Annotated in this window: 52 protein-coding genes and 1 tRNA gene (2 of these 53 cut by a window edge); 28 read left to right on the top strand and 25 right to left on the bottom strand. The window is 63.0% G+C overall.

The window, feature by feature from the left end:
- Both LB547_RS13165 and LB547_RS13160 read right to left on the bottom strand, forming a co-directional pair.
- Positions 1 to 221 carry the 5' portion of an ABC transporter ATP-binding protein gene (locus LB547_RS13165; protein WP_140494713.1) on the bottom strand. 874 nt of this gene lie to the left of the window's left edge, so the window shows 221 of its 1095 coding nt (coding positions 1-221); the start codon lies at positions 219 to 221; its stop codon lies beyond the left edge, outside the window.
- Positions 222 to 380: 159 nt separating this feature from the next.
- Positions 381 to 1277: a LysR substrate-binding domain-containing protein gene (locus tag LB547_RS13160; protein WP_140494716.1), complete on the bottom strand. Its 897-nt coding sequence runs from the start codon at positions 1275 to 1277 to the stop codon at positions 381 to 383.
- A gap of 75 nt (positions 1278 to 1352) precedes the next feature.
- Between LB547_RS13160 and LB547_RS13155 the strand changes: the two genes are divergently transcribed.
- The 6 genes from LB547_RS13155 (at position 1353) to LB547_RS13130 (ending at position 9023) form a co-directional block, all read left to right on the top strand.
- Positions 1353 to 2942, top strand: a complete 1590-nt coding sequence (locus LB547_RS13155; RefSeq protein ID WP_181167740.1) for an amidohydrolase — start codon at positions 1353 to 1355, stop codon at positions 2940 to 2942.
- 28 nt (positions 2943 to 2970) lie between these two features.
- Positions 2971 to 3903 (top strand): dimethylarginine dimethylaminohydrolase family protein, encoded by a 933-nt coding sequence (locus LB547_RS13150; protein ID WP_140494721.1) that lies wholly within the window; start codon positions 2971 to 2973, stop codon positions 3901 to 3903.
- Between the two features lie 204 nt (positions 3904 to 4107).
- Positions 4108 to 6261 (top strand): transglycosylase domain-containing protein, encoded by a 2154-nt coding sequence (locus tag LB547_RS13145; RefSeq protein ID WP_140494725.1) that lies wholly within the window; start codon positions 4108 to 4110, stop codon positions 6259 to 6261.
- Positions 6262 to 6394: 133 nt separating this feature from the next.
- A complete protein-coding gene (locus LB547_RS13140; protein ID WP_140517961.1) occupies positions 6395 to 6979 on the top strand; it encodes a DUF1214 domain-containing protein in 585 nt (194 codons plus the stop codon).
- Positions 6972 to 7541: a DUF1254 domain-containing protein gene (locus LB547_RS13135; protein WP_140672003.1), complete on the top strand. Its 570-nt coding sequence runs from the start codon at positions 6972 to 6974 to the stop codon at positions 7539 to 7541. The genes LB547_RS13140 and LB547_RS13135 overlap by 8 nt, the downstream gene beginning before the upstream one ends.
- A 450-nt stretch (positions 7542 to 7991) precedes the next feature.
- On the top strand, positions 7992 to 9023 hold the full coding sequence (locus LB547_RS13130; RefSeq protein WP_140672001.1) for a hypothetical protein: 1032 nt from the start codon (positions 7992 to 7994) through the stop codon (positions 9021 to 9023).
- Here the strand turns inward: LB547_RS13130 and LB547_RS13125 are convergent.
- The 3 genes from LB547_RS13125 to LB547_RS13115 all read right to left on the bottom strand — a co-directional run bounded on the left by LB547_RS13125 (position 9001) and on the right by LB547_RS13115 (position 11904).
- On the bottom strand, positions 9001 to 9348 hold the full coding sequence (locus tag LB547_RS13125) for a DUF1491 family protein (RefSeq protein ID WP_140494737.1): 348 nt from the start codon (positions 9346 to 9348) through the stop codon (positions 9001 to 9003). The genes LB547_RS13130 and LB547_RS13125 overlap by 23 nt on opposite strands.
- Before the next feature lie 71 nt (positions 9349 to 9419).
- On the bottom strand, positions 9420 to 10184 hold the full coding sequence (locus LB547_RS13120) for a peptidoglycan-binding protein (protein WP_140671999.1): 765 nt from the start codon (positions 10182 to 10184) through the stop codon (positions 9420 to 9422).
- Positions 10159 to 11904, bottom strand: coding sequence for a sensor histidine kinase (locus LB547_RS13115; protein ID WP_140555855.1), 1746 nt, complete (start codon positions 11902 to 11904; stop codon positions 10159 to 10161). The genes LB547_RS13120 and LB547_RS13115 overlap by 26 nt, the downstream gene beginning before the upstream one ends.
- A gap of 198 nt (positions 11905 to 12102) precedes the next feature.
- Between LB547_RS13115 and LB547_RS13110 the strand changes: the two genes are divergently transcribed.
- The 3 genes from LB547_RS13110 (at position 12103) to LB547_RS13100 (ending at position 13315) form a co-directional block, all read left to right on the top strand.
- Positions 12103 to 12342, top strand: coding sequence for a hypothetical protein (locus LB547_RS13110; protein WP_140520734.1), 240 nt, complete (start codon positions 12103 to 12105; stop codon positions 12340 to 12342).
- Positions 12343 to 12437: 95 nt separating this feature from the next.
- On the top strand, positions 12438 to 12788 hold the full coding sequence (locus LB547_RS13105; protein ID WP_140517959.1) for a DUF5330 domain-containing protein: 351 nt from the start codon (positions 12438 to 12440) through the stop codon (positions 12786 to 12788).
- A 98-nt stretch (positions 12789 to 12886) separates the two neighbouring features.
- Positions 12887 to 13315 (top strand): SufE family protein, encoded by a 429-nt coding sequence (locus LB547_RS13100; protein ID WP_140495047.1) that lies wholly within the window; start codon positions 12887 to 12889, stop codon positions 13313 to 13315.
- 184 nt (positions 13316 to 13499) lie between these two features.
- On the opposite strand, the gene LB547_RS13095 is transcribed toward LB547_RS13100, so the two are convergent.
- On the bottom strand, positions 13500 to 13925 hold the full coding sequence (locus LB547_RS13095) for a MucR family transcriptional regulator (protein ID WP_095089970.1): 426 nt from the start codon (positions 13923 to 13925) through the stop codon (positions 13500 to 13502).
- A gap of 429 nt (positions 13926 to 14354) precedes the next feature.
- Positions 14355 to 14723, bottom strand: coding sequence for an SH3 domain-containing protein (locus LB547_RS13090; RefSeq protein ID WP_140520957.1), 369 nt, complete (start codon positions 14721 to 14723; stop codon positions 14355 to 14357).
- A 116-nt stretch (positions 14724 to 14839) separates the two neighbouring features.
- Here LB547_RS13090 and LB547_RS13085 point away from each other — a divergent pair, with 116 nt between their 5' ends.
- The 3 genes from LB547_RS13085 (at position 14840) to LB547_RS13075 (ending at position 18198) form a co-directional block, all read left to right on the top strand.
- Positions 14840 to 16954: a S9 family peptidase gene (locus tag LB547_RS13085; RefSeq protein ID WP_140567669.1), complete on the top strand. Its 2115-nt coding sequence runs from the start codon at positions 14840 to 14842 to the stop codon at positions 16952 to 16954.
- A 67-nt stretch (positions 16955 to 17021) separates the two neighbouring features.
- Positions 17022 to 17648 carry a LysE family translocator gene (locus LB547_RS13080; protein WP_140517957.1) on the top strand — a complete coding sequence of 209 codons (627 nt, stop codon included), beginning with the start codon at positions 17022 to 17024 and terminating at the stop codon, positions 17646 to 17648.
- Between the two features lie 160 nt (positions 17649 to 17808).
- Positions 17809 to 18198: an SET domain-containing protein gene (locus LB547_RS13075; protein WP_140494748.1), complete on the top strand. Its 390-nt coding sequence runs from the start codon at positions 17809 to 17811 to the stop codon at positions 18196 to 18198.
- Here the strand turns inward: LB547_RS13075 and LB547_RS13070 are convergent, their stop codons facing one another.
- The 4 genes from LB547_RS13070 to LB547_RS13055 all read right to left on the bottom strand — a co-directional run bounded on the left by LB547_RS13070 (position 18199) and on the right by LB547_RS13055 (position 21408).
- A complete protein-coding gene (locus tag LB547_RS13070; RefSeq protein WP_140559432.1) occupies positions 18199 to 19149 on the bottom strand; it encodes a cytochrome c in 951 nt (316 codons plus the stop codon).
- Between the two features lie 9 nt (positions 19150 to 19158).
- Entirely contained in the window at positions 19159 to 19596 is a 438-nt protein-coding gene (locus LB547_RS13065) for a c-type cytochrome (RefSeq protein ID WP_140559431.1), read from the bottom strand.
- A 157-nt stretch (positions 19597 to 19753) separates the two neighbouring features.
- Positions 19754 to 20356: a superoxide dismutase gene (locus LB547_RS13060; protein WP_140567666.1), complete on the bottom strand. Its 603-nt coding sequence runs from the start codon at positions 20354 to 20356 to the stop codon at positions 19754 to 19756.
- A gap of 173 nt (positions 20357 to 20529) precedes the next feature.
- On the bottom strand, positions 20530 to 21408 hold the full coding sequence (locus LB547_RS13055; RefSeq protein ID WP_140494756.1) for a branched-chain amino acid aminotransferase: 879 nt from the start codon (positions 21406 to 21408) through the stop codon (positions 20530 to 20532).
- A 154-nt stretch (positions 21409 to 21562) separates the two neighbouring features.
- Between LB547_RS13055 and LB547_RS13050 the strand changes: the two genes are divergently transcribed.
- Positions 21563 to 22225: a haloacid dehalogenase type II gene (locus tag LB547_RS13050; RefSeq protein WP_140517954.1), complete on the top strand. Its 663-nt coding sequence runs from the start codon at positions 21563 to 21565 to the stop codon at positions 22223 to 22225.
- Positions 22226 to 22427: 202 nt separating this feature from the next.
- Complete coding sequence (locus LB547_RS13045) at positions 22428 to 23252, top strand: L,D-transpeptidase (RefSeq protein WP_140553967.1); 825 nt, start codon at positions 22428 to 22430, stop codon at positions 23250 to 23252.
- A gap of 85 nt (positions 23253 to 23337) precedes the next feature.
- On the opposite strand, the gene LB547_RS13040 is transcribed toward LB547_RS13045, so the two are convergent.
- Positions 23338 to 24876 (bottom strand): helicase HerA-like C-terminal domain-containing protein, encoded by a 1539-nt coding sequence (locus LB547_RS13040; RefSeq protein ID WP_140762584.1) that lies wholly within the window; start codon positions 24874 to 24876, stop codon positions 23338 to 23340.
- 283 nt (positions 24877 to 25159) lie between these two features.
- Here LB547_RS13040 and LB547_RS13035 point away from each other — a divergent pair, with 283 nt between their 5' ends.
- The 4 genes from LB547_RS13035 to LB547_RS13020 all read left to right on the top strand — a co-directional run bounded on the left by LB547_RS13035 (position 25160) and on the right by LB547_RS13020 (position 29438).
- A complete protein-coding gene (locus tag LB547_RS13035; protein ID WP_140762588.1) occupies positions 25160 to 26602 on the top strand; it encodes a methylmalonyl-CoA mutase subunit beta in 1443 nt (480 codons plus the stop codon).
- Positions 26599 to 28719 (top strand): methylmalonyl-CoA mutase, encoded by a 2121-nt coding sequence (gene scpA, locus LB547_RS13030; protein ID WP_140762592.1) that lies wholly within the window; start codon positions 26599 to 26601, stop codon positions 28717 to 28719. The genes LB547_RS13035 and scpA overlap by 4 nt, the downstream gene beginning before the upstream one ends.
- A gap of 111 nt (positions 28720 to 28830) precedes the next feature.
- Positions 28831 to 29052, top strand: a complete 222-nt coding sequence (locus LB547_RS13025; protein ID WP_140494768.1) for an AbrB/MazE/SpoVT family DNA-binding domain-containing protein — start codon at positions 28831 to 28833, stop codon at positions 29050 to 29052.
- Positions 29049 to 29438: a type II toxin-antitoxin system death-on-curing family toxin gene (locus tag LB547_RS13020; RefSeq protein WP_140517949.1), complete on the top strand. Its 390-nt coding sequence runs from the start codon at positions 29049 to 29051 to the stop codon at positions 29436 to 29438. Before LB547_RS13025 ends, LB547_RS13020 begins: the two co-directional genes overlap by 4 nt.
- Before the next feature lie 9 nt (positions 29439 to 29447).
- Here the strand turns inward: LB547_RS13020 and greA are convergent, their stop codons facing one another.
- The gene (gene greA, locus LB547_RS13015; protein WP_140494772.1) at positions 29448 to 29924 is read right to left on the bottom strand and encodes a transcription elongation factor GreA; all 477 of its coding nucleotides are present in this window, start codon (positions 29922 to 29924) and stop codon (positions 29448 to 29450) included.
- Between the two features lie 116 nt (positions 29925 to 30040).
- Between greA and LB547_RS13010 the strand changes: the two genes are divergently transcribed.
- Positions 30041 to 31417, top strand: coding sequence for a TIGR03808 family TAT-translocated repetitive protein (locus tag LB547_RS13010; RefSeq protein WP_140517948.1), 1377 nt, complete (start codon positions 30041 to 30043; stop codon positions 31415 to 31417).
- Positions 31418 to 31429: 12 nt separating this feature from the next.
- Here LB547_RS13010 and LB547_RS13005 read toward each other — a convergent pair whose 3' ends face one another.
- Both LB547_RS13005 and LB547_RS13000 read right to left on the bottom strand, forming a co-directional pair.
- On the bottom strand, positions 31430 to 32434 hold the full coding sequence (locus LB547_RS13005) for an asparaginase (protein WP_140624501.1): 1005 nt from the start codon (positions 32432 to 32434) through the stop codon (positions 31430 to 31432).
- Positions 32435 to 32460: 26 nt separating this feature from the next.
- A complete protein-coding gene (locus LB547_RS13000) occupies positions 32461 to 33627 on the bottom strand; it encodes an acetyl-CoA acetyltransferase (protein ID WP_140762595.1) in 1167 nt (388 codons plus the stop codon).
- Between the two features lie 188 nt (positions 33628 to 33815).
- On the opposite strand from LB547_RS13000, the gene betI reads away from it, so the two are divergent.
- From betI to betB, 5 genes are read left to right on the top strand one after another with little or no spacing between them, the layout of a single operon-like run.
- Positions 33816 to 34406: a choline-responsive transcriptional repressor BetI gene (gene betI, locus LB547_RS12995; protein ID WP_140624499.1), complete on the top strand. Its 591-nt coding sequence runs from the start codon at positions 33816 to 33818 to the stop codon at positions 34404 to 34406.
- A complete protein-coding gene (betC, locus tag LB547_RS12990; protein ID WP_140762598.1) occupies positions 34403 to 35932 on the top strand; it encodes a choline-sulfatase in 1530 nt (509 codons plus the stop codon). Before betI ends, betC begins: the two co-directional genes overlap by 4 nt.
- Entirely contained in the window at positions 35929 to 36936 is a 1008-nt protein-coding gene (locus LB547_RS12985) for a threonine/serine dehydratase (protein WP_140520747.1), read from the top strand. The genes betC and LB547_RS12985 overlap by 4 nt, the downstream gene beginning before the upstream one ends.
- A gap of 3 nt (positions 36937 to 36939) precedes the next feature.
- Complete coding sequence (betA, locus tag LB547_RS12980) at positions 36940 to 38592, top strand: choline dehydrogenase (protein WP_140649132.1); 1653 nt, start codon at positions 36940 to 36942, stop codon at positions 38590 to 38592.
- A gap of 56 nt (positions 38593 to 38648) precedes the next feature.
- A complete protein-coding gene (gene betB, locus LB547_RS12975; RefSeq protein WP_140762601.1) occupies positions 38649 to 40112 on the top strand; it encodes a betaine-aldehyde dehydrogenase in 1464 nt (487 codons plus the stop codon).
- Positions 40113 to 40142: 30 nt separating this feature from the next.
- Here betB and LB547_RS12970 read toward each other — a convergent pair whose 3' ends face one another.
- Together LB547_RS12970 and LB547_RS12965 are read right to left on the bottom strand one after the other, a co-directional pair.
- Entirely contained in the window at positions 40143 to 42383 is a 2241-nt protein-coding gene (locus LB547_RS12970; protein ID WP_140762604.1) for an AGE family epimerase/isomerase, read from the bottom strand.
- A 10-nt stretch (positions 42384 to 42393) separates the two neighbouring features.
- The gene (locus LB547_RS12965) at positions 42394 to 42555 is read right to left on the bottom strand and encodes a hypothetical protein (RefSeq protein WP_181178013.1); all 162 of its coding nucleotides are present in this window, start codon (positions 42553 to 42555) and stop codon (positions 42394 to 42396) included.
- Between the two features lie 199 nt (positions 42556 to 42754).
- Here LB547_RS12965 and LB547_RS12960 point away from each other — a divergent pair.
- Positions 42755 to 42831: transfer RNA gene (locus LB547_RS12960), tRNA-Pro, on the top strand.
- A 160-nt stretch (positions 42832 to 42991) separates the two neighbouring features.
- On the opposite strand, the gene LB547_RS12955 is transcribed toward LB547_RS12960, so the two are convergent.
- Entirely contained in the window at positions 42992 to 44110 is a 1119-nt protein-coding gene (locus LB547_RS12955) for a glycosyltransferase family 9 protein (protein WP_140520751.1), read from the bottom strand.
- Between the two features lie 304 nt (positions 44111 to 44414).
- On the opposite strand from LB547_RS12955, the gene LB547_RS12950 reads away from it, so the two are divergent.
- On the top strand, positions 44415 to 44759 hold the full coding sequence (locus LB547_RS12950) for a hypothetical protein (RefSeq protein WP_140762607.1): 345 nt from the start codon (positions 44415 to 44417) through the stop codon (positions 44757 to 44759).
- 26 nt (positions 44760 to 44785) lie between these two features.
- Here LB547_RS12950 and LB547_RS12945 read toward each other — a convergent pair whose 3' ends face one another.
- The 4 genes from LB547_RS12945 to LB547_RS12930 form a co-directional block, all read right to left on the bottom strand.
- Positions 44786 to 46405 carry an ABC transporter ATP-binding protein gene (locus LB547_RS12945; protein WP_140520752.1) on the bottom strand — a complete coding sequence of 540 codons (1620 nt, stop codon included), beginning with the start codon at positions 46403 to 46405 and terminating at the stop codon, positions 44786 to 44788.
- A 1-nt stretch (position 46406) separates the two neighbouring features.
- Positions 46407 to 47525 (bottom strand): ABC transporter permease, encoded by a 1119-nt coding sequence (locus LB547_RS12940; RefSeq protein ID WP_140520753.1) that lies wholly within the window; start codon positions 47523 to 47525, stop codon positions 46407 to 46409.
- Positions 47518 to 48441 (bottom strand): ABC transporter permease subunit, encoded by a 924-nt coding sequence (locus LB547_RS12935; RefSeq protein WP_140494801.1) that lies wholly within the window; start codon positions 48439 to 48441, stop codon positions 47518 to 47520. The genes LB547_RS12940 and LB547_RS12935 overlap by 8 nt, the downstream gene beginning before the upstream one ends.
- A 171-nt stretch (positions 48442 to 48612) precedes the next feature.
- Positions 48613 to 50205: a peptide ABC transporter substrate-binding protein gene (locus LB547_RS12930; RefSeq protein ID WP_140520754.1), complete on the bottom strand. Its 1593-nt coding sequence runs from the start codon at positions 50203 to 50205 to the stop codon at positions 48613 to 48615.
- Between the two features lie 285 nt (positions 50206 to 50490).
- On the opposite strand from LB547_RS12930, the gene LB547_RS12925 reads away from it, so the two are divergent.
- The gene (locus LB547_RS12925) at positions 50491 to 50937 is read left to right on the top strand and encodes a TadE/TadG family type IV pilus assembly protein (protein ID WP_140762707.1); all 447 of its coding nucleotides are present in this window, start codon (positions 50491 to 50493) and stop codon (positions 50935 to 50937) included.
- A complete protein-coding gene (locus tag LB547_RS12920; protein WP_140762610.1) occupies positions 50938 to 52707 on the top strand; it encodes a TadG family pilus assembly protein in 1770 nt (589 codons plus the stop codon).
- 20 nt (positions 52708 to 52727) lie between these two features.
- Here LB547_RS12920 and LB547_RS12915 read toward each other — a convergent pair whose 3' ends face one another.
- The 3 genes from LB547_RS12915 to LB547_RS12905 form a co-directional block, all read right to left on the bottom strand.
- A complete protein-coding gene (locus LB547_RS12915; RefSeq protein ID WP_140762614.1) occupies positions 52728 to 54362 on the bottom strand; it encodes an alpha-glucosidase family protein in 1635 nt (544 codons plus the stop codon).
- Positions 54355 to 56358 (bottom strand): glycogen debranching protein GlgX, encoded by a 2004-nt coding sequence (gene glgX / locus LB547_RS12910; protein ID WP_140762617.1) that lies wholly within the window; start codon positions 56356 to 56358, stop codon positions 54355 to 54357. Before glgX ends, LB547_RS12915 begins: the two co-directional genes overlap by 8 nt.
- A 157-nt stretch (positions 56359 to 56515) precedes the next feature.
- On the bottom strand, positions 56516 to 57028 hold the end of the coding sequence (locus LB547_RS12905) for an alpha-D-glucose phosphate-specific phosphoglucomutase (protein ID WP_140655834.1). Its footprint extends 1116 nt past the window's final position; only the last 513 of its 1629 coding nucleotides appear in the window; its start codon lies off the right edge, out of view; the stop codon is at positions 56516 to 56518.

Raw genomic sequence — 57028 nt, 5'->3', positions numbered from 1 at the left:
GTAATGTCGACGCCGTCGCTGAACAGGCGGCCCTCGCTGGGCTGCAGGAAGCCGGCCAGGATCATCAGGAAGGTGGTCTTGCCGGAGCCGGAGGGGCCGAGCAGCGTCAAAAACTCGCCGCGGCCGATATTGAGCGTCAGATTGTCCAGCGCACGGAACGAGCCGAAGCTCTTGCCGATCCCGTTCGCCTTGATCTCTGCGGCCCGGCCGGGTTGCTGCATCCTGCCTCTTCCTTGGTGGCTGGGGGAAATCGTAGGCAGCGCGAAGGCTCACCGCAACCGAATAGTTTTCGCCTGATCGGCAAATTTGATTCATCTATGGCGAATGCCGGCGACGCTGGAGCCGCGAAATTCACCTCTCCTGGGGGAGATCAGTTGATCTCAATATGTCCGCAACCTGTTCTCCGATAGCTTCGACCTCAACCATCCCCCAAACGCCTCCAGCACAGGGTGACCCGCCTTGGCGTGCTCGGAAACCAGGAAATAGGAACGCGGCGACGGGATCGAGGTCTCGAACGGCTTGACCAGCCGGCCCTCACTCAGCGCCCGGCGGCTGGTCAGCTCGTCCCCCATGGCGATGCCCTGGCCGGCAATCGCCGCCGAGAAAACGAGGTTCATGTCGGAAAAGAAGATGCCGCCCTCGGTGTCGGGGTTCTCGACCTTGGCCAGCGCCAGCCAGCGCGCCCAGTCCTCCGTATCGCCAAGATGCAGCAGGTTGGCGCGCAGGACGTCGGCGGGCTTGGAAAAGCCGCCCACTTTGTTGAGTAGCGTCGGGCTGCAGAGCGGCGTGAACGAGATATCGCACAGCAGTTCCACCACGCGGTTCGGCCAGTTGCCGACGCCAAAGGCAATGAAGGCGTCGGCGTCCGGATTGCTGACGTCGTCGAGCCGCCGGGGCGTCAGTATGCTCAGCGCCACGTCCGGATACATCTGCCGGAACTCGCCGATATGGGTGCACAAGAACAGCGAGGCGAAGCCTGGTGTGCATGAGACTGCGAAGGAGCCGCCGACCCCGGTGCCGGCGTTTTGCGCCACCGCGTCGCCGAGCACGGTCAGCGCCTTGCGCACGTCCGCGGCATAGCGCTGGCCGCGCGGCGTCAGCGCCACGCCCTTGCCGATGCGCTCCAGCAGATCGAAGCCGAGGTCGCGTTCGAGCAAGCGCAATTGATGGCTGACCGCACTGCGGGTGAGGTGCAATTCGTCGGCGGCGCGCCAGACGCTGCCATGACGGGCGAAACTGTCGAGGGCGCGCAGCGCCTGCGTCGATGGAATTCTCAAGAGGTGAACCGAATTTGCACGAACCGGGAAAACATATCACTTTTTGGCAAGCCGCTTCACTGCTTTCTTTGGCGCATGGAAAAACCGGTGACGACATCGGCGCAAGAAACCGCTCTTGCCTGCCTCGACGGCATCCAGCCGCTGCTGTCGGCCTGGACGCGCACCATCTTCGACTTCGGCGAGACCGCCTGGCGCGAGTACCAGTCGGCAGATTGGTATGTCGATCGGCTGAAGCGCGAGGGGTTTGCGGTCGAGGAAGGCTCCGCGGGCATGCCGACGGCCTTCTGCGCCCACTGGACCAATGGAGACGGTCCGACCATCGGCATGTATGCCGAATATGACGCCGTGCCCGGCAACTGCCAGAACGCTGCCACGGTGAAGCGGCCCCGCCCAGGGCTCGGCTCCGAAGCCGGCGGCCATACCGATCCGCACTCGGGCCTGGGCATGGCCAGCCTGGGCGGTCTGCTCGCCACAAAGGCCGCCATGCAGCGCCACGGCATTGCAGGCACGCTGCGCTTCACCGGCGAGCCGGCGGAGAAGGTGCGCGGCTCGAAACCGATCCATGCAGCCAAAGGCTATTATGACGGCCTTGCCGGCATGATCTCCTTCCATCCCTTCTACATGCTGCCGCTCTGCAACACTGCGCGCTGGGACACCCATTGCGGCGCTGCCTACGCGATGATCTATCGCTTCATCTGCGATGAGCCCGAGAATTGGGCACGCGCCGCCGGCGACGGCGCCCCGATCCCGCAGGCACATTCGGCGGTTCGCGCGCCCGGCGCCAACGACGCGCTGATGACGATGTACATAGCCTCCAAGGCGCTGCGCGATTCCATGCTGCCGCACCAGGGCGGCTGGTCGATCAGCGAGGCGATCCTGACGGCGGGCCAGGCCACCGCCGACAATCTGCCGGCAGGCCTTGCCGAGATCCAGTACATGATCCGTGTTCCGACCATCGCCATGGCCGAGCAGGTCACCGCCGTGCTCGACCGAAACGCCTCGGCCGCCGCCGCGATCAGCGGCTGCCGCTACGAACGGCACTGGGTTTCGAAGTCGCGGCCGGGGCTGGCCAATCATGCCATGGCCGGGATCGCCTATGAGGCGTTGGCGAGCGTCGGCCCGCCCCGCTGGGACGAGGCGGCGAAGAAGATCGCCCGCGAGATCCAGGTCAATGCCGGTGGGGTGGCGAGCGAAAACCCCTTCATCGACGAGCTGGAGCGGCTGATTGCACCACAGGAGGCAGAGGCGATCCTGCGCCGCGACCTGCCGCCGTCGCAGGTGAACTCGACCTCGGACGACTACACCGATATGAGCTGGCACGCGCCGACGGCGCGTTTCTATGTCGCCCGCCCTGCCCTGCGTTCGGCAAACGGTCATGTTTTTCCAGCTTGGGCGATGAACGCGCTGGGTGGCATCCCGGCGACCATCGACCCGATGGTCATCTGCGCGGCGAAGACCGTCGCGCTATCCGCCCTTCGCCTGCTGGAAGACAAGGCCGCGCGCGACATGGCGATGGACGAGTTCGTCACCCGAACCGGCGGCGGCATTGGCGGTTCGACCTGGATCGCCCCGCTCTGCGACTACGATCCGCCCATCAACTTCCGCTGGCCGGAATATGTCACCACGCCGCGCGGCCGCGACTGGTGGATACCAAGCAAGCAATGACCGCAAACGCCCATACGAGGAGAACCGCATGACCGTTCATGACCGCATCATCGCCGAGCCGTTTTCGCTGCAGCGCCGCAACCCGGCCGGCGGCACCAAGCCGCTGACATCATGGGGTTTCGCCAACGAGACCGACGTCTTGACCGACGTGCTGCTCGGCTCGCCCAATTTCCTGCGCCATCTCTCGACCAGCTCCCTGTCGCGCAAGCACCTGCGCGAGGCGCCCTGCAACATCCAGATCGCGCAGGCACAACACAAGGATCTGGTCGCGGCCTACGAGCATTTCGGCGTCAACATCCACTGGCACGAGCCGACGCCGGAGCTGCCGATGCAGGTCTACTCCCGCGATTCCAGCGTAATGACGCCGTACGGCGCCATCATCACCGCCATGGCCAATTGGTGGCGGCGCGGCGAGAATTACGCCGCCATCCGCACCTATGAAAAACTCGGCATCCCGATCTACGACATGGTCACCGCAGGCACCTTCGAGGGCGGCGATTTCAACGTCATCGAGGATGGCGTGGTGCTGATCGGCTGCGGCGGCGCCCGCACGCAGGAAGAAGGCGCCCGGCAGGTGCAGGCCTGGTTCGAAAAAGAGGGTTGGGAAACACGAATCGCCTTCATCGACGAGTACTATGTCCATATCGACCTGATGGTGGTGCCGATCGCGGAAAAGCTCACCGCCGTCTGCCTCGCCTGCACCGAGCCGGGGATCGTCGACTGGCTGAGGGGCAAAGGGCACGAGATCATCGACGTGCCGTTCCAGGACACGATGGCGCTCGGCTGCAACTTCATGTCGCTGGGCAAGGACAGGGTGATCGCGCCGACATCCAGCCAGTCGCTGATCGGTCAACTCAAGGCGCGCGGCTTCGAAGTGGCGGCCGTCGACATGAGCGAGATCTCCAAGACCGGCGGCGGCATCCACTGCATGGCGCAGGCGTTGAAGCGCGAGGCGGCCTGAGCCCGGAACGGCAACCCCATCTTCGCCCGCCTGATCAGCGTCAGGCGGGTGAATGGCGGTTTGTACCGCCCCCATCAACAAACCCTGCAGGTGTGTCCTCGCCACCCTTGTGGGCGTCCGCAAATGGATGAATAGTCAGGGCGGCGTCGCCCTGAAACTGCCCGCTTGGTTTTCAGGCCGCGCCATAGCCGTCCGGGTTTTTGAATGGTCAGTCCTGAACCACGCAAGAGAAGAGGTGCGATCGCCGCCCGGCTGCTGGCGCTCGACGCATGGATCGATTCTTCTCTCTACGAGATCGGGTTCAAGGCGCGCCAGTTCTGGGAGGGCGCGACGATTTTCTCCCGGCGTTTCCGCGTCAACGGCTGGCGCCGTGGCATCGTCGAGCTTTTGAGCGAAGGTTTCACGCTTGGCGCCGGCGGCATCGTCGTCATGCTGGCGCTGGCTATTCCCGCCTTCCAGGACACGGCCGGCGACTGGCGCGCCCAGGGCGACTTCGCCGTTACCTTCCTCGACCGTTATGGCGACGAGATCGGCCAGCGCGGCATCATCCAGCGCGATTCCGTGCCGGTCGACGAAATGCCGGACCACGTCATCAAGGCGGTGCTTGCCACCGAGGACCGGCGCTTCTTCGACCATTACGGCATCGACGTTCTCGGCCTGTCGCGCGCAATCTTCGAAAATGTGCGGGCAAACTCGGTCGTCCAGGGCGGCTCCAGCATCACGCAGCAGCTGGCCAAGAACCTGTTCCTGACCAATGAGCGCACCTTCGAGCGCAAGATCAAGGAAGCCTTCCTGTCGCTGTGGCTCGAAGCCAATCTGTCGAAGAAGGAAATCTTGCAGCTCTATCTCGACCGCGCCTATATGGGCGGCGGCACGTTCGGCATCGAGGCGGCGGCGGACTTCTATTTCGGCAAGAGCGTCAAGGACCTCAATCTCGCCGAGGCGGCGATGCTTGCAGGCCTGTTCAAGGCGCCGACCAAATACGCGCCGCACATCAACCTGCCGGCGGCGCGCGCGCGCGCCAATGTGGTGCTGTCCAATCTCGTCGATTCCGGCTTCATGACCGAGGGCCAGGTGCTGCAGGCAAGACTGCATCCGGCCGATGTCGTCGACCGCGGCGAACAGAAGAGCCCCGATTATTTCCTCGACTGGGCCTTCGACGAGGTCAAGAAGATCGCCAAGCCCGGCCAGCACTCGCTGGTGGCGCACACCACCTTCGACGCCAACATCCAGAAGGCGGCGGAAGAGTCGGTGGAGTTCCACCTGCGCCAGTTCGGAAAGGAGTACAACGTCACCGAAGGGGCCGTGGTGGTCATCGAGACCAACGGCGCGGTGCGCGCGATCGTCGGCGGCCGCGACTATGGCGCCAGCCAGTTCAACCGCGCCACCAAGGCGCTGCGCCAGACCGGTTCCTCCTTCAAGCCCTATGTCTACGCAACGGCTATGGAGCACGGCTTTACGCCGAATTCGATCGTATCAGGCGGGCCGATCAGCTGGGGCAACTGGTCGCCGCACAATTACGGTGGCGAGTCGGCGGGCAAGGTCCCGCTGATCGTGGCCATGGCCAAGTCGATCAACACGGTGCCCGTGCGGCTTGCCAAGGACTATCTCGGCATCGGGCCGATCAAGGCGATGGCGGAATCATTCGGCGTGGAATCGCCGCTCGAAGCGCACAAGACCATGGTGCTCGGCACCTCGGGCATGACCGTGATGGACCAGGCGACGGGCTACAGCGTGTTCGCGCAGAACGGCTTCGTCGGCTCCAGGCATGGCATCACGCAGCTCGTCACCCGCACCGGCGAGGTGGTCTACGATTTCGCCAAGGATGCGCCGCCGCCGCATCGCGTGCTGTCCGAGCAGGCGCTGAAATCGATGAACACCATGCTTGTCGCGGTACCGGCGATGGGTACCGCCAGGCGCGCGCAGATCCCCAACATCGTCGTCGCCGGCAAGACCGGCACGACGCAATCCTACCGCGATGCCTGGTTCGTCGGCTTCACCGGCAACTACACGGCGGCCGTCTGGCTGGGCAACGACGATTTCACGCCGACCAAGAACATGACAGGCGGCTCGCTGCCGGCGATGGTGTGGCAGCGGCTCATGGTCTATGCGCATCAGAACATCGACCTCAAGCCTATCCCCGGCATCGACAAGCCCTTCGTCGACGAGGAGATCGCGGCCAAGGCCGCGGAAGCGCAGAAGAAGAGCGAGGAACAGGCAGCGGCCGATGCCGCCGCCGAACGGCCGCCGGTGCTGTCCAGCCGGACGACACAGACGCTCAGGGACATGACCCACCTGTTCGAAACGGCGCGCAGGCTCGGTGCATCGGCTCCGCCCGAAACGCTGTCGGCGCTGTAATCGCGGCGCCTCTTCCCTTCTGCCTTCGGGAAGATGGAAAAGCCACACCTTGCGAATCCGCGTCCTGCGGCTTGCCACACGACCCCGCGCCGCGATATCCCCGAGCGGCAATTCTTCATGCGCCCGGCCTTTCATGCTCAAGAACGCCTTCCTGACGCTGCTTTCGCTTGCCATAGCCATCGGCGGCGGCGGCGCCAGCGTCTGGTATGCGCTGAAAATGCAGGACGGCGTCGGGGCGATCAGGATCGGCCAGTGGACCGCCTTTCCCGATATCGGCACACCCGCAGCCGACCCCTATTCCAAGGCCCGCGTGGCGCGCGAGGGCGTGCTCGCGCTCGGCCGCGCCGAAGGGCTGTCCTTTGTCGCCGAGGACGACGCAGCTGGCGGAGAACTCAGGCGCGAATGTACCTACACGATCGAAGGCGGATTTCCGACCGCCCGATTCTGGACCCTCTATGCCGCCGACCAATCGCTCAGCGTGGTCGAGACCGGCAAATCGCGGGTTGCCGCGCTTCAATCCTATGGCGTGCTGCGCCAATCCGACAATTCGGTGCTCATTTCCGTCGGCCATCACCCGATGCCCGGCAATTGGCTGCTGACCGACGGTTCCGGCAGGATGTATTTCGTTTTGACATTCTACGACACGCCGATCGCCAGCAGCACCGGCCTGTCGGATGTGTCGCTGCCCAAGATCACCAAGGTCAGCTGCGATGCGTAGTGTCTATGCCGCGACGCGCAGACTTCTACATGCCGTCCTGCTCGGCCTCGTCGGCGCCGGCATCGTGCATATCGTCGTGCTGCTTCTGGTGCCTGAATTCTCGGAACGCGATGCCTGGTCACGGCTGTCGATGGCGTCGGATCTCTACCGGATGACCCGGCTCGATGCCGAGGCGGGCGGCGCGCCGGTGGTGAAATCGGTCGACCCGCTGTTTTATGCGACGGCTTGCCGGTTCGACCTCGATGAGGGAATGGTGAGGATCAGGGCGCCGGGCAATGTGCCCTTCTGGTCGGTGTCTGTCTATGACCGCAACGGCCACAACATCTATTCATTCAACGACCACACGGCGACCGGGGGCAAGCTGGATGCCGTGGTGCTGACGCCGGCGCAGATGATCGACATACGCAGGGACCTTCCCGAGGAGCTTCAGGGAGCGATCTTCGTCGAAGCGCCGATCGACGAGGGCATATTCGTCATCCGCAGCTTCGTGCCGGACGACAGCTGGAAGTCGATCGTGTCGCGCTTTCTGGAGCAGAGTTCGTGCGAGCTGCAGGACTTTTAGACCGCGGCCCGGACAGTCAGCATCACAACAATCAAGGGCGGTGCCGCAGGGATGATTCCCGCCTCGGCCTCAAGAACGTTCAGTGGTGCGGCACTGGCGTGCGTGGCGATCCCGGCTTGTCAGGGCCGGCAGGCCGCGCTTCCCCCGCGGCGGACCGCTCATAGCGGATACCGGGAAAGATGATCACCGCCGCCGGTATTTCGGTGGTTTGCTTTGCTCGATTGGTCGGTGCCGTTCTCGGCACGAAAGACAGTACCATGCCCATGGTTCGCGTATTCCTCTCGGTTGCCCCGGAGCACAACGCAACGCCTCCAAATATCATTAAGGCCGGCAGAGGGTTAACGGAGCGCTAACGGATCCCAGCTAACTTGATCTTTGTTTTTGGCAATCGCGAAACCGACATGGTTCCGAGCATGGTCAAGCGTGTATAGAGTATCGGGCGTATCCCTCGTGTCATCTTCGGACTTCAGGCAAATCGCGGCAAGGACGGAATCAGGAAAGGCCGAAAGGCTGTTCCGCGCAGCGGTGTCTGCGTTCTGCTCGCTCACCCGGCCATCCCGCCGTGAAATTGGCCAGCTCGAAGATCTGACGCTGCCGCTGTTCGACAACGTGTCCGCCGAATCGCGCCGCTACGTGGCGGCGGCCCTCTCTGAATGCGAATATGCTCCGGCCGGGCTGGTGCGGCGCCTGTGCGAGGAGCCGGTGGGCATCGCCGCCCCCTTGCTCATCCGCTCGCGCGCAGTCAGTGACATCGACCTCATTGCGCTGATCGGCCGGCACGGACTGCCGCATGCGCGCGCGATCGCGCGCCGCAAGAACCTTAATCCGACTATCGCCGATCTGATCAGGGCACTGGAAAGGCCGACGCTGGTGCGGGTGCGCGATCCGGAAGCGGAAGCCTCTCCGGCACAAACCGCTCCCTCGAAGGCGCCGGCCGCCGACAGCGTGGCGAAGCAGCAGACGCCGGGCGTTGGTGCCGAAAATGCGCGGCGCAGACTGCGCTCCATGATGCGGACCGGCGAGGAGGCGCAGGCGGCGCAGGTCGATCCGTTCACCGGAGCCGACACCTATGCCAAATTGCGCGAGACGGCGCTGACCGGAAACGCCGCCTTCTTCCAGACCGCGCTCGCCGATGCGCTCGATATCGATTTCTCGACGGCCAGGTTGCTGACGGCGAACCAGAATTACATGCCGCTGCTGGCGGCGCTGCGCTCGCTCGACCTCAGCGAGGACCGGGCATTCCTGATCACGGTTGCCGTCTACTCCCGCGAGTTTCCGCATCCGCAGGCGATCCGCACCTTCCTCGATCGCTACCGGCTCCTGCACCGCGACGCGGCGCTGGACAAGGTGCGGGAATGGAAGGCCGTGACCCTGTCCGATGTGGTTCGCGACGCCGCCCCCACCAACAGCGCCAGCCGCGAGGCGTCGAACAGTGACGATGCAGCGGCCTTCCCTGGCCTCAGGACATCTTCACGGAAATAAGCTCCTCGACAGGAACAGCGCCGGCCTCGATCTCAACCACCCAGATGTCGGGATCGAATTTCTTCTCGCGTTCCAGCCTGGCGTCCAGCACCGAAGCATCGGCGGCGGTGGCGAGAAGGCTAAAGAAACGGTCGTCGGGCTTGGCCGAATCGTAGCTCGTCTGTGGCGCCGGCCCATAGAGAGCGATTTCACCAAGCCGGCTCCGCGTCAGAACGAACACGGCGCCGGCTTCGGTCGCGCCGCGCTTGACCACGGCGGCAAATCCGCCCGCGCCGAAAACCCGACGCAACAGGGCCGATACCCACAGATCCGTGGTCACGCGCATGAGAAAAGTCCGGACAGCATGCGGGCTATCTATCGGTATTTACACCGCTGGGCGAGCCGTTGTTTGCGCCGTCAGTTGGTCAGGCCGATCTCGCGCATCTTGACATAGACCAGTTCGTCGGGCTCGCCGGTCTGCGGCAGGCCGAACAGCGACTGGAATTCCTTGATGGCCGCCTTGGTACGGGCGCCGACGACGCCGTCGAGCTGCATGTCGTCATTGCCGAAGGCCTTGAGCCCGGCCTGTATCTTGACAATGCGAGGATCCGGCGCTTGGGAAGCCGTATCGGTCTGCAGCGACACTGGAACCGCCTGCGACACTTCGGGACGCGGTTGCGGTTTCGGCACGGCGGGGGTTTTCGGGGTCGCGCCCAGCTGATCGAGCAGCAGCGCGTCGATCTCGCCGGACGTGTTGAGCCCAACCTTCTGCTGATAGGCCTGGATCGCCTTGCGCGTGTTGGGTCCGGAAATGCCGTCGACCGTGCCGGCGTAGAAATCGAGATCCTTCAATATGCCCTGCACCTGCTCCACCACCGGATCGCCCTTGACCGGCGCCGGCGCGGTACCTGGCCGCACGATGTTGAAGGTGGTCTCCGGCTCATCAGCGGCCGCGTGCGGAACGCCCTGCATGCTGCGGGTCGCGAAGAAGGCGCCGGCATGCGGAAAAGGCTGGTACCACAGCGCATTCGCCGAAACGTAGAACAGCGTCACCAGGAATGCCGTCGACCCTCCCACCAGGACGGGATTGCGCGAAATCATGCCGCCGATGGCGACGGCTCCGTCCTGAAAGGCGTTGCTGCGGCGCTTGGCCGCCTTAGGCTGTTTTGCGGAGCGCGCCATTTCCGTCCCCTTTCGCCCTGGCCAGCGGCATCGTCAGCACCCCGGCCTTGTCCGCCGGCCGCCCTTTCGGCCCGTTCACCGGCAGGCTGATGGTGACCGTGGTGCCCTCGCCCGGCATGCTTTCGATCGACATGGTGCCTTCGTGCAGCGCCACCAGTCCCTTGACCAGCGACAGGCCAAGGCCGGTCCCCTCGAAACGACGGGTATAGTCGTTCTGGATCTGCATGAACGGCTTGCCGAGATTGGCGAAATCTTCCTCGGCGATGCCGATGCCGGTGTCCCGCACCCAGAAATGCAGGCGCGAACCGATCCGCTTGGCGCCGACGACGACATCGCCGCCATCGGGCGTGAACTTGATCGCATTCGAGACGAGATTGATGAGGATCTGCTGCACGGCGCGCCGGTCGGCGTTGATTTCGCCGGCGTCCGGCGCGATCTGCGCCTTGAGATCGATGTTCTTGGCCTGCGCCTGGAGCCGCATCATCTGCTGACACATGTCGACGGCTTCCATGAAGCGGAATGGCTCCGGTTCGGTCGCATAGACGCCCGATTCGATCCGCGACACGTCGAGAATGGAGGTTACGACGGCAAGCAGATGCTGGCCGGAATCGCGCACCAGACCGACATATTCCTTCTGCCGTGGATCCTTGAAGGCGCCGAACATCTCGTGCAGCAGCATGTCGGAGAATCCGATGATGGCATTGAGCGGCGTGCGCAGTTCGTGGCTCACCACCGCCAGGAAGCGCCCTTTCGCCACTTCGGCGGCGGCGGCCGCGTCATTGGCGGCGCCGAGGTCTTCGCGCAACCGGGCGACCTCGTCGTTCTCGCGCAGCACAAGCGTGAAAACGTCGCCCTGCTCCTGAGCACGCATCAGTTCGAGCGAAAACGGCCGATAGTTGTCTGCCGGGCCATTGCCATTCTGTCCATTGCCGTCCTGCGGCAGCCTGACGCGCAACTCCAGCCTCCGCGACAGCGCCCCGTCTCGCATGTCGGCCAAGGCACTGAGATAGGAGACGCGATCCGAGAGATGCACGCGATCGAAAAGCCCGGTTCCGCAAAGCAGTTGCGGGGGCAGTTTCAACAGCGTACGCGCCTTTGCCGAGGCATCGATAACCTCGCCATGGCGGGCGACGCGCAGGACCACCGCGTCGATCATGTCTTCCAGACGATCGCCGGTGTCCCCTACGTCGGCCGCAGCCGCCGTGTTGCGAACCGCCGATATACGCGGCACCAGCGTCAGCGCCCAGGCCAATGGCAGCAGCCAGTGCCACGCGGCGATCGGCACCGCGGCATGCGGGAGGACGGTTGCCGTCACAGGCTGCAACAGAATGGCGACGACGGCGCAGACGGCTCCCCACAGCGCCGCGCGGCGCGAGGCGCCGATCCACCAGGCTTCGAACGGCAGCGCCACGAAAAGCATCGCGACCGGAGAGCTCAGCCCGCCGGCAGCGGCAACAAGACCGGCGAGCGCAAGTCCCGCGATCGCCAGCGCGGCCCGGCCGGCCAGATCCATCCTGCCGGTCGCGGCCACCAGCAAGGCGATGAACCAGCAAAGACCAAAGGCCGCGAAGATGGCGGCCACGGTGACGGCTGCGCCCATGCCTGACGTGACGAGCGTGACGGCGGCACCGGCGGCAAAGAACGGAGCGGCCAGCATGGCGCCGATAAAGCGACGCTGACGCTCGCGGTCGTCCAGCCCAAGAATGGAGGGATGGACCATACGTTCACAACCGGCGGCCATTGCCCCAGGCAATTCAACGTATCTGGCCTTGATCGGCATCAACTCAACGCACCCGCACTCGTCGTGAACAGCTCTGCTTTTGCAGATCGTTTTGATTGACTCTGAAACTCGCACCCAGCCTTTAAAGAATGGATAAGGCAGGGCCGACCCAAGGCCCGGCCCACGGCGAATATCGGGATGGGAGCGCCCGAAAAGGCGGGCAAATGCCACCATAGTAAACGGAGGGTTATCCGCAGGGGCCGCCCGCAGCGTGGCCAGCCGCAGCGCACCGACCGCCTGATTTTGTGGAAAACGCAACAGAAACAAAGGAATATATGGCTGATGGATGATAAGAAAAATGGTTCCAATCTGAGACAAATCGACAGCAAAACGCTTCGTTTCGAATTTGCCTCAAATTTGAAGAAAATTCTCGGCTAACCCGCAAGCCGTCCTTTGCGCCTGTGTGCCAATATCCCGCCCACAAAAGAGGTCATGCTCATGGCTGCATGATCCGGTCACGACAAGAGGCGAGCATGTTCTTCCTGATGAGAATGGCTTTCTGGTTTTCGCTGGTGCTGCTGGCACTGCCGCTGGGCGTCGGTCCCGGCGAGCCGGGCCAGGAAAGCGTAGGACCGATCCAGGCCCTGTTCGCAGCCCGCGACGCGGTCGGCGACATCGCCGGTATTTGCGAACGCAAGCCCGATGTCTGTGAGACCGGCAAGTCGGCAATGCACACCATCACCGCAAGGGCCAAGGAGACAGCCAAGATCGCGGCCGCCATGCTGGACGACAAGTCCGCAGGCCCCGACATCTCCACAATGACCGGCAGCGTTCCCGAAGAAGTCGTCTTGCCCGAGACAGTCAACCTGCCGGTAAAGAATTAAGCCGTTTCGACGGCGCACCGCGGGCAGTCTGCCTCTCGACGCCCGCGGTGTTTTTGTTTTTCCGTGACGCGGCGACGGTGGATGACTATATCCCTGTCATGACGACCACGATCCAGACGATCCGCGACGACTTCTCATTCCTTGACGAATGGGAGGACCGCTATCGTTATGTCATCGAACTCGGCGAGGCGCTGCCGCCATTCCCGGATGAGGAACGCACCGCCGCCAACAAGGTGCCGGGCTGCGTCAGCCAGGTCTGGCTGACCACCGAACGGGGACCGGGCGGCGATCCGGTCATCACCTTCAGGGGCGATTCGGACGCCCATATCGTACGCGGGCTGGTGGCGATCATGCTGGCGCTGTTCTCCGGCAAGACCGCCAGCGAGATCCAGAAAATCGATGCGGAAGCGACGCTGAAGGCGCTCGGCCTGGACGAGCACCTGTCGCCGCAGCGCGCCAACGGCCTTCGTTCGATGGTCAAGCGCATCAGGCGCGACGCAGAGGCCGCACTCGAGCAGACGGCCTGATATCGCCTCCGCGATCAGCCGATCGCATCATACCGCGCACTGGTACCAGCGCTGTCCGGCCCGGCCGGCAAAGTAAAACGGCGCCCGAAGGCGCCGATGTCGATCGTTGAACCTTCCGTCCGGCTCTATCTATCGTTTGAGCCGCATTCTGCGATACCAAGTGTACTCACCTGGCAGCAAATGCTTAGCGGGCCTTGCGCTTGCGGCCGAGCCCCATCTTCTTGGCGAGCTGGGAGCGGGCGGCCGCGTAGTTCGGGGCAACCATCGGGTAGCTCGGGTCGAGGTTCCACTTTTCGCGATACTGATCCGGCGTCAGATCATAATGAGTCATCAGGTGACGCTTGAGCGACTTGAACTTTTTGCCGTCTTCAAGGCAAACGATGTAGTCGTCATGAACCGAGCGCTTCGGGTTCACTGCCGGCTTCTGCTTGTCGGCGGGCGGCTGTTCGGCGGTTCCGCCCACACGCCCGAGAGCAGCATGGACATCGGAGATGAGGTTCGGCAGTTCGCCGACCGGCACGGGATTGTTGCTGACATAGGCGGCCACCACGTCGGCGGTCAGCTCGATCAGCGCGTCGCTGTTTCTGGAAGGTGTTTCGACAATATCCATGGTCTTCAGGCCCCAACGAGAGTTAGTTTAGTGCGCCCTTTTTTACAGGCAAGGCATTGCACGAATTTTGTGCAGACAGAGCTTCTGCGATTCGTGTCGCGGGGGCATCAATGAACCTACCTAGCAAGTAAGTCAATTCGATCCTTGCACTATATTGAACGATGTTGATCAAATATTTTCGGATCAGCTTCAATCTTTCGTGCACGATGTAATTTTTCGATATTTCCCAGGCGAAACCAGCGACCGGTGACGCAGCGTTAGCTAACCGTTACATTCGCGCTAACTCACAAAGCATCTCCGAGTGCTTCGCTTTGCTTGGCGATCGCGCCGGCAATCTTGGTTGCTCACCCCCTTTCACAAAACCATAGGTTGCCCCACCTCGGCCATTGCCGGCCCTCACGCGTCGTGCAGCCGACCAGCTCGGATCACTCAATACGGGGCGATGTATTTGCCATAGGCCCACCCGGTGACAAAACCGCCGTTCTTCGCCGGATCATGCCAGACTTCGCACCAGCGATAGCGAACCGCCTGCTGCTGCTTCCATGCCGGCTGATTGGCGATGTCGAGCAGGTTCGTCCCGCCAGTGCATCGTCCGGTCATCTGCAAAACGGTGCCGTTCGGATATGCGGCCTGTTTCTGGGACGTGCCCGAGGGATATTTGCGCACGTTGAGCGTGTCGCCGAACGGCACGTTGGCCACTTGCCAAGCGGCGAATACGGTCGCATGAGATTGGCCGGCGATGGCCATAGTTGCGGAAACGACGGCGAGAGCCGCGACGGTGCGAGCATAGATATACATTATTTCTCCTCCCGGCCCGCTTTCTGGAGCCCGGCGCAGCAATAAGACCCGGCTCTTGAACCCGCGCTGATCGGCGTGTTCATTGGCCATTCAGGACATTTCCAAAGCGAGACGCAATGACCAAAACTTCTGCATTCCCGGATGTCACCCCGCCAACGCCCGAGAAGCGGCCGGTTTTCGACACGCATCACGGTATCACGCGAACGGACGACTATTCCTGGCTGCGGGCCGACAATTGGCAGGAGATGTTCAGGGACCCCGCATTGCTCGATGCGGGCATCCGCGCCCATCTCGAAGCCGAGAACGCCTACCAGTCGAAACTGATGGCCGACACGGCCGATTTGCGGAAGCGGCTGTTCAAGGAGATGAAGGGTCGCATCAAGGAGGACGATTCTTCCGTGCCGATGAAGGACGGACCCTACGCGTATGGCTCCTCCTTCAAACTCGGCGGCGAGCAGCCGCGCTATTTCCGCATGCCGCGGGACGGCGGCGCGCAGCATATCCTGCTCGACGGCGATGCCGAGGCCGAAGGCAAGGCCTATTTCCGGCTTGGCGGCGTCGATCATTCGGCCGACCATGGCAAGCTTTTATGGGCGTTCGACGACAAGGGCTCCGAATTCTATACGCTTCGGGTGCGCGACCTCTCCGACGGCAAGGAACTCGCGGACACGGTTCCAGACACCGGCGGTTCGGGGGTGTGGAACGCCGCCAATGACGGGTTTTTCTACACCCGGCTCGACCCCAACCACCGTCCCTCCAAGGTGCTGTTCCATGCGCTTGGGCAGGATCCGGCAAGCGACCGGCTGATCTATGAGGAAAATGATCCCGGCTTCTTCATGAATGTCGGCGGCACGCGCTCCAATGAATGGATCATGGTTGCCATCAACGACCACGAGACATCGGAATACCGGCTGCTGAGCGCGGGCGAGCCGTTTGGCGAGCCGAAGCTGGTGGCGGCGCGCGAGACCGGTCTTCAATACGAGATGGAGGAAGGCGGCGACATTTTCTTCATCCTGACCAACGCCGATGGGGCCAAGGACTTCAAGATCATGACGGCGCCGGCGAGCGATCCGATCCGCGCCAACTGGCAGGAACTGGTTCCGCACGAGGCCGGCCGGCTGATCCTGTCGGTGATCGGCTTCAAGAACCATATGGTCAGGCTGGAGCGCAAGGAGGGCCTGCCGCGCATCGTCGTGCGCGACCGTGCAACCGGCGAGGAACACCTGATCTCCTTCGACGAGGAGGCGTTTTCGCTCGGCCTGTCGGGATCCCTGGAATACGACACCGAGATCATGCGCTTCACCTATTCATCGATGACGACGCCGGCGCAGGTCTTCGACTACAACATGCGCACCCGCGAGCGCGTGTTGCTCAAGACCCAGGAGGTGCCGTCCGGCCACGACCCGGAGCGCTATGTCACGCGTCGGCTGATGGCGCCCGCGGCTGATGGCGAATTGGTGCCGGTCTCGCTCTTGTACCGCCGCGATACCCCGCTGGACGGCTCCGCGCCTTGCCTGCTTTACGGCTACGGTTCCTATGGCATCACGGTGCCGGCGGCCTTCAACACCAACTGGTTCTCGCTGGTCGACCGCGGCTTTGTCTTTGCAATCGCCCACGTCCGCGGCGGCAAGGACAAGGGCTATGGCTGGTACGATGACGGCAAGCGGGCGCACAAGATGAACACTTTCACCGATTTCATCGCCTGTGCACGCCATCTGGTCGCCGAACGCTACACTGTGCATGACCGCATCGTCGCGCAAGGTGGATCCGCCGGCGGCATGCTGATGGGCGCGGTCGCCAACATGGCGCCGGACTGTTTCGGCGGCATCGTTGCCGAGGTGCCTTTCGTCGACGTGCTCACCACCATGCTCGACGCCAGCCTGCCGCTGACCCCGCCGGAGTGGCCTGAATGGGGCAATCCGATCGCGTCGGCGGACGATTACCGGACGATCGCCGCCTACTCGCCCTATGACAATGTCGCCGCGCTCGGCTATCCACCGATCCTGGCGCTAGCCGGTCTCACTGACCCGCGCGTCACCTATTGGGAACCGGCCAAATGGGTGGCGCGGCTGCGCGAGCGCAAGACGGGCGACAATCCGGTCCTGTTCAAGATCAACATGGAATCGGGCCATGCCGGCGCGTCCGGCCGGTTTTCCCGGCTGGAGGAGATCGCCTACACATATTCATTCGCCTTGAGAGTGACAGGCAAGGCAACAGGGCCGCAGGGCTGAAGCGGTCATTGCCCTTCGGCCCCTGGCGTGACTTGATCGGCGACGAACGCCGAGGAGGATGCGAGCAATGATCGACCTGGCCACATTGACCACCTATGTCGCCGTGGTGCTCGGTTTTGTGTTTATTCCCGGCCCCGCCACGCTGCTGACGGTCGCGCGGGCAACGAGTTCGGGAACCAAAGCCGGCATCGCAACCGGCGCAGGGATCGCGGCCGGCGACGTGTTTCACACCTTCACGGCCATGGTCGGCATCTCGGCGATCGTCGCCGCATCGGCGGTGTTGTTCAGCGCCGTGAAGTATCTCGGTGCGGCATATCTCGTTTATCTCGGCATTCGCGCGATCATGGAAAAGACGCCGGCCGATCTCGCCGCCGGCAGGTTCCCAATCTCAGCGGGCAAGGCGTTTCGGCAAGCCATACTGACTGAGATGCTCAACCCCAAGACGGCGCTTTTCTTCCTCGCGTTCCTGCCACAGTTCGTCCGGCCCGAAAACGGATCGGTCATGCTCCAGCTGGCGGTATTGGGGATCATCTTTGTTCTGCTGGGCCTCTTCAGCACAGTGGTTTTCGCGGTGAGCGCAGGCGGGCTTGGCACTTTCCTGCGTCGAAATCCCACGGTGTTAAAATGGCAGGGCAAGATTGTCGGCGGCATCTATTGCGGCCTGGGCGTGCGGCTGGCGCTTCAGCAGCGCTGACGCGAAACGGTGACCGGCGCGGCCTTCTCGGCGAGCCGGGCAATCATTGGTTTTTGAATTCCGTGTTGCTGGTTTTCGCTCGCAATTGCGATGCCCGCGCGCTACCCAAGGCGCGTTTTGTCCCGGGCCATGACAGCCCACAATCGCACAAGGGCCTGCCATGCTGCTCGTCGACGTCTATCTCGACAAATCCCCCATCCAGGGCATTGGTGTCTTTGCCAAGAATCCCATTTCCCGCGGCACGATGATCTGGAAGCTGGATCCGAGATTCGACCGGCTCATCGAGGTCGAGACCTATGAGAGCCAGACAGGACCGGTGAAGAGCTATCTCGATCGCTATGCCTATCCGGACAGGCGAGATCCGAACTACATCGTCTTCGAGGCCGACGATGCACGCTACATGAACCACGCCGACGAGCCGAATTGCGACGTATCCTCGCCGGAGGAAAGCTTTGCGTTGCGCGACATCGCGGCCGGCGAGGAACTGACCTGCAACTACAATCATTTCTTCGCGGCGGGCTTCGACTTCCTGGGCGATCGCCACCCGTAGTCAGCTCGCCGGTTTTTTGCGCGCCGGATAGCCGTTCGGATGCGGCGGAACCGCCTTGAGATAGGCCGCGATCGCCGCGCGGTCCTCGGGCGCCAGTTCGGCCATGTTCCTCTGCACGTCGACCATGGCCCCGCCAACGGAATCGAAATCGGGCGTGAAGCCGGTTTCGAGATAGTTGGCGATATCGGCCTGCGACCAGTCGCCGATGCCGCCCTCCCCGGAGGTGATATTGGGGACGATGCCGCTGCCTTCGGCGGCTGTGGCTCCAGCCAGCCACTCGCTCTTCTTTGTCCCCCCCGCAAGGTCACGCGGTGTGTGACATTCGCCGCAATGACCCGGTCCCTCGACCAGGTAGCGACCGGCAATCACAGGACCAGGCGCGCCTTCGGGCAGGGACACAACAGGCTGCTCGCTGAGATAGAGCCGTTTCCACAAGCCGATGCCGCGACGGATGTTGAACGGAAAACTCAACGAATTGGCCGGCGCTCGGCCGGCAACCGCCGGCAGCGTCTTCAGGAAGGCATAGAGATCGGCAATGTCGGCGGGCTTCATGCGCGCGTAGGACGTATAGGGAAATGCCGGATAGAAATGCTCGCCCGACGGCGAGACACCCTTCAGCATGGCATTGGCGAGATCCTCGGCCGACCACGCGCCGATGCCGTCCTTGGGGTCTTGCGAAATGTTGGGCGGCACAAACGTGCCAAACGGAGTCTTGAGTTCAAGGCCGCCGACCAGTTCGAGCCGCTCATCGCCTTTCGAACCGGGTTTTGCATGGCAGGAGGTGCAGCCGCCGGCATAAAAAATGCGCTTGCCCCTGGCCGCGTCACCAGGCGCGAGCTTGGCCAGGGTTTCCGCATCGAGCTTCACCGGCGCCGAAAGCGTCCACGCGGCAACCGCGCCGACGCCGCCGAGCACGAGTGCGGCGCCGACAAACTTCCTCAGCCATGCCATGGCCGGCGATTAGCCTTTCTTGACCCTGTAGCCCTTGTGGCAGGTGCCGCAGTCGGAGCCGATGACGCCGATTTGCGTCTTCAGGGAATCCACGTCGGCTGGGGCGGCGGCGACCGCGGCCTTGACGTCGGCAAGATACTTGTCTTCTGTCGCCTTGAAACCGGCCATGTCTTGCCAGATCTTCGGCGCCGCCGTGGTGTCGCCCGTGTCGCTGCCCGCCGGGAACAGGACGTCGGCGTCGAATTTTTCCGCGTTCGCCTGGAGCGCCTGCAGCGCAGTCAGTACGGCGGCGGCATCAAAGGGCTCCTCACCCTTGACCACTTTCGACAGGCCGCCGACGATCTTCCCGCGTTCCTTCATCAGGGCCTGGCGGTCGAGGATCGGGTCGGCAAAGGCCGCCGAACCGGCGAACGCGAGCATAGAGATGGCGACGACAAGCTTTCTCATTCAATTAGCTCCATGATGAGGGCATTTCGGGACAGGACGTTAACGGACGTGGCGGGAGGAATATTCCCTTCCCCCGACGATTTTGCAGACCTTTGCTGTGGGATCTCGGCACAGAAAAAGAAAAGCCCCGGGAGTGCCGGGGCTTTCTGAATCTCAATCAAGCTTTCGCTTTTTCGTAGAGTTCGAGAACATGATCCCAGTTGATCAGGCTGTCGACGAAGGCCTCGAGATATTTCGGCCGGGCGTTGCGATAGTCGATGTAATAGGAGTGCTCCCAGACATCGACGCCGAGAATCGGCGCCGCGCCATGGACGAGGGGATTCTCGCCGTTCGGCGTCTTCGAGATCGCCAGCTTGCCATCCTTGACCGAAACCCAGGCCCAGCCGGAACCGAACTGGGTCGTGCCGGCGGCGATGAAGTCGGCCTTGAATTTGTCGTAGCCGCCCAGATCGCTGTCGAAAGCCTCCTGCAACGCGCCCGGCAGCTTGTTGCCGCCGCCGCCCTTTTTCATCCACTTCCAGAAATGGATGTGATTGTAGTGCTGGGCGGCATTGTTGAAGAGGCCGGCATTCTTGCCGAACGACTGCTTGACCACCTCTTCTACCGACAGATCGCCAAGGCCGGCTTCGGCGGCAAGCTTGTTGCCGTTGTCGACATAGGCCTTGTGGTGCTTGTCGTGGTGATATTCCAGCGTCTCTTTCGACATGTAGGGCTGCAAGGCCTCATAGTCGTAAGGCAGAGCGGGCAATTCAAAAGCCATGGAAGGTACTCCCTCAAGGAAAATCCGGTGTCGATACCGGACTAAGATAGGTCTGGATTGGGTTCGGACAACTCCGAAAAGTGAAGCGCCAGGTGCTCTTTCTAAGCGGGTTCCGGAGAACTGTCACACAGTTTCCGGAAACCGGGCGCATTGCGACGAAAAGCCTGGACGGATCAGCCCGCCGACGTCGAATGCGCCCAATCCCAATAGAGCTCCCGCGCCTTCTTGGCCACCGGCCCGGGCTGCAGGCTGCGGTCCTCGATGCGCGTGATCGGAATGACCTTGGAATGGTTGCCGGTCGAAAAAATCTCATCCGCCTCGAGGAATTCACGCACCGACAGCGCCTTTTCGGTGGTCTTGAACCCGTACTCGCCAAGCAACGTCATCGTGCGCGAGCGGGTGATGCCGGACAGGAAGGTGCCGTTCGGCGCCGGCGTCAGGACGTGGCCGTCCTTGACCAGGAAGATGTTCGAGGTTCCGGTCTCGGCGACGTTGCCCAGCATGTCGAGCACCAGGGCGTTGTCGAAGCCGCGCATCTTGGCTTCGAGGATGGCACGGCCATTGTTGGGATAGAGGCAGCCGGCCTTGGCGTTGGTCGGCATGGTTTCGATAGTCGGGCGCCGGAACGGCGAAACCGTCACGGAAAAGCCGGTCGGCGAGATCATCGGCGATTCGTAGAGGCACAGGCAGAAACGGGTCGAGGCGGGATCGGCCGGCACGCCCATATAGCCGCCGTGCTCGGCCCAATACATCGGCCTGATATAGACAGCCGTCTTGCCATCGAATTTCTTCAATCCGTCCCAGGTCAGTCCGACGATCTTCTCGGCCGTCATCGAAGGCTTGAGACCGAGCGCGATCGCCGAGGCATTTACGCGCGCGGCATGAAGGTCAAGATCGGGAGCGACGCCCTCGAACCAGCGGGCGCCGTCGAACACGCTGGTACCGAGCCACATTGCGTGGCTGCGCGGGCCCAAAACGGCGACATTGCCCTCGTACCAGTCGCCGTCGACGAAAGTCCATGTCGCGGAAAGTGCGGCAGCCGCCAGTGTCATTGCTTTGTCCCGTTCCGATCAATCTCGTGTTGCAGCATTGGATGACGCTTTGGCCGGCGTCGTCAACCAGCATCGGGGAGTTTTGTTGAGGCCACAGACGGCGCGCTGCAATCAAGACTTGCACCTTGCCCCGCCTCGCCTCAAAACTGTTGCCATGCAATACGCCGCTTATGTTTTCGACGCCTACGGCACACTGTTCGATGTTCATGCCGCCGTGCGCCGCCACGCCGACGCCATCGGACCGGACGGCCAGTTGCTGTCCGAGATCTGGCGCGCCAAGCAACTCGAATATTCCTGGGTGCGTACGTTGATGGGCGCCTATGCCGATTTTTGGCAACTCACCGAGCAGGCACTTGATTTCGCGTTGCACAAGGTGCCCTCTGCCGATCCCGGCCTCAAGGCGGTATTGCTGGATGCCTATTGGCGGCTGGACTGCTATGCGGAAGTGCCCGCCGTGCTGAAGGCGCTGAAGGCGTCCGGCGCCAAGCTGGCAATCCTGTCCAACGGTTCACCGGAAATGCTGGAGGCAGCCGTTAAATCCGCGGCGCTCGATCAGGTGCTGGACGATATCTATTCCGTCGATGCGGTACGGCGCTTCAAGACCGATCCGTCGGTCTACGACATGGTCACGACAGGCTGGCGCCTCTATCCGGGTGCGGTCTCCTTCCAGTCGTCCAACCGCTGGGACATTGCCGGCGCGACCAAGTTCGGCTTCCGCACCGTGTGGATCAACCGCTCCAACCAGCCGGAGGAGTATCGAGATTTTCCACCGGCCCTGATCCTGCCGTCGCTCGATGCCCTTGTCACAGGTGGCTAACGCATGCGGCCCAAAAGTAATCCTGGTTTTCGCTCCTGTGACCGTAGCGCCACAGTGGCGACGCGGTCACAGCTTCGCCTTTGTTTGTCCACCTTGAGGCCAGATTCGGAACCGCCTATCGCGCCCAAGTGTTGATCAGGCACCCTCGCAACGGTCGGCATATTCATGCTTTGTTGCGATTTCAGACTTAAAGAAGGCAACCATGTTCCCAGCCGAAATCGAATCCTATCGCCTGAGCCGTCGCGGCTTTCTCAATGCCGCAGCCCTGGGCGCCGCCTCGATCGCGGTTTCCGCATGCGCCACCACCGGGTCCGGGCCAGTCGAGCCACCGCCACCGGCCTATGTCGAGCCGCCGCTCGCCGACTACGTGACGATGTACGCCGCCGTCAGCGATGGCGGTTTCGAAGTGCCGGCCATTCCCGTCGACAGGATCGATCCGCAATTCCTGCGCCAGATCGTGCCCGACCCGACCGGCCAGAAGCCGGGAACCATCGTCGTCGATACGACCGGCCACTTCCTCTATCTGGTTCGTCCGGGCGGCCAGGCGATCCGCTACGGCGTCGGCCTCGGCCGCGCCGGCTTCGAATGGTCGGGCGATGCCGTCGTCCAGTGGAAACAGAAGTGGCCGAAATGGACGCCGCCGGACGAGATGATCGCCCGGCAGCCGGAACTGAGGCAATACAGCGCTGACAATGGCGGTATGCCGGGCGGGCTGAAAAACCCGCTCGGTGCACGTGCGCTCTATCTCTTCCAGGGCAACGTCGACACGCTCTACCGGCTGCACGGCTCGCCGGAATGGCGTTCGATCGGCAAGTCGGTGTCGTCGGGCTGCGTGCGCCTGATGAACCAGGACATTATAGACCTATATGATCGCGTGCCTTCGAAGACCCCGGTCATCGTGACCAGCGACGCCAGCCAGCCCATGGTGGCGACCGCGAATCACAAAGCCATCCCGATCGATGCCGGCGTGCCGGACGGATCGGTGCTGCTTGGCCCGGTGAAAGCGGTGACCGACGCGATTTTCTGATGGGAGCGAGGGTGAATGCGGCGACTCGCCGCCTTCACCTCCACATCAGCCTATCCCTGCATGGCCGTTGCGCGATCGCGCTTCCCTATCTGCCCCTCGACAGACTCCCGAGTATCCCGCGCACGATGGCGCGGCCGACCGACGAGCCGACAGAGCGCACCACCGACTTGATCGCGGCTTCCGCCACCGTCTGGCGGTTGGACGGGCGCGGTTGAGGCGGGCGTCTGCCGCCGGGTTGCGGCGGCGGAGCATCATTGCCGAAGCCCGGAATGGTCCAGCGTGAACGGCCGGCGTCGGCCTGCTGTGCCTCGGCATCCGCCGCGTCCTTGGCCTTTTTCTGCAGCATCTCGAAAGCCGATTCGCGATCGACACCCTCATCGTACTGACCGATCACCGGGCTTTCCTGGATCAGCTTCCGCCGCTCGGCTGGGGTTATGGGCCCAAGTCGTGACGATGGCGGACGGATCAGCGTGCGCTGGACCATGGACGGGATGCCCTTGGCTTCCAGCACTGAAACCAGCGCTTCGCCGGTGCCCAGTTGCGTGATCACGGTCGCGCAATCGAAATCCGGATTTGGCCGGAACGTCTCGGCCGCGGTCCTTACCGCCTGCTGCTCGCGCGGCGTGTAGGCGCGCAACGCATGCTGGACCCGGTTGCCGAGCTGGGCCAGAACCTTCTCAGGAATATCCAGAGGGTTCTGCGTGACGAAATAGACGCCGACGCCCTTCGAGCGAATCAGACGCACCACCTGCTCGACGCGGTCGATCAGCACCTTCGGCGCGTCGTCGAAAAGCAGATGTGCCTCGTCGAAGAAGAAGACCAGCTTCGGCTTGTCGGGATCGCCCACTTCGGGCAGCTCCTCGAACAGTTCCGACATCAGCCAAAGCAGGAACGTCGCGTAGAGTCGCGGATTCATCATCAGCTTGTCGGCGGCCAGCACGCTGATGGCGCCGCGGCCGTCGCGGGTGGTGCGCATGATGTCGGCGATGCGCAATGCCGGCTCGCCGAAGAAATTCGCCGCCCCCTGCTGTTCCAGCACCAGCAGCGTGCGCTGGATGGCGCCGACCGAGGGTTTCGTCACATTGCCGTAGCGGGCGCTGATCTCTTCGGCGCGCCCGGCGATATTGGCGAGCAGCGCCTGCAGGTCCTTGAGATCGAGCAGCAGCAGGCCTTCCTCATCGGCGATGCGGAAGGCGATGTTCATGATGCCTTCCTGGGCTTCGGACAAATTCATCAACCGCGACAAGAGCAGCGGGCCCATCTCGGAGATGGTGGCGCGGATGGGGTGGCCCTGTTCGCCGAACAGATCCCAGAAGATGACGGGGAATTCCTGAAAGTCATAGGGGTCGAGCTTGACCTGCTCGGCGCGCTTGACCGGGAAATCCTGCGCCGTGCCGATCATGGCTATACCGGAGAGATCGCCCTTGATGTCGGCGCAGAACACCGGCACGCCGGCATTGGAGAATCCCTCGGCCAATATTTGCAAGGTGACCGTCTTGCCGGTGCCGGTGGCACCGGTCACCAGGCCGTGACGGTTGCCATAGTGCAAAAGCAGGTTTTCGGGACGCTGATAGCTGTCGTCGGGCTTGCGGCTGGCGCCTATGAAAATGGTGTCGTCAGCCATATGTCCGGTCTCCGCAAACTGCTGTGTATCAAACCAGCCCCTTGCCCGAAGGTATAGTGGGGCCCTTGCACAGCGACAATGGCGATCAGCGAAAATGGCCTTTTTTGGAGCTTGCGGATTTTGCCCATGTTTGGCAATCGTTCATGCTTCGTGCTCGAAGGCTGGTGTACGCTCGAGGGATCGAATTCGAGTCTTGGAAGCGCATTGCATTGCGGTATCGCACCGGGACCCGTAGACTGAAGTGCTCCAGGCTGATGCGGCCGCATAGTGACGAGGACAGTGGATGAGCGCCGGAGCCTTGACCAGGGATAACGAAGTTCCGAATGCCGACCGGCAGCGATGGCTGGCCCTGGCTGAAAAGGCGCTCGCCGGCACATCTTTCGAGGAAAAACTGGTCTCGCACACCGATGACGGCATCCGCGTGGAACCGCTTTATGAGCGCGCGGCGGCGGCCGAGCCGATCGTGCGCGCCAACCCCGGATCGCCGTGGATCGTCAGCCAGCGCATCGACGATCCCGACATTGGTCGCGCCAAAGCCCAGGCGCTGGAGGACGTCGCGCAGGGCGCGACGGGATTGTCGCTCGTCTTCGAAGGTGCCCCGAACGCCTTCGGCTACGGCCTGCCGAGAACGGCGCAGGCGCTGGAGACGGTTCTGGACGGCATCCCGTTAAACCGCGTCCAGATCCGGATCGACGCCCACCCATGGAGCCGCCCCATGGCCGACTGGCTGGTGGCGTTCCTTGGCAAGCGCCGCTCCGATCCGGCAAAGCTCAACCTCTCCTTCGGGATCGATCCGGCGGCGATCCTGGCCGGAACCGGCCGGTTGCGCATGTCGATCGAGGCGCTGCAGGAATCCATGCCGCAATCGCTGGCACATTTCTTTTCGATGGGCGTGCCCGGCGTGCTGCTCGAGGCGGATGGGCGGGTGTTCCACAATGCCGGCGCCACGGAGGCGCAGGAGCTTGGCATCATGCTCGCTTCGGCCGTCTCCTATCTCAGGATGTTCGAGAAAGCGCGGCAACCGCTCGTCTACGCAGCGCCCCATATCGGGTTTGCGCTGAGCGCCGACCAGGATCAGTTCCTGTCGATGGCCAAGGTCCGGGCCTTGCGCAGGCTGTGGGCTCGCGTCCAGGAAGCCTGCTCGATCCCGACTTCGACGGCCAATATTCACGCCGAGACGTCGTTTCGGATGATGACGGCATTGGACCCGGAGACCAACATCCTGCGCACGACGATCGCCTGCTTCGCCGCGGCGGCGGGCGGAGCCGATTCGATCGCCATCCTGCCGCACACCGTCGCGCATGGCCTGCCGGCGCCTTTCGCACGCCGCGTGGCCCGTAATGCGCAGTTGATCATGGCCAATGAAAGCCACATCGATCAGGTCGCCGATCCCGCCTGCGGCTCCGGTGGCGTCGAAGCGCTCACCGCTGGCCTCTGCGAAGCGGCCTGGTCCGAGTTGCAGGCGATCGAGGCCGAGGGCGGCGTGCTGTCCAGCCTTCAGGACGGACGCATACAGGAACGTGTTCGCACCGCCGCCGCCCAGCGTGCTGCCGCCTTCCGATCCCGCGAGCGCGCCATCGTCGGCGCCACGCTCTATCCGCAGAAAACCGAGCGCGCTGTCGAGACGCTGGCCGCGGAGCGGCGACCTGCGTTCACGGAAGGCATCGTCATGTGCGAGCCGCTGTTTCCGGTCCGCATCGATCAATCGATCGGAGCCGCTTCTTGATTCCGGATTTCAGCCAGGTCGGCTGGGCGCCGCCGCGGCGGGCGCCGGTCGAGATCAAGGGCCAGCGGATGACGCCGGAAGGCCTTGCCGTCAAACATCTGTACAATCAGGGCGACCTCAAGGGGCTGCCGCAACTCGACACGTATCCGGGCATGCCGCCCTTCGTGCGCGGACCCTATCCGACCATGTATGTCCAGCAGCCGTGGACGATCCGGCAATATGCCGGTTTCTCGACGGCGGAAGAGTCCAACGCCTTCTACAGGCGCAATCTTGCCGCCGGCCAGAAAGGCCTGTCGGTCGCCTTCGATCTCGCCACGCACCGCGGCTATGACAGCGATCATCCGCGGGTGGCCGGCGATGTCGGCATGGCGGGTGTGGCCATCGATTCCATCCTCGACATGCGCCAGCTCTTCGACGGCATTCCGCTCGGCGAGATGACGGTGTCGATGACCATGAACGGCGCGGTGCTGCCGATCATGGCGCTCTACATCGTGGCGGCCGAGGAACAAGGGGTTGCGCAGAAGGATCTCGCAGGGACCATTCAGAACGACATTCTGAAGGAGTTCATGGTCCGCAACACCTATATCTATCCGCCGAAGCCCTCGATGCGGATCGTGTCGGACATCTTCTCCTACGCATCCAGGCATATGCCGAAATTCAACTCGATCTCGATCTCCGGCTACCATATGCAGGAGGCCGGCGCGACGGCGGACCTGGAGCTCGCCTATACGATTGCCGACGGAATCGAATATGCCCGCGCCGGCGTCGCGGCCGGGCTCGACATCGACCGCTTCGCCCCGCGCCTGTCCTTCTTCTGGGCTGTTGGCATGAACTTCTTCATGGAAGTCGCCAAGCTCAGGGCGGCGCGGCTTCTGTGGTCGAGCCTGATAATGAAGAATTTTGCGCCGAAGGACGAGCGTTCGCTGTCCTTGCGCACCCACTGCCAGACCTCCGGCTGGTCGCTGACGGCGCAGGATCCCTACAACAACATCATCCGTACGATGATCGAGGCGATGGCCGCCACACAGGGCCATACACAATCGCTGCACACCAATTCCTTCGACGAGGCCATGGCGCTGCCGACGGATCATTCGGCCCGTATCGCCCGCAACACGCAGCTGATCCTGCAAAAGGAATCCGGCACCACGCGCATCATCGATCCGTGGGGCGGTTCGGCTTATCTCGAGAGGCTGACGCATGATCTGGCAGCGCGTGCGCTTGCCCATATCGAGGAGGTCGAGGCGCTCGGCGGCATGGCCGCGGCCACCGAGAAGGGCATTCCCAAGCTGCGCATCGAAGAGGCGGCCGCCCGCACCCAGGCGCGCATCGATTCAGGCGAGCAGGTGCTGGTCGGCGTCAACGCGCACCGGCCCGGTGCGGATATCGAAGTCGACGTCTTGAAGATCGACAATGCCGAGGTAAGAGCCCGGCAGCTATCGAAGCTGCAGCGGCTGAAGGGCACGCGCGACGTCGCGGTGCTCGAGAATGCGCTCGCAGCGCTCTCCCGCGCGGCCGAGAGCGGCGAGAACCTGCTCGAATTCGCCATCCACGCCGCGCGCGCCAATGCGACGGTCGGGGAGATTTCGCTGGCGCTGGAAAAGGTCTTTGGCCGCCACGTCGCGTCGGTGCAGACGATTTCCGGCGTCTACCGCCAGGCGCTCGGCGACAATCCGGCCGTCGACCGGCTGCAGGAGAAGATCGGCGCGTTCGAAAAGAAGACCGGCGGCAAGCCGCGCATCCTGGTCGCCAAAATGGGACAGGACGGACATGACCGCGGCCAGAAGGTGATCGCCACAGCCTTTGCCGACCTCGGCTTCGACGTCACCGTCGGCGCCATGTTCCAGACGCCGGAGGAGATCGCGAAGCTCGCCCACGAGCAGGATGTGCACATTGTCGGCGCGTCGTCGCTGGCGGCGGGACATCTGACGCTGATCCCGGAACTCAGGGATGCGCTGAAGAGGCTCGGCCACAGCGACATGCTGATCGTTGCCGGCGGCGTGATCCCTCCGCAGGACTATGATGCCGTGCTGCAAGCGGGTGCGGCGGAAATCTTCCCGCCCGGTACCGTGATCCCGCAAGCAGCGGAGCGGCTGATCGACCGGCTGCTGGCGTCCTGAGTTATCGGCAACGAGTGTGTCCGGGCCTTCCTCCCATTCGTAAGTTATAATATCTGTTGCAACGGTGCGGCGGTCGAGTTATAATTGACGTTGCAACAGGAGCAATCCAGCATGAACACCACCATTCGCAAGATCGGCAATTCCGAAGGTGTGATCCTGCCCAAGGAGCTACTCGACCGCCTGAATCTCAAAGCCGGTGATCAGCTTCAGGTTCTCGAAACAGACAAGGACATCGTCCTCAAACCGGTCGACGATAGTTTCGAGCGGCAGATGGAAGCTGCTCGCAAGGTCATGGACAAGTACAAGGTCGCGCTTCAGAAGCTCGCCGAATGAACTGGGAGTTCCTGTCGCGCCGCGCGGTGGAGGCGATGCATGCCGAACAATTGCGCCGGCATGGCGGCGCACAAGGTTTGCGGGATGAAAATGCACTTGAATCGGCACTGGCCCGGGCCGAGAACAAGGCTAATTACGGCACTCCGTCGATTGCAGATCTTGCAGCAGCCTATGTCTTCGGCATTGCCAGAAATCATGCCTTTGTCGACGGCAACAAACGCACGGCTATTGTCGCCGCCGGCGCCTTCCTGATCGTCAACGGTCAGGTCCTGACGGCGGACAACGGCACGCTTTATGAATTCGTGATGGCTATCGCCGCCGGCGAGATCGATGAAGCGGGTGCAGTCGCGTTCTTTCGCGACCACATCGTGAAGACCGAGGACTGATGTTGGGGTTCAGCCGCCCGCGCTCAGCTTGACGATTTCCCATTCCTTGCCATTGACGGTGGCGACATCGCCGACCTTCTTGCCAAACAAAGCAATCGCCATTGGCGATACATGGGAAATGCTGCCTTTCGATGGATCAGCCTCGTCCTCGCCGACGATCTTCCAGTGCACCTTCTTGCCGTCGTCGGCTTCGAGCGTGGCGCCCATGCCGAAGCGGATGACGTCGCTCCCGGGCTCGGGCACCGAAAGCTCGGCACTTTCGCGCCGCGCGGTCCAATAGCGCAGGTCGCGAGATACCAGTGCGATGCGCTCGCGGTCTCCCCGCCGCTCGGCTTTGGCCAATATGTCGCGCAGATCGGCCAGATTCTCGTCGATCATTGCCAGGCCACGCTCCGTCACCAAGTTGCGGTGTTGACTGATCGGCCGTTCGCCGACGCCTGCGATGGCGTTTTCGCTGTCTTCCTCGCGGGTAAAGGCTCTGCTCATTCCTTGAACTTATGCCCGCCCTCACGACTTCACAAGTCATTGCCCTCGCCGGGGACGCAGGTGCCTGACTGGCACGAATCCTGCCACTAGATGGGCAAAAGCCAGGACCTGTGCCGATGTTGAACAGACGCAAGCTGCTTGTCCGGACAGCCGGTTTTGCCGTGTTCGGGCTTTCGCTGGGCAAGGCAGCCGCCGCGAGCTTGCCCGGCGTCGAGAAAGCCTCGATGCGCGGATCGATCAACGCCACCGAGCTTGGCGTGCAACCCGGCACCTTTGACGATCAGAGCAAGGCTTTCGCCAAGCTGCTGCGCGAGGCCAGCGATCGCGACATGCCGGTTTTCCTGCAGCCCGGCACCTATGTCGTGTCCAACCTGACGCTGCCCGGCCGGGTGCGCCTCACCGGCGTGCCTGGCGCAACGCGCATCGTCTATGGTGGCGACGGCCACCTGTTCATGGCCGAACAAGCCGATCACATCGAGCTCAGCGGCCTGGTCCTCGACGGCTCAAACCGCTCGATGGGCGACTACGCGCAAGGACTGCTCGATCTGCGCCGCGTGGCGCATCTCATCGTCGATAATTGCCAGATAACCGGCAGCGGCAAGAACGGGCTGGCGCTCGAGCACGCGGCGGGCCGGGTCGAGCGCACGGAAATATCCGGAGCGGCGGACGCCGGCATCTATTCGGTCGAGGCCGCAGGGCTGGCGATCACAGGCAACACCGTCTCCGACTGCGCCAATGGCGGCATCCTCGTGCACCGCTGGCAAGCGGCGGAGGACGGCACCATCGTCACCGGCAACCGGGTCGAACGCATCGCGGCGCGCGGCGGCGGCACTGGCCAGAACGGCAATGGCATCAATGCCTTCCGCGCCGCCAACGTGATCGTCTCCGGCAATATTGTTTCGGACTGCGCATTCTCCGCCATCCGCGCCAACAGCGCCAGCAATCTGCAAGTATCGGGCAACACTTGCATGCGTTCCGGCGAAACGGCGGTCTATTCCGAATTCTCGTTCGAGGGCGCCGTTATCAGCAACAACATCGTCGATGGTGCCGCCAACGGCATCTCGATCGTCAATTTCAACGAAGGCGGACGCATGGGTGTTTGCTCGGGCAACATCGTGCGCAACCTGTCGACATCAGGCCCCTACCCCGCCGACCCGCCGGGATTCGGCGTCGGCATCGGCGTCGAGGCCGACACCACCGTGTCCAACAACGTCATCGAGAATGCGCCGCTCTACGGCATGTCGATCGGCTGGGGACCGTATCTGCGCAACGTCGTGGCCACCGGCAACATCATCCGCAAAGCGGGCACCGGCATCGTCGTCAGCGTGGTCGACGGTGCCGGAACCGCCATCATCTCCGACAATGTCATCGACGGCGCACGCAATGGCGCCATTGTCGGGCAGCGCTGGGCCGATCCGGCCACGGGCGATCTCGCCGCGTCAGCCGATACCGGCTTTCCGCATCTGACCGTCGAGCGCAATCACGTCAGTTGAGAAACGTCTGTCTCAGGCCAGTGCCGCCGTCGGCCTGAGCGCACCGACCGTGGCGCCTATCCGGCTTTCGATGGGTGCATTCGCCATTTCGAGCAGCTTCGCCGCCAAAACCTCGTCCGCACGCAGCAGTCGGGCGATGATTGCGGCCACCATGGATTCGGCGGCCCGGCCGGCACCATCATCGCATTTGAGTGCGATGCCGAGGCCAAGCTCGGGAAGCGCCGCGCAATGGACCCCTTCGGCGCCGCCCTTCGCAAATATTCGGCCAGGCGCCGCCTGCATCAGCGCGAGATCGGCGCGGCCTGTGCCGGCGACGAAGAACGGCTCGGCCATGCAAGCCGACAACAATCGCTTTGCCGCCCTGGCGCGCCCGGGCGCGAAGCCCCTGCCGGTCACCATGCGGGCAAAGCCAAGCGCAAAACTCCTGAGCGGCACCGCGTAGGTCGGGATCGAACAGCCATCGGTTGCGCGTTCGTCGGCGCCGTGGCGAGTTCCTGTCACCGCCTGCAAGGCGTCGCGCACCATTTCCTGCAAGGCGTGATCCGCCCTGACATAGCCGTGGGGCTCGATGCCTGAATGGACGCAGGTGCAAAGAAAGCCGGAATGCTTGCCGGAGCAATTGTTGTGCAAGGCGTTCGGGGAACCGCCGGCGCGGGCGAGTGCGATCGTCGCGTCGTGGCTCGACGGCCAATGCGCGCCGCATTCAAGCGCCGACCCGTCCAGCCCGGCCCTGGCGAGCATCGACCGCGCCAGTTCGACGTGGGCCGGTTCGCCCGAATGAGAGGCGCAGGCCAGCGCCAGTTCGCGGTTGCCGAAGCCGTAGGCATCGGCAGCACCGCTTTCGACCAGAGGCAGCGCCTGGATTGCCTTGACCGCGGAGCGCGGAAACACCGGCCTCGATGTGTCGCCGATCTCGAGAACCGGCCTGCCATCGGCGTCGAAAACCGCGACCGCGCCTCGGTGCGCGCTCTCGACGATGGCGCCACGCAGAACTTCGATCAGAACCGGATTTGTCATGTTGCCCCCGCGGATGCGGGTCGCTTTTACCGAATCCGATCGAGAATGGAAACGTAGTTCGCGACCGCCGCGCCGCCCATGTTGAAGATGCCGCCAAGCTTGGCGTTGGGCACCTGGATGCCGCCGGCCTCACCGACGAGCTGCATGGCGCTCAGCACATGCATCGACACGCCGGTGGCGCCGATCGGATGACCCTTCGCCTTCAGGCCGCCGGACGGGTTGACCGGCAGCCGTCCGTCCTTTGCGGTCGTGCCGTCCAGCGCCAGCCTCGCGCCCTCCCCGGGTTTCGCCAGGCCCATGGCTTCATATTCGATCAATTCGGCGATGGTGAAGCAGTCATGCGTCTCGACGAAGGAGAGATCATCAAGCGTCACGCCGGCATTCCTGAGCGCCCGGCTCCAGGCCTGCTCGCAGCCTTCGAAGATCAGGATGTCGCGCTTCGACATCGGCAGGAAATCCTGCACGTGCTCGTTGGCGCGGAAGGTGACGGCGCGGCGCATCTTCAGTGCCGTCGCTGTGTCGGTGAGGACGAGAGCGGCGGCACCGTCGGAGACAAGCGAGCAGTCGGTGCGCTTCAGCGGGCCAGCGACGAAGGGGTTCTTCTCGCTCTCCTGGCGGCAGAATTCGTAGCCGAAATCCTTGCGCATCTGCGCATAGGGATTGTCGACGCCGTTCTTGTGATTCTTGGAGGCGATCATGGCAAGCGCATCCGACTGGTCGCCGTAGCGCTGGAAATAGGCTTGTGCGATCTTGCCGAAGACGCCGGCAAAGCCGGCCGGCGTGTCGCCATCCTCGGGCAAATAGGAGGCTTTCAGCAGGTTCCTGCCGATCTCGGGGCCGGGCGTCGTCGTCATCTGCTCGGCGCCGACCACCAGCACGATGCGGGCGGCATTGGCATCGATGGCGCGGATGCCTTGCCGGACAGCGGCCGAACCGGTGGCGCAGGCGTTCTCGACGCGCGTCGCCGGCTTGAAGCGCAGCCGGTCGTCGGCCTGGAGGACAAGGCTGGCGGTGAAATCCTGTGCGGAAAAGCCGGCGTTGAAATGTCCGAGCACAATCTCGTCGACGTCGTCCGGGCCAATGCCGGCATGGTCGAGCGCCTCGGTTGCCACTTTGACGATCAGGCTCTCCAGCGTTTCGCCTTCAAGCTTGCCGAAGCGCGAATGCGCCCAGCCGACGATGCATGCGGTCATGGCAACCTCCATTTGCCGCGGATCCTAACACGTCATATCGCGGCCTGAGTACTTAATATTGTTCAATAGTGAACCGTTTTCCAATCTGCGGGATGAGCCAGAGCCGACAATCGGTTGTTGTTCGGGCTGGATTTTTGTTGATTGACCCGTCAATAAAAAATAATCTTCGCCGAAACAATGGGAACGGCATGCCGAAAGTCGGAATGGAGCCACTGCGCCGTAAAGCGCTCATCGACGCGACGATCTCGGCGATCGGCGAGCGCGGCTCGCTCGACGTAACGATGTCTGAGATCGCCGGGCGCGCCGGCGTGTCGTCGGCGCTGGCCCATCACTATTTCGGTGCCAAGGATGAGCTGCTGTTCGCGACGATGCGGCATATCCTGGCCGAACTGACCACGGACATGCGGCGCGCGCTTCAATCCACCGGTTCCCCACGCGAACGCGTCTCCGTGGTGGTGGCCGTCAATTTCTCCGAGATCCAGTTCCGGGCCGAAACGATCGCCGCTTGGCTCGCCTTCTATGTCGAGGCGCAGAAATCGGCTGCGTTGCGCCGGCTGCTCAGGATTTATGCGCGGCGGCTGCATTCGAACCTGATGAGCGGGCTGGCCGGCATCCTGTCCCGAGCAGAGGCCGACCGCGTCGCCGAAGCGACGGCGGCGATGATCGACGGGCTCTACATCCGGCGCGCGCTCAAGGACGGCGTGCCCGATGCCGCGACCGCGATCGCATTGGTCGAAGACTATCTCGAAACGAAACTCAGCGGACGGCAGACGCAGTGACACGCAAGCACCCTAACTTCCTGATCGTCATGGTCGATCAGCTCAACGGAACTTTCTTTCCGGACGGGCCGGCTGACTTCCTGCACGCGCCGCATCTGAAGGCGTTGGCCGCCCGCTCAGCGCGCTTCCGCAACAATTACACCGGCTCGCCGCTCTGTGCGCCGGGCCGTGCCTCGTTCATGAGCGGCCAGTTGCCGTCGCGCACCGGAGTCTATGACAACGCCGCCGAGTTCGCCTCGTCGATCCCGACCTTCGCTCATCATCTGCGCGCCGCCGGCTACCATACTTGCCTGTCGGGCAAGATGCACTTCGTCGGGCCGGACCAGTTGCACGGCTTCGAGGAACGGCTGACCACGGACATCTACCCCGCCGATTTCGGTTGGACGCCGGATTATCGTAAGCCCGGCGAGCGCATCGACTGGTGGTATCACAATCTGGGTTCGGTGACCGGGGCCGGCATTGCGGAAACCACCAACCAGATGGAATATGACGACGAGGTCGTGTTCCTCGCCACGCAGAAGCTCTACCAGCTTTCGCGGGAGCAGGATGATGAGGAGCGCCGGCCCTGGTGCCTGACCGTTTCGCTGTCACATCCGCACGACCCCTATGTCGCGCGCAAGCAGTACTGGGATCTCTACGAAAATTGCCAGGCGCTCGACCCGGAAACCAATTTCATTGCGTATGACGAACAGGATACGCATTCGCAGCGGCTGTATGTCGCCAGCGATTATCCGTCGTTCCAGATCACCCCTGAGCAGGTGCGCCGTTCGCGGCGTGGCTATTTCGCCAATATTTCCTATGTCGACGACAAGCTCGGCGAGCTCCTGGACGTCCTCAAGCGGACGCGCATGCTTGGCGACACCACCATCCTGTTCTGCTCCGACCATGGCGACATGCTCGGCGAGCGCGGCCTGTGGTTCAAGATGAGCTTCTTCGAGGGCTCGGCGCGGGTGCCGCTGATGATTGCCGGCAGGGGCGTTGCGGCCGGGCTGATCGAAGCGCCGGTTTCCAATCTCGACGTGACGCCGACGCTTTGCGAACTCGCTGGCATCGACATCGATGCCGTCTCGCCATGGACCGATGGCCAATCGCTGCTGCCTCTGATCGACGGTGAGCGGCGCAGCGCGCCTGTGCTGATGGAATATGCGGCTGAGGGTTCATACGCGCCTCTGGTGGCTATCCGCGAGGGCCGATACAAGTTCGTCCATTGCGAGCTCGATGCGCCGCAACTGTTCGATCTCCAATCCGATCCGCTGGAGCGGGAAAACCTCGCGGCCGATCCGGCCAACGAACCGCTGGTCGCGGCGTTCATGGACAAGGTGCGGGCGCGCTGGGACATGGCCGCTTTCGACGCTGCGGTGCGCGAAAGCCAGGCGCGCCGCTGGGTCGTCTATCGGGCGCTGCGCAACGGCGCCTACTACCCCTGGGATTTCCAGCCGCTGCAGAAAGCGTCCGAGCGCTACATGCGCAACCACATGAACCTCGACACTCTCGAGGAGAGCAAGCGGTATCCTCGAGGCGAATGATGACTACGCTTGTCCCCTCACTCGACCACCTGAAGCAAGCCTATGCGGTCACCGCCAAGGCGACGCAGATCACGCCGCTGCTGGAATCGGCGGCGCTCGCCAGGGAAACCGGCGCCGCTCGCGTCTTCGTCAAGGCGGAATCGCTGCAATGGGCGGGATCGTTCAAGGTTCGGGGCGCCTATTGGCGGCTGAAGCGGCTGTCGCCCGACGAAGCCAAGAAGGGCGTCGTCGCTTATTCTTCCGGCAATTTCGCGCAAGGACTGGCGGCTGCGGGCCAGGCGCTCGGCATTCCCGTCACCATCGTCATGCCGATCGACGCTCCGGCCGCCAAGCGCGACGCCACAGCAGGCTACGGCGCGCGCGTGGTGCTTACCGATCACGGCGAGCGCGCGCGTGAGGAAGTCGCCGCCGCCAAGGCGCGCGAGATCGCCGAGACCGAAGGGCTGACATTGCTGCATCCCTTCGACGATCCGGAAATCGTCGCCGGCCAGGCAGGTGCCGGGCTGGAGGCGCTGGAGCAGCTTTCTGCCAAGGGCGCGAAGGCGGACGTGCTGTTCTGCTCGGTCGGCGGCGGCGGCCTGATCGGCGGCGTTTCGCTCGCTTTCCACTACCTGTCGCCGGCCACGGAAATCATCGGCGTCGAGCCCGAAGGTTTCAACGGCATGGGCGCCTCGCTGGCGCATGGCAGCATCGAGACCATGCCGCTCGCCCCGAATTCGATCTGTGACGGGCTGATGTCGCGGCGGCCCGGCGACGCGCCGTTCGCGGCGGTCAGAACCGCCGGCGTTCGCGGCATCACTGTCGACGACGCCTTGGTGCGGCGGGCAATGAAAATCGCCTTCGAGCGGATGAAGCTGGTGCTTGAGCCGTCCGGAGCTGCCTCGCTGGCGGCACTGCTCGGCGGCAAGGTGGATGTGGCCGGCAAGACCGTCCTTGTGGTGGCTACCGGCGGCAATGTCTCGCTCGCCGATTTCATCACGCATATGAACGATGGGCGCATATGAACAATGCTTGAAGCGGATTTCGTCATCATCGGCTCCGGCTCCGCCGGCTCGGCCATGGCCTATCGCCTGTCGGAGGATGGCAAGCACTCGGTCATCGTTATCGAATTCGGCGGCTCCGATATCGGGCCGCTGATCCAGATGCCATCGGCGCTGTCGATCCCGCTCAATATGAGCCTCTACGACTGGGGTTTTGCCAGCGAGCCCGAGCCGCATCTCGGCGGCCGCGTGCTGGCGACGCCGCGCGGCAAGGTGATCGGAGGCTCGTCCTCGATCAACGGCATGGTCTATGTGCGCGGCCACGCCCGCGACTTCGACCACTGGGCCGAACAGGGAGCCGCCGGCTGGGGTTTCGCCGACGTGCTTCCCTATTTCAAGCGCATGGAAGATGCGGAGGGCGGCGAGGACGGCTGGCGGGGCCGTGGTGGGCCGCTGCACGTGCGGCGCGGCACGCGGAAAAACCCGCTCTATGGCGCCTTCGTCGAGGCGGGCCGCCAAGCCGGCTTCGAACTGACCGACGACTATAACGGCTCCAGGCAAGAGGGGTTCGGCCCGATGGAGCAGACCATTTTCGGCGGCCGCCGCTGGTCGGCGGCATCAGCCTATCTGAAGCCGGCGCTCGGGCGCAAAAACGTAAGCTTGGTCAAGGGCTTTGCGCGACGGGTGATCATCGAGAATCAACGCGCCATCGGCGTCGAGATCGAAGCTCGCAAACAGATTCAGGTCGTTAAGGCGCGACGTGAGGTGATCGTCGCGGCATCGTCGATCAACTCGCCGAAAATCCTGATGCTGTCGGGAATCGGGCCTGCAGAGCATCTCAGGGAAAACGGCATCGCGGTGGTAGCCGATAGACCCGGCGTCGGCCGCAACCTGCAGGACCATCTGGAACTCTATATCCAGCAGGAATCGACAAAGCCGATCACGCTGAATTCGGTGCTCAATCCGTTCTCCAAGGCGATGATCGGGGCGCAGTGGCTGTTCTTCAAGACCGGCCTTGGCGCCACCAATCATTTCGAGGCGGCTGCCTTCGTGCGCTCGCGCGCCGGCGTCGACTATCCTGATATCCAGTACCACTTCATCCCGGCGGCGGTGCGCTATGACGGCAAGGCGGCGGCGAAGTCGCATGGTTTTCAGGCGCATGTCGGGCCAATGCGCTCGAAGTCGCGCGGCTCGGTGACGCTGCGCTCGCCGGATCCGAATTCGAAACCGGTGATCCACTTCAACTACATGTCGCATCCCGACGACTGGAGCGAGTTCCGCCACTGCATCAGGCTGACGCGCGAGATTTTCGGCCAGAAGGCCTTCGACGGCTTCCGCGGCCAGGAAATTTCGCCCGGCAGCCACGTGCAATCGGACGACGACCTCGACATCTTCATCAGGGATCACGCCGAAAGCGCCTATCATCCCTGCGGCACCTGCCGGATGGGCCGCGCCGACGAGGTCACGAGCGTCGTCGATCCGGAATGCCGCGTGATCGGCGTCGAGGGCCTGCGGGTAGCCGATTCCTCTATCTTCCCGCGCGTCACCAACGGCAACCTCAACGCGCCGTCGATCATGACTGGCGAGAAGGCTTCCGACCACATTCTCGGCCGCACGCCGCTGGCGCCTTCCAACCAGGAACCATGGATCAATCCCCGCTGGCAGGCGTCCGACAGATAGAGCATGATCGTGCAACCGCACGATCGGCATGCCGCTAAGACGATTTGGAGAAGCCCATGCGCGCCCAGCCAACGGCATCGCACTATGTCAACGGACGCTACATAGACGACGAGCAAGGCGCGCCACTGCCGGTCATCTATCCGGCAACCGGCGAGACCATCGCCCTGCTGCGCTCGGCGACGCCGAACGTGCTGGAACTCGCCATCGAGGCTGCGCGTGCCGCGCAACCGGCTTGGGCGCGGCTGAAGCCGGTGGAGCGCGGCCGCATCCTGCGCCGCGCCGCCGACATCTTGCGCGCCCGCAACGCCGATCTTGCCCGCCTCGAGACGCTCGACACCGGTAAGGCGATTCAGGAAACGCTGGTGGCGGATGCGCCATCGGCCGCGGATTGCCTGGAATATTTCGGCGGCGCGGTTGCAGCTTACAATGGCGAGGCTGTCGATCTGGGCGGGCCCTTCGCCTACACGCGGCGCGAGGCGCTCGGCGTTTGCGTCGGCATAGGCGCCTGGAACTACCCGATCCAGATCGCCGGCTGGAAATCCGCGCCCGCGCTCGCTATTGGCAACGCCATGGTGTTCAAACCATCGGAAAACACGCCATTGTCGGCCTTGGCCCTGGCCGAGATCTACAGCGAGGCAGGCCTGCCCGACGGGCTGTTCAACGTCGTGCAAGGCTATGGCGATGTCGGCGCCAGCCTGGTCAGCCACGATGTCGTGGCCAAGGTGTCGGTGACCGGCTCGGTGCCGACCGGCCGCAAGGTGCTGTCGCTCGCCGGCTCGAAGATGAAGCACGCGACGATGGAACTCGGCGGCAAGTCGCCGCTGATCGTCTTCGACGACGCCGATCTCGAGAATGCCATCGGCGGCGCCATGCTCGGCAATTTCTATTCGACGGGGCAGATCTGCTCCAACGGCACGCGCGTCTTCGTTCAGAAGGGCATCCATGACCGCTTCGTCGACCGGCTCGTCGAGCGAACCAAGAAGATCCGCATCGGCGATCCGCTCGATGGCGAAACCCAGATGGGGCCGCTGGTCAGCAAGGCACAGCAGGAGAAGGTCGTCTCCTACATCGCGGCGGGCAAGCAAGAAGGCGCCACGCTCGCCTGCGGCGGCAACGTGCCCTCGCTGCAAGGTTTTGAAGGCGGCTTCTTCGTCGAGCCGACGGTGTTCACCGGGGTGAGCGACAGCATGCGCATCGCGCGCGAAGAAATCTTTGGGCCTGTCATGAGCGTGCTGAAATTCGACGGCGAGGACGAGGTGGTCGAGCGCGCCAACGACACTGAGTTCGGTCTCGCGGCCGGCGTGTTCACGCGCGACCTGTCGCGCGCCCACCGCGTCATCGCCGAGCTGCAGGCCGGCACGTGCTGGATCAACGCCTACAACCTGACCCCGGTCGAAATCCCCTTCGGCGGTGTCAAGCAATCCGGCATCGGGCGAGAAAATTCACTGGCCGCGCTGGCGCTCTATTCGCAGATGAAGGCGGTTTATGTCGAGACCGGGGATGTGGTCAGCCCGTATTGAGCAAAATGTCGTCGGGACAGCGCCTCTTTCTCAGCCGCCCTTCTCGGCAGTCCCATCCAGATACTGCGTCAGCGCGCACACGAGATGATAAAAAATGCTGGCCGGCACATCTGATGCCCGCGAGCGGCCGCGCTCGTCGACGCGGTCGATCCACAGACCCAGCGGCGCCGGGTCGATGTGCCAGCGGAACAGCCGGCCTACGCGTTCCTCGATCTCCGGCTTGAGATCGGGTCCGCCAGAACCGTCCAACGCAATCGCCGCCTTGACCGCTTCGGCCTGTGGCCAACTACGCGAGACCAGGTCCAGCGGCAGACCCTGCCGGGAGACGGCGCCATAGGCAAGGCCTGTGGCGCGGTTGAGGCCATTGGCGATGGCCGAGGCATAGAGTTTCCTGGCGAAGCCACTCAGTTCGGCCTGGCCGCTACGAGCGGCGAAATCGACAAGCAGCGCGGCCCATTCGAAATGATGGCCGGGCTCGGTCCAGGTACCCTTCTCGCCCGCCACGGGCCTCCAGCCGGCGTCGAAATATTCACCCAGCGTCCAGCTTTCGGGATCGAAGAAGTGGTTGCGGAACAGGTCGATGATGCGTGCCGCGCGGCGCAGATAAGCGCGCTCGCCTGTCGCCTGGTGCCAGGCGAGGAAGGCTTCCAAAAAATGCATGTGCGGATTGGAGCGCCGCTCGCCCTGCCCGTCCGAGGTTTCGAGAAAGCCGGTCATGCGGCTATCCTCGAGATGGGCATCGAGGAAGGCGAAGGTCTCTTCGCCGAGCCGCAGCGCATCCGGATGGCCCGACATGTGGGCATGCGCCAGCGCCAGAAGCACGCAGGAATGATCGTAGGCGTCCTCGACCGGGTCGGCGACCGAACCGTCGATGTCGAGGGTACGCACCCAGCCGCCCCTTGCCGTTCGGCCGCTTCCGGCCATGAAGTCGATGCCGTGGGCGATGAGCCGGTCGGCCGGGCCGTCCCAGCCGCGTTGCTTGGCGACCGCAAAGGCGTAGACCTGGCGGGCCTGCGTGCGCATGCGCTTGGGCTTCATCAGCGGCGTGGCGTCGAAGCCAAGAGCCTCGTGGAATCCGCCATAGCGTTCGTCGACGCCTGATGTCGACCACAGCGGAAGCGTCTCCTGAAACAGCCAGTGATGGACGCGGCGACGCCAAGCGCCGCTTTCGATGACCCGGTCGTGGGCAGGCGTGAAGCGGGTTTCCAACCGGCCGGATTTTTCGAGCTGCTCGACGATCTTCTTGACGTGCTGGCTATGGCTGACCGGGGCGACGAAGGTAGCGTCCGATGTCGAGACGATGGCGACATCTCTCATGCCGATGGCCGACAGCAGCCGGCCATCGCTGCGAATGTAGGAATTCTCGCAATCGATGGCGACGACGTCGCCGGCGATGACATTGCCTTGGCTATCGGCAGGCCCGACATCGAGCAGCGACTGCCAGGAGCCGAGATCGTTCCAGCGAAAGCTGGCCGGCACCATGGCGATGTCCTTTGCCCGCTCCATGATGGCATAGTCGATCGAGACCGAAGGAATGGCGCCGTAGAGGTCCAGCGGCATGTAGAAGCCGGAAAGGTCCGATGTCGCAGCCTTGTAGGCAGCTTCGGTCGCCTGCCAGATCTTCGGCTCGAAAGCTGCGAAAGCATCACGCATGGCGCCGGCGCGAAACAGGAAGATGCCGGTGTTCCAGTGGAAATTGCCGGCTTCGAGATAGGCCTGGGCGGTGGCAAGGTCCGGCTTTTCGACGAAGCGCGAGACATCGAACACGCCTGCTCTTTCGGCGGCGACTTCGATGTAGCCATAGCCGGTCTCCGGCTGTGTCGGCTTGAGGCCGAACACCACCAGCCGCCCGGCGCTGGCAGCGGCGGTGCCCGCCTCGACGCTCTGCCAGAATTGCCGCGCGGTCGAAATCTCGTGATCGGACGGCACCACCAGCACCAGTTCGTCACCGAATTCGGCGAGCGTGCGCAGGCTTGCCAGCGCCACCGCCGCGGCGGTGTTGCGGCCGGTAGGTTCGAACAGCGGCCCACCGCCGGCAAGGTTTATGCCGGCGAGATCGGCATGGACGCGCTCGGCATGGCGTTCGGAAGCGATCATGAAGATGGGCGTATCGCCGCTGGGCCGTGACGCCAGCCGGCGCAAGGTCTTTGCCAGCATCGAGCCGTCGCCCGAAAGGTCGTGGAACTGCTTGGGATTGTCCTCGCGCGACAGCGGCCAGAGCCGCGAGCCGACGCCGCCGCTCATGACGAAACTGACGATGCGCTGGCTCATGATGCCCTTGTCAAAAGATCTGCTTGTAGGCGCCGACTTCCGGACTACGGCGCAGCACCGCGTCGAACGTCTGCCGGCGCCGCTGCGACGATACCGGGCTCTCCACCACCACGACAAGCTCCGGCAATCCGAAACTGTTGGGCCGTGCTTCGCCAACGATCCTGAGGGTCAAGACTGGAAATCTCCGGGCGGCTGGAAACACAAATCGCGCAAACGTTTGCCGAGGAGTGCCCTACCACGGAAGCCTTTAAGCGGCGTTTATTCGAGGCGCTGAAACAGGCTCGCGAAGAAAGCTGGCGAAATGCGACAGAAGTGCTGCCATTGACGCTTGCAGGAACCAGATGCGGCGGCTATAAGCCCGCGTCTGGTCACGGAGTGTAGCGCAGCCTGGTAGCGCACCTCGTTCGGGACGAGGGGGTCGCAGGTTCAAATCCTGCCACTCCGACCAGAAAAACAAAGCGATACGCGTGTTTGTTGTTCCCGCTGCAGCGGCTCGATGTTTGATCGTCGCCTGCTCCAATTCATCGCTTTACGCAATTCCGGCTCCAATTCATCGCTTTACGCAATTCCGGACGGAAAAACCGCTGCGCAGTTTTCCTGGAATTGGTTTAGCTGACGCGTTCTATGAGTTCGATTGCCGCTTTGGTGACGTCGGCGGCGTCAAGCCGTTGAACGCAATAAACGCCCCCTGCATTGCCCACCTTGCAGAGGCCCGGCGCTATGCACTTGCATGGCATCGGAGGCTGCAGCGTACGGTTAGGAACGCCAAGAGGCCCCCAGATGTCAGGTTGGGTCAGACCGAACAGGCCAACGACGGGCGTTTTCATGGCCGCGGCCAGGTGCATGGGTCCGCTTTCGTTGCCCAGGAAGATCAGGGCCTCGCCCAGCAGGGGCAAAAGGGTGGTCAGGGGTGCCTGGCCAACGAGATTCACGATCGGCGATGTTGCCGCATCCAACACCTTGCCTGCGATACCTGCCTCGTCCGGGCCGCCAACGATGACCGCCCGGAGACCCTTTCGACGGTAAATCTCTCCCAGGACCGATGCGAAACGGTCAGGCTGCCAGCAACGGCCTGGGAAACTGGCGCCGGCATGGACGGCGACAAACGACTTCGTTTCCAATTCGTGTCGGGCAAGCAGCTGCTTTGCCTGACGCGAACCGGATTCGGTTGGCTTGAGGGACGGAATAGGATCGGTCACAGGAATGCCAAGGGCAAACAGCGGCGACAGGTACCGATGCAGATAATGCTCGCCGCCATGGCCGTATGTGGCGGCAAAGATGTTGGCGCTTTGGCGCTCCCAGAATTTCAGGGGCTGCTCCGATGGAACATAGCCTACGCGAAAAGGCGCCTTGACGAAGCGCATCACAAGCCGTGATGTCTTGGAGTCCGACAGATCGATGATAAGATCATAATCCGACTTCCTCAGATCGTGCAGGAGCCTGGTCATTCCGGACATGCGCTCGAAAGGGGAGCCGCGCATTTTGCCGCGATCGAGCGAAACCACGCTGTCGGCGATGCCTTGCTCCAGAACGAATTTCGCCAGCGCCGCCTGGCATAGCATGGTGATCGTCGCGTTCGGAAACTCTGCCCGCAGATGCCTGACCAGAACCGAAGTTAGAACAACATCCCCGATAAACTTCGTCTGATTTATGAGTATTGATTGTACGTTGCCAGCCTTCGGCAGCGCCTTTGCCGGCTCTTTTGAATTCTTGATCCAACTTTTCATGGAATGACTATTCCATTTCAGCCAAAAAGAATCCAAAATTTTCGACAAACGATCGATGTAGGCAATAGCCGCGCAATGACAAGCTCGTTCTGTCCGCTGATATAGGATATCGCCTCAGCCATCAACCAACCAGGAATATTTGTCAACGCAGATGGGGCTCGCAGGCTCTCTTTCAAGGGTTCCGCCGAGGTCGAACTCGTGTCCGTCGTGAATGTGAATGACCCCGGTTCGTTTCGGCGTACGCACGCATGCGGACATATCGGAGGGTGGCCATGGTCGCTTACGCTGGAGTAAGGTCGTGGACATGAAATTGCATTCGACCCCCAGCAGGCCGTTCATCCCCGTGCTCCTCCTCGCCCTTGTCGGAGGCTGCGCGTCGACCAGCGGATCGATCGATCCGGCGAATTACGACAAGATGACATGCGCCGAACTGAACAGCGCCATAGGCGAAGCCGCCAAAGGCATCTCGCAGACAGCCATCACGCGGGGCAAGGTCGCCAGCACCAGTGTTCCGAGATGGCTGCTGGGCGGCTCAAGCGTCAAGGCCGCCGTCGCCAATCGCGAAACGACCAGGATCGATCGGCTGAAGCAGCAGCAAGCGGCCATGGCCGCCGCCAGGGCGCGCAGATGCCCAGGGCTTGGGAATTGAGCTGAGGCGCCGCTGCCGGGCTCGCCTCACGCACTCAAACGAAACCGCGTGACATCGATTGCGGCGCTCATCAGCGTCTGCGTGTAGCCGGCCTGCGGATTGCTGAAAATGTCTTCCGTCGGCCCTTCCTCGACGATCTTGCCCTGCTTCATGACGATGATGTAGTCGGCCATGGCGCGCACCACGGCGAGATCGTGGCTGATGAACAGATAGGACAGCTCATGGTCGGCCTGCAGCTTGCGCAGCAACTCCACGATCTGTTTTTGCACCGAGCGGTCGAGGGCGGAGGTCGGCTCGTCCAGCACCACCAGCTTGGGCTTGAGGATCATGGCGCGAGCGATTGCGATGCGCTGGCGCTGGCCGCCTGAGAATTCGTGCGGATAGCGATTGCGCGAGTTGGGATCGAGGCCAACTTCGCGCAGCGCCTCGACGGCGCGCTGGTCGCGCTGCTTGCCCGAGAGGTTCGGTTCATGCACCAGCAGCCCTTCGGTGATGACCTGGCCGATGGTCATGCGCGGCGACAGCGAACCGAACGGATCCTGGAAGACCAGCTGCAATTGGCGCCGCAGCGGCCGCATCGTCTGGCGGTCGGCGGTCGAGATATCGCGGTCGCCGAAGCGGATCACGCCATCGCTCGGCAACAGCCGCAGCAAAGCGCGGCCAAGCGTCGATTTTCCAGAGCCTGATTCGCCGACGATGCCGATCGTCTGATTGCGCCTCAGCCTGATCGAGATGTGGTCGACGGCGCGCAGCATCAGCGGCTCGCCGGCCAGAAAGCCGCCGCCGATACGGAAGGTAACCTCGACGTTTCTGCCTTCGAGCAGGACCGGCGCATTGGCCGGCGGCGGCGCCTTGGTTCCGGTCGGCTCGGCGGCCAGCAGCATCTTGGTGTAGGCATGCTGAGGACTGGCGAAGATGGCTTGCGCGTCCCCCTCCTCCACCACCTCGCCGGAGCGCATGACATAGACCCGGTCGGCAAAGCGCCGCACGATGCCGAGATCGTGTGTGATGAACACGATCGCCATGCCGAGCTTGCGCTGCAGCTCGGCAAGTAGCATGAGGATCTGCGCCTGGATGGTGACGTCGAGCGCCGTCGTTGGTTCGTCGGCAATCAGGATATCGGGATCGTTTGCCAAAGCCATGGCGATCATGACGCGCTGGCGCTGGCCACCCGACATTTCGTGCGGATAGGATTTCATGCGCCGTTCGGGATCGGGAATATGCACCAGCCTGAGCAGGTTGAGCGCCTCCTCGCGCGCTTGCGCCGCATTCAAGCCCCGATGCCGGCGAATCGGTTCGATCAGCTGGTTGCCGATCGAATAGAGCGGATCGAGCGAGGTCATCGGCTCCTGGAAGATCATGCTGATCTTGCGGCCGCGGACCTTGTTCAACTCGGATTTGCTTAGCGTCAGAAGATTGCGGCCGCGATAATCGACACTGCCGGTGGCTTCTCCATTGGAGGCCAGCAGGCTCATCGCCGCCATCATCGTTTGGCTCTTGCCGGAGCCGGATTCGCCGACCACGGCGACGGTTTCGCCCGCCTTGACGTGGATGTTGATGCCTTTCACCGCCTCGACCGCGCCGTCGAGGGTGCGGAAGCGCACGCGAAGATCCTTTACGCTGAGAATGGTCTCTGCTGCGTCCATCTTAGCGGTCCTTGGGGTCGAGCGCATCGCGCAGGCCGTCGCCGACGAAGTTCAGGGCGAACAAGGTGGAGACCAGGAAGAAGGCAGGGAACAGAAGCAGCCAGTTTGCAGTGCCGATATTCTTGGCGCCGACCGAGATCAGCACGCCCCAGCTGGTCATCGGCTCCTGGATGCCGAGCCCGAGGAACGACAGAAAGCTCTCCAGGATAATGACCTGCGGCACCAGCAGCGTCATGTAGATCACCACCGGCCCGAGCAGGTTGGGAATGACGTGGCGCAAAAGGATGCCGCGCTGGCCGACGCCCATGGCCTCGGCCGCCTGGACATATTCCTGGCGGCGGATGGACAGCGCCTGGCCGCGCACGATGCGGGCCATGTCGAGCCACAGCACGGCGCCGACCGCCAGGAACATCAGCACGAAGTTGCGGCCGAAGAACACCACCAGCATGATGACGAAGAAGATGAAGGGCAGCGAATAAAGCACGTCGACGATGCGCATCATCACCTCGTCGACCCTGCCTCCGGCAAAACCGGCAGTGGCGCCATAGAGCACGCCGATGGCCACGGCCACGACGCCGGCGAGCAGACCGATGGCCAGCGAAACGCGCCCGGCCATCAGCGTCCGCGACAACAGATCGCGGCCGGTGTTGTCGGTGCCGAAAAGAAAATATTGCTGCTTGACCGAGGCGCTCATCGTCGCTTCGAGGCCGTCAGGCGACTTGCTTTCGATCCTGGTGTCGTCGAAGGCGTCGGACCGGTCGAGATAGCGGATGTTGCGGTCGTCGATCGCCTTGCTGGAGGTGACGGTGACGAAGACGCGATTGCCGTCCTGGCGCCAGTCCTTGATGTCGACACGCATGCGCTTGATCGCCTCATTAAGCGCGGTCTCGATCATGTCCGGCTTCGGATAGGCCGACAGGCTCGGCGGCGTACGCACATAATCACCATAGATGGTGGTGTATTGGTGCGGCACGAACCAGGGCCCGAACACGCTGATCACGGCGATCAGGATCAGATAGTAGAGGCTGAACATGGCGGCGCGGTTGGCCTTGAGGCGCGCCCAGGCATCGCCCCACAGCGAACGGCCGACGACCGGTGCGGCGATCGCGATATCAGTCATAGCGCACCCTCGGATCGACGACGGCATACATGACGTCGACGATCAGGTTGAAGACGATGGTGAAGATGGCGATGACCACCACCGTCCCCATCACCAGCGTGTAGTCGCGGTTGAGCGCGGCATCGACGAAGTAGCGCCCGACGCCGGGAATGGAGAAGATCGTCTCGACGATGATCGAGCCGGTGAGCAGGGCGGCGGCAGCCGGACCGGTGAAGGAGACGATCGGCAGGACGGCGCCGCGCAGCGCGTGCTTGACCACCACCGACCAGTCGGACAGGCCGAGCGCGCGCGCCGTGCGGATGTGATGCGAGCGCAGCGATTCGATCATCGAGCCGCGCATCAGGCGGGCGACGATGGCGATCTGCGGCAGGGCAAGCGTCAGCACGGGACCGATCTTGTTGATAAGCGCGCCATCGCCCCAGCCGCCGATCGGCAACAGCTTCCAGGTCAATCCGAACACGAGCTGGATAATCGGCGCGATGACGAAGGTCGGGATGGTGCTGCCCGCGGTTGCCAGCGCAATCACCGTGTAGTCGCCAAGTTTGTTCTGGTTGAGCGCCGCAATGGTACCGAGCACGCTGCCGAGCAGCAGCGCCAAGATCAGCGCGGAGGCGCCGAGCTGAATGGAAATAGGCAAGCCCTTCGCGAAAAGCTCGGTGACGGTAAAGTCCGGCATATTGTAGCTCGGGCCGAAATTGCCGCGCAGGAGATTGCCGAGATAGTGGACATATTGCAGCCAGAGCGGGTCGGCGAGCCCGAACTGGGCTTCAAGATTGGCCCTGATCTCGGGGCTCAGGCCCCGCTCCTGGTTGAACGGGCCGCCCGGTGCGACGCGCATCAGGAAGAACGCCAAGGTCACGATGACGAATAGCGTTGGAATGGCGGTCAGAAGCCGCCTGAAAATGTAGCGTAGCATCGGCGGTGCCCTGCTTCGGCCAGGGTGACGGGCATCCAACCGGACGCCCGCAGCGCTCTGGCACCTCTCATCTTCGCACCATGGCCTGCGAAAATCGATTTCGACTTTCGGGCCCCATGCGACGACAGATCGAGCCGCCGTCCTGAACGGGCGGCGGTTCGATCAAGGTTTTCAATCCTTGGAGATGAAGCGGGACGGATGCACGTCCATGACGTTGTCGACGAAGCCGTGCAGCTTCGGGGAAACAATATCGTGGTAGCTATAGTAGAGAAGCGGGATCTGGCCGACGTCGTCGACGAGGACACGTTCGGCGGCGGCGAGTTCCTTCATGCGCTCTTCCGGCTTGCCGCCGGCGGCGGCCGCCTTGTCCATGGCAGCCTCATATTGCGGGCTGTCATAGACCGAATAGTTGTTGCCGCTGGCCTTGCGCGAGATGCCCAGGAAGGTTTCGGGATCCTTGTAGTCGGCAATCCAGGCGGCGCGCGCAACGTCATAGTCACCCCTCTGCTCGAGGAAGGAGTAGTGGGTCTTGGTGTCGGTGTTGAGCAGCGTGACGTCGACGCCGAGCGGCTTCAGCTGTTCCTGGATGGCGACCGCGGTATTCTTGTGGTTCTCCGAGGTGTTGTATCGGATCTCCATCTTCAGCGGATGCTCCGGCGTGTAACCGAGTTTCTCGAGTATCTTCTTGGCTGCGTCCTCGCGGTCGATCTGCGACATGTCGGCATATTTGGCCATCGCCGGCGTGTAGCCCTCGATGCCCGGAGGGACCATCGAATAGCCTGGCAGCATTGAATTCTGCCAGACCTTTTCGGCAATGAAATCGCGGTCGATGGCCATCGAGATGGCATTGCGCAGCTCGACATTGTCCCAGGGCTTCTTGTCGGTCTTGATCGCGTAGTAATAGGTGCCGAGATACGGCCCCACCTTGATCTGATCACCGAACTTGGCCTTGAGGTCGGCGAGCTGCTCGGTCGGTAGATCGTCGTAGCTGTCGAGTTCGCCGGCCTCGAAGCGCTTCATCGCCGAGGAGCGATCCTCTGTCGGGATGTAGTTGACGACGTCGATCTTGACGCTTCCGGCATCCCAGAATTTCGGATTCTTGACCAGTTTCATATGATCGTTGGGAACCCACTCGGCCAGCGTATAGGGGCCGTTGGAAACGAGATTGCCCGGCTTGATCCAGTCGGCGCCGAGCTTGTCCATGGACGCCTTGTTGACCGGATAGGTCGCCTGGTGGGTCAGCATTTCGAGGAAATATGGCGTCGGCGCCTTCAGCGTCACTTCAAGGGTGGTCGCGTCGATGGCCTTGACGCCCATGTCCTCGGGCTTGCCCTTCTTGGTGTTGACTTCCTCGGCGTTCTTGACGGGATAGAGCATCGAGGCATATTCGGCGGCCGTCGCCGGGTCTTCGAGGCGGCGGAAAGCGAAGACGAAGTCTTCGGCCGTCACCGGGCTGCCGTCGGACCACTGGCCGTCCTTCCTGAGCTTGAAGGTGTAAACGGTACCGTCATCCGACACCGTCCAGCTCTCGGCGGCGCCGGGGATGACGTTGGCCTTCTCGTCCTGCATCACCAGACCTTGGAACAGGTCGCGCAAGACGTTGGCTTCATAAACCGTCGAGGTCTTATGCGGATCAACCGACTCGGATTCGGCAGCAGTGCCTCTGTTGTAGACGACCTCGGCAAAGGCCGGCGTGTAGAATGTTCCGGCGGCCAGCGCCATGGTTGTGGCGAATGCCGTCGCCTTCAGCATGTTTTTCAGCATGAAGTTTCTCCCTGTCGGCGCTGCCAACGGCGCGCCTTTGCGTGTTGACGCCCCGGGACCGATGTCTGGCCCCTTTGAGCGCGCCGCCGGTTCCCTCCGTCGGCTGGTGGCAGAAGACTAGACAGGCGGCAAGCTCTTTTCAACCGAGTACTGATTGACCCTAAGTCAATAGCCAGGAATCAAAGAAGCCGCGGCTAAATTAGCGTAGCTTTTCAATCATACACACTTCCAGGTTGCGCCTAGAGTTTTCGCTTTTTGCATGCGAACTTTGGCATGCTCGGCGGCATGGTTCAGAACCTCATTCGCCAGGTCCAGGGGCGCCGATTCCAGACAGACACTTCGGCAACTTCGGCGGTTGAGTTCGCTCTGCTATCACCGATATTCATCCTTCTCCTGCTCGGAATGGTTGCATACGGTATCTATTTCGGCGCGGCCAATTCAATACAGCAGATCGCGGCGGACGCCGCCCGGACGGCCATCTCGGGGCTGAACCAGACCGAGCGGCAGACGCTCGTGGCCTCGTTTCTCGCCAATAATGCCGGTGGATATCCCTTCGTCGACGCCAGCAAGCTGACTTATCAGGCCAATGACAGCACGGCGGACGGCAATCAGTTCGTTGTGTCGATCCAGTACGATGCCCGAAACCTGCCGATCTGGAATCTCTTTCCGGGCATAGCCATGCCGGGTACCACGATCAAACGCCAATCAACGATCAGGGTCGGGGGCATCTGAATGCTGCTCAGTTCGCGCTTGAAGATCCGCAGGCTTGCACGCCAGATGCTTGGTGACCAACGAGCGAATTTCACGGTGATGACGGCGTTGAGCGCGCCGGTCGCGCTGGCGCTGGCAGCGGTGGCGATCGACGAGGCCTCCATTTACACCGAGCGCCGAGAAGCACAGGCGATGGTCGACCTGGCGGCGATCACCGCGGCTTCGAGCATCAACAACGTCCAGACCGCGGTCTTGACCACGCTCACCGACAACGGGATGCCAGGTGTCGTCGTTCAGGGCTCGGGTCAAACCATTCCCGCGGCGGTGGGCAAAACCGTCGTGACGGTCACGCGGGGCCGATATGCAGGGGCATCCTCGGTCAATGTGGATCAACGCTTCCAAGCAGGCGTAACCCCTTACAACGCGGTTCATGTGACCCTGCGCAAGACCCCCAACCGCTATTTCGCAAGCACGCTGATCCCAACGCCCATCATTGGCACCGAAGCCACCGCCAGCATGACGCCACAGGCCACTTTCTCGGTCGGATCGAGGTTGCTCAGCGTCAATACCAGCAACAGCCCCATCCTCAACGCGCTTCTCGGCGGACTCCTAGGCGGCAACATCTCGCTCAGCGTCATGGACTACAACGGATTGATCTCCGCCGATGTCAGCGTGCTTTCCTTCGTCGATGCCCTGGCGGTGCAATTGAACCTGACGGGCGTGACCTATTCGGACGTTCTGGCCTCAAAGGCTACAGTCGGCCAGATCGCCACCGCCCTGGCCAATGTTCCCGGGCTCGGCAACACGGCCAAGGTCGCCTTGCAAACCATGGCAAGCAAATCGACCAACACGGTCAAGATTCCGCTCAGCCATCTCATCGACCTCGGCCCCCTCGGCAGACTTGGCCTCGGGCAGAGGCCAGCCGGCCTTGGCGTTGACGCCAGCGCGATGGGAATGCTGATGGCCGCCGCCGAACTGGCAAACGGTTCGAAGCAGATCGACCTCGGTCTCAGCACCGGCATACCGGGGGTGCTGTCGAGCACGCTCGCCATCGCCTTCGGCGAACCGCCGCAATCCTCGCCATGGCTGAAGGTTGGCGAAGTCGGCACCATTGTGCGGACGGCCCAGACCCGTATCAAGCTGGTGGTGAAGATCGGAGCCGGCAACAGCAATGTCGGAGGCGGTATCACCCTGGTGTCGTTCAGTCTGCCTCTGCATGTCGAAGTCGCCTATGCCGAGGCCAAGCTCACCGACATAAGTTGTCCGACAGGCCCCAGCAGCATCAAGGTGACCATCGCCACCCGTCCCGGTATCGTCGAAGGGCATCTCGGCGACAGCAGCAGCGCCGGCTTTGCCGATTTCACCAACAAGGAGACGTTTTCCAACACGGAAATCGCGAGCGTGAAACTTCTGATCATCCCGGTGCTGTCGGTGGTGGGCTCAGCGGCGTTCGACATGGCCAACAACACGCTAACGACGTTGACTTTCAACAAGGCCGATATCGATGCCAAGACGATAAGGACCGCTTACACCCAAAATTTTACCCAGTCGTTGACTACGTCGCTGGTCAGCGATTTGTCGCTGACGGCGAATTTACTCGGTCTGCCGCTGCTGAATCTGAACACGCTGATCGCAACCGTAAGCCCGCCAGTGGTGGCACTTCTGAACAGCGTAACAGCTCCGGTCGACACGTTGCTTACCAATCTGCTCGAAGCTCTTGGCGTGCGTCTCGGTGAAGCCGACGTCCGGGTCACCGGCGCAACGTGCGGACGTGCCGTGCTTGTCCAGTAAGATGGCCGGCACGCGCTGATCTAGGCAAGGTGTCCAAGAAAGCATCCGAGTGTCGGCAGCAAAAGCACGGCTTCTCCGGCGAGCGAGGCATCGCCGCCAAGTTTCGCAACCGCTCCTAAGTCTTGCGGCAGCGGCCAGTTGGCCGGTTCCCCGGCGAAATTGAAGGCACAAAGCAGCCTCTCATCGCCATGCTCGCGGACAAAGGCCAGCACGTCGCCTTCGGCGTCGAGAAAGCGGATCGAACCGCCGACCAGCGCCGGATGCCGCTTGCGCAAAGCGAGTGCCGAACGGTAGGCGGAAAGTACCGATTGCTCATCGCCGCTCTGTACATCGACCGCGCGAGCGCGATGGCTTTCCGGCACCGGCAGCCAGGGTTTACCGGTGGAGAAGCCCGCATTATCGGCGCCGGACTCCCAGACCATGGGCGTGCGGCAGCCATCCCTTCCCTTCACACCGGGCCAGAAGCGGATGCCTACCGGATCGCGCAGGTCCTCATAGGCAAGTTCCGCCTCCGGCAAACCGAGTTCCTCGCCCTGGTAGAGGCAGATCGAGCCACGCAGGCAAGAGAGCAGCATGATCGAGAATTTGGCCACCACGTCAGGATCGCCGCCCGGCCGCGTCCAGCGGCTGACATGACGCATGACGTCATGGTTGGAAAACGCCCAGCAGACCCAGCCATCTACGACAGCGTTTTCGAAAGCCTCGACACAGCCGCGCACATGCGCCGCCGAAAATTGCGGGCCAAGCAGATCGAAGGTGTAGCACATCTGCAGCTTGTCGCCGCCGGAGGTGTAGGCGGCCAGCGTCTGTAGGGAGCGCCCCTCATCACCGATTTCGCCGACGGCGGCGCGATCCCCGTACTCGTCGAGCAGCGCCCGAAAGCGCCGCAGGAACGCTAGATTTTCCGGCTGCGTCTTGTCGAACAGGTGCTCCTGGTAGAGGTAGGTGTTGGTCTCGGTGTTGGTGCCTGCAACGCTCGACGCCAAGGGCGGGTTGCTGCGCAGCCAGCGGTCGTGGACGTAGTAGTTGACGGTGTCCAGCCGGAAGCCGTCGAGGCCGCGCTCCAACCAGAACCGCACTGTATCCAGGAGCGCGTCCTGGACCTCCGGGTTGTGAAAGTTGAGATCCGGCTGCGAAGCGAGGAAATTGTGCAGATAGTACTGCCGGCGGGTCGCATCCCATTCCCACGAGGGGCCGCCGAAGACCGACAGCCAGTTGTTGGGCACACCACCATCCGGTCTGGCGTCGGCCCACACGTACCAATCGGCCTTTGGATTGTCGCGGCTGGCGCGGCTTTCGACGAACCATTCGTGCCTGTCGGAGGAGTGCGACAGCACCTGGTCGATGACGATTTTCAGGCCAAGCCGGTGCGCTTCGGCAACCAGTGTATCGAAATCCTCCAACGTGCCGAACATCGGATCGACGTCGCAATAATCCGACACGTCGTAGCCCATATCGGCCATCGGCGACTTGAAGAAAGGCGACAGCCAGACGGCATCGGCGCCGAGCGAGGCAATGTGGGCGAGCCTTGATGTGATGCCGGCGAGATCGCCGCTGCCGTCGCCGGTCGTGTCCTGGAAGGAACGCGGGTAGACCTGGTAAATGACGCAACCGCGCCACCAGTCGGCCGCTCGCTCGGCATTGTCGTCAGTCATCACGACCCTTTCCCTGTCTGGGCCCTTCCGTCCTGCGCTCGATCATGAAATTCACGCTGCGGCCCGGCAGCGCGCGAGAAAGATCAACTGCTTGCGCTTCGATGGCGGGATGCCATCGGAATCCGTCTCGCGCGGGCAATGTGAAGATGCATTGGCGGCGATCGCCATTGACCATGACGGCAAGCCGGCCATCCACGCCGCCGAGCAGCATGACGAGGCGATGCCGGGCGGGATCGTTCCACTCCGCCTCGCCGAGCAGCGCCCCCGTCTCGGTGAGCCAGGCGGCGTCGGCAGTGTCCGACCCGGCCAGCGGCTGGCCGGTGAGGAAATCTGTATTAGAGAGCGCCGGCACCGCGCGGCGCAAGGCGGCCAGTGCACGCGCGTAGCCTTCCAGCGCCTGGTCACGCCCCTTCCAGTCGAGCCAGGTGATGTTGTTGTCCTGCGCATAAGCGTTGTTATTGCCTTGCTGGCTGCGGCTGAATTCGTCGCCGGCCGTCAGCATGATCGTGCCGCGCGAGGCGAACAGCGTGGCGAGCAGCGCACACTGGTCGCTGAAGCGCGCCTTCGCGATTGCCGCGTCGTCCGTCGCGCCCTCGACGCCGTTGTTCCAGGACAGGTTCTCGTTGTGGCCATCGCGATTTTGCTCACCATTGGCCTCGTTATGCTTCTCCTCATAAGCAACGATGTCGGCCAGCGTCATGCCGTCATGGGCCGCGATGAAATTCACCGTGCGGCTGGCGGGCTGGCCGCCCCTGCCGAAAATATCGGACGAACCGGCAAGTCGTGTCGCCAGCGTACCAACCATGCCGGCATCGCCGCGCCAGAAGCGCCTGGCATCGTCGCGATAACGATCGTTCCATTCCAGGAAGCGGGAGGGGAAGTTGCCGAGCTGATAGCCATCGAGACCGATGTCCCAGGGCTCGGCGATCAACACACGGCCGGCCAACAGCGCATCCTCGCGCATCGCCTCCAGCAACGGCGCTTGCGCTTCGAATGTGCCGTTGATGCGCCCCAGCACCGGTGCCAGGTCGAAACGAAAACCGTCGACGCCGGCATGGCGGACAAAATGGCGAAGCGTGTCGAGCACCATTTCCCGCACCGCCGGGTGATCGCCGGCGACCGTGTTGCCGGTACCAGTATCATTGACCTGCCTGCCATCCGGCTGGTGCCGGTAATAAGCCTGATTGTCGAGGCCGCGCAGCGACAATGTCGGACCGAGCCTGTCACTTTCGCCCGTGTGGTTGAAGACAAGGTCGAGAATGGTGCCGATGCCGGCCGCACGCAGCGCGGCAACGGTATCGCGCAATTCGGCCAGGCCGCCAGGGGCCAGGCGCGGGTCTAGTGCCATGAAGGTGACAGGGTTATAACCCCAGGCGTTGCTCAACCCGAGCGGCGGCAGATGCCGCTCGTCGATCGATGCCGTCACCGGCATCAGCTCGACGGCGGAGACGCCGAGCCTTCGCAGGTGCTCGACGATAGCCGGATGAGCAAGCGCGGCGGTCGTGCCGCGCTGTTTTTCCGGCACATCCGGATGCAGCTTGGTGAAGGCGCGCACCGGCACTTCGTAGATCAGGCCGCCCGGACGGAACAGCGGCGGCGGCACAGGCACAGCCGTGAGCAAGGCTTTCGCCACCGCCTTGGGCATCAGCGGCGCGGTATCGGCACCTTCGTTGCGCCGCGCGGCGAGACGCCAGTGATAGGCATAGGGCCGATCGATCTCGACGGCGTAGGGATCGGTCAGCAGCTTGTCGGGGTCGAACCAAAATCCGCGCTCGGGCGCGTAGTCGCCATCGGCGCGGAAACCGTAGCGGGTGCCCTCGGCAAGGCCGGAGACGAAGAGTGCATGCACCCCCTCTCCTTCCGCTTTCAGCTCCAGCCGGTCGAGTTCGCGGTTTCCCTGTTCGTCGAAGATCGAGACCCAGAGGCGGCGCGCCGACGAGGACCAGGCGGCAAAGCGGATGCCGTCGGGGGTGATGGTGGCGCCTAGTGAGGTCATCGGCGCGTCCTCCACCCTCCCCCTTGTGGGAAGGGTCGCGAACGAAGTGAGCGGGGTGGGGGGTGACGCCGGCAAAGCCCTCTACGAGCACCCCCACCCCGACCCGCTACGCGGATCGACCCTCCCCACAAGGGGGAGGGTGAAGCCACCGCCACGCTCAAGTAATCACGCTCGGCTTGTCGCGGCCGGTATGGCTCCTAATTCCCGCGATGTCATCCGCTGCTGCGATCAGATCGGCGAGCGCCTTCTGCGTATCGAGATCGTGCCTGGCCTTGTCCGGCTCGTAGCGCTCGATGTAGACGCGCAAGGTGGCGCCCGAGGTGCCCGTGCCGGAAAGCCGGAAGACGACGCGCGAGCCGCCTTCGAACAGCACCCTGATGCCTTGATGCTCGCTCACCGAACCGTCGACCGGATCGTGATAGGTGAAGTCGTCGGCATTGGCGATCTTCAGGCCGCGCACGCTGGTGCCCGGCAGCGAGCCAAGCTTTGCGCGCAGTTCATCGACCAGCGCATTGGCGCGCCCGCTCTCGACTTCCTCGTAATCATGGCGCGAGTAATAGTTTCGGCCGTAGGTCGCCCAGTGCTCGGTAACGATCTGCTTACAGCTCTCGCCGCGCGCGGCGAGGATGTTGAGCCACAAAAGCACGGCCCACAGGCCGTCCTTCTCGCG

Source organism: Mesorhizobium sp. B264B1B (assembly GCF_020165765.1).
Lineage (GTDB): Bacteria > Pseudomonadota > Alphaproteobacteria > Rhizobiales > Rhizobiaceae > Mesorhizobium.
The sequence above is the reverse complement of the archived record's forward strand: the minus strand, read 5'-3'. Positions and strand labels throughout refer to the sequence as shown.

Excerpts from the sequence above, each read along its gene's own strand:
- LB547_RS13155 (WP_181167740.1), top strand. The coding sequence starts at position 1,353 with ATGGAAAAACCGGTGACGACATCGGCGCAAGAAACCGCTCTTGCCTGC.
- LB547_RS13150 (WP_140494721.1), top strand. The coding sequence starts at position 2,971 with ATGACCGTTCATGACCGCATCATCGCCGAGCCGTTTTCGCTGCAGCGC.
- LB547_RS13145 (WP_140494725.1), top strand. The coding sequence starts at position 4,108 with ATGGTCAGTCCTGAACCACGCAAGAGAAGAGGTGCGATCGCCGCCCGG.
- LB547_RS13140 (WP_140517961.1), top strand. The coding sequence starts at position 6,395 with ATGCTCAAGAACGCCTTCCTGACGCTGCTTTCGCTTGCCATAGCCATC.
- LB547_RS13135 (WP_140672003.1), top strand. The coding sequence starts at position 6,972 with ATGCGTAGTGTCTATGCCGCGACGCGCAGACTTCTACATGCCGTCCTG.
- LB547_RS13125 (WP_140494737.1), bottom strand. The coding sequence starts at position 9,348 with ATGCGCGTGACCACGGATCTGTGGGTATCGGCCCTGTTGCGTCGGGTT.
- LB547_RS13120 (WP_140671999.1), bottom strand. The coding sequence starts at position 10,184 with ATGGCGCGCTCCGCAAAACAGCCTAAGGCGGCCAAGCGCCGCAGCAAC.
- LB547_RS13115 (WP_140555855.1), bottom strand. The coding sequence starts at position 11,904 with ATGGTCCATCCCTCCATTCTTGGGCTGGACGACCGCGAGCGTCAGCGT.
- LB547_RS13110 (WP_140520734.1), top strand. The coding sequence starts at position 12,103 with ATGGGAGCGCCCGAAAAGGCGGGCAAATGCCACCATAGTAAACGGAGG.
- LB547_RS13105 (WP_140517959.1), top strand. The coding sequence starts at position 12,438 with ATGTTCTTCCTGATGAGAATGGCTTTCTGGTTTTCGCTGGTGCTGCTG.
- LB547_RS13100 (WP_140495047.1), top strand. The coding sequence starts at position 12,887 with ATGACGACCACGATCCAGACGATCCGCGACGACTTCTCATTCCTTGAC.
- LB547_RS13095 (WP_095089970.1), bottom strand. The coding sequence starts at position 13,925 with ATGGATATTGTCGAAACACCTTCCAGAAACAGCGACGCGCTGATCGAG.
- LB547_RS13090 (WP_140520957.1), bottom strand. The coding sequence starts at position 14,723 with ATGTATATCTATGCTCGCACCGTCGCGGCTCTCGCCGTCGTTTCCGCA.
- LB547_RS13085 (WP_140567669.1), top strand. The coding sequence starts at position 14,840 with ATGACCAAAACTTCTGCATTCCCGGATGTCACCCCGCCAACGCCCGAG.
- LB547_RS13080 (WP_140517957.1), top strand. The coding sequence starts at position 17,022 with ATGATCGACCTGGCCACATTGACCACCTATGTCGCCGTGGTGCTCGGT.
- LB547_RS13075 (WP_140494748.1), top strand. The coding sequence starts at position 17,809 with ATGCTGCTCGTCGACGTCTATCTCGACAAATCCCCCATCCAGGGCATT.
- LB547_RS13070 (WP_140559432.1), bottom strand. The coding sequence starts at position 19,149 with ATGGCATGGCTGAGGAAGTTTGTCGGCGCCGCACTCGTGCTCGGCGGC.
- LB547_RS13065 (WP_140559431.1), bottom strand. The coding sequence starts at position 19,596 with ATGAGAAAGCTTGTCGTCGCCATCTCTATGCTCGCGTTCGCCGGTTCG.
- LB547_RS13060 (WP_140567666.1), bottom strand. The coding sequence starts at position 20,356 with ATGGCTTTTGAATTGCCCGCTCTGCCTTACGACTATGAGGCCTTGCAG.
- LB547_RS13055 (WP_140494756.1), bottom strand. The coding sequence starts at position 21,408 with ATGACACTGGCGGCTGCCGCACTTTCCGCGACATGGACTTTCGTCGAC.
- LB547_RS13050 (WP_140517954.1), top strand. The coding sequence starts at position 21,563 with ATGCAATACGCCGCTTATGTTTTCGACGCCTACGGCACACTGTTCGAT.
- LB547_RS13045 (WP_140553967.1), top strand. The coding sequence starts at position 22,428 with ATGTTCCCAGCCGAAATCGAATCCTATCGCCTGAGCCGTCGCGGCTTT.
- LB547_RS13040 (WP_140762584.1), bottom strand. The coding sequence starts at position 24,876 with ATGGCTGACGACACCATTTTCATAGGCGCCAGCCGCAAGCCCGACGAC.
- LB547_RS13035 (WP_140762588.1), top strand. The coding sequence starts at position 25,160 with ATGAGCGCCGGAGCCTTGACCAGGGATAACGAAGTTCCGAATGCCGAC.
- LB547_RS13025 (WP_140494768.1), top strand. The coding sequence starts at position 28,831 with ATGAACACCACCATTCGCAAGATCGGCAATTCCGAAGGTGTGATCCTG.
- LB547_RS13020 (WP_140517949.1), top strand. The coding sequence starts at position 29,049 with ATGAACTGGGAGTTCCTGTCGCGCCGCGCGGTGGAGGCGATGCATGCC.
- greA (WP_140494772.1), bottom strand. The coding sequence starts at position 29,924 with ATGAGCAGAGCCTTTACCCGCGAGGAAGACAGCGAAAACGCCATCGCA.
- LB547_RS13010 (WP_140517948.1), top strand. The coding sequence starts at position 30,041 with ATGTTGAACAGACGCAAGCTGCTTGTCCGGACAGCCGGTTTTGCCGTG.
- LB547_RS13005 (WP_140624501.1), bottom strand. The coding sequence starts at position 32,434 with ATGACAAATCCGGTTCTGATCGAAGTTCTGCGTGGCGCCATCGTCGAG.
- LB547_RS13000 (WP_140762595.1), bottom strand. The coding sequence starts at position 33,627 with ATGACCGCATGCATCGTCGGCTGGGCGCATTCGCGCTTCGGCAAGCTT.
- betI (WP_140624499.1), top strand. The coding sequence starts at position 33,816 with ATGCCGAAAGTCGGAATGGAGCCACTGCGCCGTAAAGCGCTCATCGAC.
- LB547_RS12985 (WP_140520747.1), top strand. The coding sequence starts at position 35,929 with ATGATGACTACGCTTGTCCCCTCACTCGACCACCTGAAGCAAGCCTAT.
- betA (WP_140649132.1), top strand. The coding sequence starts at position 36,940 with ATGCTTGAAGCGGATTTCGTCATCATCGGCTCCGGCTCCGCCGGCTCG.
- betB (WP_140762601.1), top strand. The coding sequence starts at position 38,649 with ATGCGCGCCCAGCCAACGGCATCGCACTATGTCAACGGACGCTACATA.
- LB547_RS12970 (WP_140762604.1), bottom strand. The coding sequence starts at position 42,383 with ATGAGCCAGCGCATCGTCAGTTTCGTCATGAGCGGCGGCGTCGGCTCG.
- LB547_RS12955 (WP_140520751.1), bottom strand. The coding sequence starts at position 44,110 with ATGAAAAGTTGGATCAAGAATTCAAAAGAGCCGGCAAAGGCGCTGCCG.
- LB547_RS12950 (WP_140762607.1), top strand. The coding sequence starts at position 44,415 with ATGAAATTGCATTCGACCCCCAGCAGGCCGTTCATCCCCGTGCTCCTC.
- LB547_RS12945 (WP_140520752.1), bottom strand. The coding sequence starts at position 46,405 with ATGGACGCAGCAGAGACCATTCTCAGCGTAAAGGATCTTCGCGTGCGC.
- LB547_RS12940 (WP_140520753.1), bottom strand. The coding sequence starts at position 47,525 with ATGACTGATATCGCGATCGCCGCACCGGTCGTCGGCCGTTCGCTGTGG.
- LB547_RS12935 (WP_140494801.1), bottom strand. The coding sequence starts at position 48,441 with ATGCTACGCTACATTTTCAGGCGGCTTCTGACCGCCATTCCAACGCTA.
- LB547_RS12930 (WP_140520754.1), bottom strand. The coding sequence starts at position 50,205 with ATGCTGAAAAACATGCTGAAGGCGACGGCATTCGCCACAACCATGGCG.
- LB547_RS12925 (WP_140762707.1), top strand. The coding sequence starts at position 50,491 with ATGGTTCAGAACCTCATTCGCCAGGTCCAGGGGCGCCGATTCCAGACA.
- LB547_RS12920 (WP_140762610.1), top strand. The coding sequence starts at position 50,938 with ATGCTGCTCAGTTCGCGCTTGAAGATCCGCAGGCTTGCACGCCAGATG.
- LB547_RS12915 (WP_140762614.1), bottom strand. The coding sequence starts at position 54,362 with ATGACTGACGACAATGCCGAGCGAGCGGCCGACTGGTGGCGCGGTTGC.
- glgX (WP_140762617.1), bottom strand. The coding sequence starts at position 56,358 with ATGACCTCACTAGGCGCCACCATCACCCCCGACGGCATCCGCTTTGCC.